The 56,489-nt window shown below is 62.4% G+C and carries 53 protein-coding genes (2 of these 53 only partly in view); 27 read left to right on the top strand and 26 right to left on the bottom strand.

Annotated elements, in window-relative coordinates; genetic code table 11:
• From AB7828_RS11210 to AB7828_RS11200, 3 genes are all read right to left on the bottom strand, one after another.
• Window positions 1-224, bottom strand: partial view of a DUF2971 domain-containing protein gene (locus AB7828_RS11210; protein WP_441230170.1) — the 5' end (the start) only. Its footprint begins 892 nt before the window's first position; only the first 224 of its 1,116 coding nucleotides appear in the window; it begins with the start codon at window positions 222-224; its stop codon lies beyond the left edge, outside the window.
• 395 nt (window positions 225-619) lie between these two features.
• On the bottom strand, window positions 620-1,327 hold the full coding sequence (locus tag AB7828_RS11205; RefSeq protein WP_441230169.1) for a hypothetical protein: 708 nt from the start codon (window positions 1,325-1,327) through the stop codon (window positions 620-622).
• A gap of 246 nt (window positions 1,328-1,573) precedes the next feature.
• Window positions 1,574-3,478, bottom strand: a complete 1,905-nt coding sequence (locus tag AB7828_RS11200; RefSeq protein ID WP_441230168.1) for a sigma 54-interacting transcriptional regulator — start codon at window positions 3,476-3,478, stop codon at window positions 1,574-1,576.
• A gap of 166 nt (window positions 3,479-3,644) precedes the next feature.
• On the opposite strand from AB7828_RS11200, the gene AB7828_RS11195 reads away from it, so the two are divergent.
• The 4 genes from AB7828_RS11195 (at window position 3,645) to cynS (ending at window position 7,661) form a co-directional block, all read left to right on the top strand.
• Entirely contained in the window at window positions 3,645-5,030 is a 1,386-nt protein-coding gene (locus AB7828_RS11195; RefSeq protein WP_093756501.1) for a CmpA/NrtA family ABC transporter substrate-binding protein, read from the top strand.
• Window positions 5,031-5,182: 152 nt separating this feature from the next.
• Complete coding sequence (gene ntrB / locus AB7828_RS11190; RefSeq protein ID WP_441230167.1) at window positions 5,183-6,022, top strand: nitrate ABC transporter permease; 840 nt, start codon at window positions 5,183-5,185, stop codon at window positions 6,020-6,022.
• A 222-nt stretch (window positions 6,023-6,244) separates the two neighbouring features.
• Complete coding sequence (locus AB7828_RS11185) at window positions 6,245-7,132, top strand: ABC transporter ATP-binding protein (protein ID WP_441230166.1); 888 nt, start codon at window positions 6,245-6,247, stop codon at window positions 7,130-7,132.
• A gap of 40 nt (window positions 7,133-7,172) precedes the next feature.
• Window positions 7,173-7,661, top strand: coding sequence for a cyanase (cynS, locus tag AB7828_RS11180; RefSeq protein WP_231080026.1), 489 nt, complete (start codon window positions 7,173-7,175; stop codon window positions 7,659-7,661).
• Window positions 7,662-7,752: 91 nt separating this feature from the next.
• Here cynS and AB7828_RS11175 read toward each other — a convergent pair whose 3' ends face one another.
• Entirely contained in the window at window positions 7,753-9,390 is a 1,638-nt protein-coding gene (locus tag AB7828_RS11175; RefSeq protein WP_210421675.1) for an ATP-binding protein, read from the bottom strand.
• Window positions 9,391-9,659: 269 nt separating this feature from the next.
• Here AB7828_RS11175 and AB7828_RS11170 point away from each other — a divergent pair, with 269 nt between their 5' ends.
• Window positions 9,660-10,067 (top strand): hypothetical protein, encoded by a 408-nt coding sequence (locus AB7828_RS11170; protein ID WP_141137106.1) that lies wholly within the window; start codon window positions 9,660-9,662, stop codon window positions 10,065-10,067.
• A gap of 134 nt (window positions 10,068-10,201) precedes the next feature.
• Window positions 10,202-11,080, top strand: a complete 879-nt coding sequence (locus AB7828_RS11165) for an effector binding domain-containing protein (protein WP_441230165.1) — start codon at window positions 10,202-10,204, stop codon at window positions 11,078-11,080.
• Window positions 11,081-11,290: 210 nt separating this feature from the next.
• On the opposite strand, the gene AB7828_RS11160 is transcribed toward AB7828_RS11165, so the two are convergent.
• Window positions 11,291-12,052: a hypothetical protein gene (locus tag AB7828_RS11160; RefSeq protein ID WP_441230164.1), complete on the bottom strand. Its 762-nt coding sequence runs from the start codon at window positions 12,050-12,052 to the stop codon at window positions 11,291-11,293.
• A gap of 120 nt (window positions 12,053-12,172) precedes the next feature.
• Between AB7828_RS11160 and AB7828_RS11155 the strand changes: the two genes are divergently transcribed.
• Window positions 12,173-13,237 (top strand): alpha/beta fold hydrolase, encoded by a 1,065-nt coding sequence (locus AB7828_RS11155; protein ID WP_441230163.1) that lies wholly within the window; start codon window positions 12,173-12,175, stop codon window positions 13,235-13,237.
• A 35-nt stretch (window positions 13,238-13,272) separates the two neighbouring features.
• On the opposite strand, the gene AB7828_RS11150 is transcribed toward AB7828_RS11155, so the two are convergent.
• The gene (locus AB7828_RS11150) at window positions 13,273-15,276 is read right to left on the bottom strand and encodes a phospholipase D-like domain-containing protein (RefSeq protein ID WP_441230162.1); all 2,004 of its coding nucleotides are present in this window, start codon (window positions 15,274-15,276) and stop codon (window positions 13,273-13,275) included.
• 271 nt (window positions 15,277-15,547) lie between these two features.
• On the opposite strand from AB7828_RS11150, the gene AB7828_RS11145 reads away from it, so the two are divergent.
• Window positions 15,548-16,570: an LLM class flavin-dependent oxidoreductase gene (locus AB7828_RS11145; RefSeq protein WP_441230161.1), complete on the top strand. Its 1,023-nt coding sequence runs from the start codon at window positions 15,548-15,550 to the stop codon at window positions 16,568-16,570.
• Window positions 16,571-16,814: 244 nt separating this feature from the next.
• Here the strand turns inward: AB7828_RS11145 and AB7828_RS11140 are convergent, their stop codons facing one another.
• From AB7828_RS11140 to AB7828_RS11130, 3 genes are all read right to left on the bottom strand, one after another.
• A complete protein-coding gene (locus AB7828_RS11140; protein ID WP_441230160.1) occupies window positions 16,815-17,852 on the bottom strand; it encodes an extracellular solute-binding protein in 1,038 nt (345 codons plus the stop codon).
• Window positions 17,853-17,861: 9 nt separating this feature from the next.
• The gene (locus AB7828_RS11135) at window positions 17,862-20,075 is read right to left on the bottom strand and encodes a TonB-dependent siderophore receptor (RefSeq protein WP_441232227.1); all 2,214 of its coding nucleotides are present in this window, start codon (window positions 20,073-20,075) and stop codon (window positions 17,862-17,864) included.
• Window positions 20,076-20,577: 502 nt separating this feature from the next.
• A complete protein-coding gene (locus tag AB7828_RS11130; RefSeq protein WP_089265035.1) occupies window positions 20,578-20,901 on the bottom strand; it encodes a DUF1476 domain-containing protein in 324 nt (107 codons plus the stop codon).
• Between the two features lie 347 nt (window positions 20,902-21,248).
• Here AB7828_RS11130 and purC point away from each other — a divergent pair, with 347 nt between their 5' ends.
• The 7 genes from purC to AB7828_RS11095 all read left to right on the top strand — a co-directional run bounded on the left by purC (window position 21,249) and on the right by AB7828_RS11095 (window position 28,545).
• Entirely contained in the window at window positions 21,249-22,016 is a 768-nt protein-coding gene (purC, locus tag AB7828_RS11125) for a phosphoribosylaminoimidazolesuccinocarboxamide synthase (RefSeq protein WP_170849540.1), read from the top strand.
• 10 nt (window positions 22,017-22,026) lie between these two features.
• On the top strand, window positions 22,027-22,266 hold the full coding sequence (gene purS, locus AB7828_RS11120) for a phosphoribosylformylglycinamidine synthase subunit PurS (protein ID WP_441230159.1): 240 nt from the start codon (window positions 22,027-22,029) through the stop codon (window positions 22,264-22,266).
• A gap of 14 nt (window positions 22,267-22,280) precedes the next feature.
• On the top strand, window positions 22,281-22,982 hold the full coding sequence (gene purQ / locus AB7828_RS11115) for a phosphoribosylformylglycinamidine synthase subunit PurQ (protein WP_441230158.1): 702 nt from the start codon (window positions 22,281-22,283) through the stop codon (window positions 22,980-22,982).
• An 8-nt stretch (window positions 22,983-22,990) separates the two neighbouring features.
• On the top strand, window positions 22,991-23,950 hold the full coding sequence (locus AB7828_RS11110) for a tripartite tricarboxylate transporter substrate-binding protein (protein WP_441232226.1): 960 nt from the start codon (window positions 22,991-22,993) through the stop codon (window positions 23,948-23,950).
• Window positions 23,951-24,297: 347 nt separating this feature from the next.
• The gene (locus AB7828_RS11105; RefSeq protein ID WP_441232225.1) at window positions 24,298-25,317 is read left to right on the top strand and encodes a patatin-like phospholipase family protein; all 1,020 of its coding nucleotides are present in this window, start codon (window positions 24,298-24,300) and stop codon (window positions 25,315-25,317) included.
• Window positions 25,318-25,321: 4 nt separating this feature from the next.
• Entirely contained in the window at window positions 25,322-26,776 is a 1,455-nt protein-coding gene (locus AB7828_RS11100; RefSeq protein WP_441230157.1) for a GntP family permease, read from the top strand.
• Window positions 26,777-27,000: 224 nt separating this feature from the next.
• Window positions 27,001-28,545, top strand: a complete 1,545-nt coding sequence (locus tag AB7828_RS11095; protein WP_441230156.1) for a L,D-transpeptidase — start codon at window positions 27,001-27,003, stop codon at window positions 28,543-28,545.
• Window positions 28,546-28,655: 110 nt separating this feature from the next.
• Here AB7828_RS11095 and AB7828_RS11090 read toward each other — a convergent pair whose 3' ends face one another.
• Window positions 28,656-29,552, bottom strand: coding sequence for a LysR substrate-binding domain-containing protein (locus AB7828_RS11090; RefSeq protein ID WP_231080037.1), 897 nt, complete (start codon window positions 29,550-29,552; stop codon window positions 28,656-28,658).
• Window positions 29,553-29,697: 145 nt separating this feature from the next.
• Between AB7828_RS11090 and AB7828_RS11085 the strand changes: the two genes are divergently transcribed.
• The 4 genes from AB7828_RS11085 (at window position 29,698) to catC (ending at window position 33,552) form a co-directional block, all read left to right on the top strand.
• Entirely contained in the window at window positions 29,698-30,696 is a 999-nt protein-coding gene (locus tag AB7828_RS11085) for a Bug family tripartite tricarboxylate transporter substrate binding protein (RefSeq protein ID WP_441230155.1), read from the top strand.
• Window positions 30,697-30,785: 89 nt separating this feature from the next.
• Complete coding sequence (locus tag AB7828_RS11080) at window positions 30,786-31,991, top strand: ABC transporter substrate-binding protein (RefSeq protein ID WP_441230154.1); 1,206 nt, start codon at window positions 30,786-30,788, stop codon at window positions 31,989-31,991.
• A 91-nt stretch (window positions 31,992-32,082) separates the two neighbouring features.
• Window positions 32,083-33,258 carry a muconate/chloromuconate family cycloisomerase gene (locus tag AB7828_RS11075; RefSeq protein WP_441230153.1) on the top strand — a complete coding sequence of 392 codons (1,176 nt, stop codon included), beginning with the start codon at window positions 32,083-32,085 and terminating at the stop codon, window positions 33,256-33,258.
• Between the two features lie 3 nt (window positions 33,259-33,261).
• The gene (gene catC, locus AB7828_RS11070; protein ID WP_115029691.1) at window positions 33,262-33,552 is read left to right on the top strand and encodes a muconolactone Delta-isomerase; all 291 of its coding nucleotides are present in this window, start codon (window positions 33,262-33,264) and stop codon (window positions 33,550-33,552) included.
• Between the two features lie 67 nt (window positions 33,553-33,619).
• On the opposite strand, the gene AB7828_RS11065 is transcribed toward catC, so the two are convergent.
• The 4 genes from AB7828_RS11065 to AB7828_RS11050 form a co-directional block, all read right to left on the bottom strand.
• Window positions 33,620-34,819 (bottom strand): serine hydrolase domain-containing protein, encoded by a 1,200-nt coding sequence (locus AB7828_RS11065; protein ID WP_441230152.1) that lies wholly within the window; start codon window positions 34,817-34,819, stop codon window positions 33,620-33,622.
• Window positions 34,816-35,724: a PhzF family phenazine biosynthesis protein gene (locus tag AB7828_RS11060; protein ID WP_441230151.1), complete on the bottom strand. Its 909-nt coding sequence runs from the start codon at window positions 35,722-35,724 to the stop codon at window positions 34,816-34,818. The genes AB7828_RS11065 and AB7828_RS11060 overlap by 4 nt, the downstream gene beginning before the upstream one ends.
• A 121-nt stretch (window positions 35,725-35,845) precedes the next feature.
• Window positions 35,846-36,721 carry a helix-turn-helix domain-containing protein gene (locus tag AB7828_RS11055; RefSeq protein ID WP_441230150.1) on the bottom strand — a complete coding sequence of 292 codons (876 nt, stop codon included), beginning with the start codon at window positions 36,719-36,721 and terminating at the stop codon, window positions 35,846-35,848.
• A gap of 67 nt (window positions 36,722-36,788) precedes the next feature.
• Window positions 36,789-37,268 carry a PaaI family thioesterase gene (locus AB7828_RS11050; protein ID WP_441232224.1) on the bottom strand — a complete coding sequence of 160 codons (480 nt, stop codon included), beginning with the start codon at window positions 37,266-37,268 and terminating at the stop codon, window positions 36,789-36,791.
• Between the two features lie 222 nt (window positions 37,269-37,490).
• Here AB7828_RS11050 and purL point away from each other — a divergent pair, with 222 nt between their 5' ends.
• On the top strand, window positions 37,491-39,698 hold the full coding sequence (gene purL, locus AB7828_RS11045) for a phosphoribosylformylglycinamidine synthase subunit PurL (protein WP_441230149.1): 2,208 nt from the start codon (window positions 37,491-37,493) through the stop codon (window positions 39,696-39,698).
• A gap of 175 nt (window positions 39,699-39,873) precedes the next feature.
• Here the strand turns inward: purL and AB7828_RS11040 are convergent, their stop codons facing one another.
• The 3 genes from AB7828_RS11040 to AB7828_RS11030 all read right to left on the bottom strand — a co-directional run bounded on the left by AB7828_RS11040 (window position 39,874) and on the right by AB7828_RS11030 (window position 42,536).
• Window positions 39,874-40,833: a 2-hydroxyacid dehydrogenase gene (locus AB7828_RS11040; protein ID WP_441230148.1), complete on the bottom strand. Its 960-nt coding sequence runs from the start codon at window positions 40,831-40,833 to the stop codon at window positions 39,874-39,876.
• A 58-nt stretch (window positions 40,834-40,891) separates the two neighbouring features.
• Window positions 40,892-42,064 carry an acyltransferase family protein gene (locus AB7828_RS11035; protein WP_439064374.1) on the bottom strand — a complete coding sequence of 391 codons (1,173 nt, stop codon included), beginning with the start codon at window positions 42,062-42,064 and terminating at the stop codon, window positions 40,892-40,894.
• Window positions 42,065-42,173: 109 nt separating this feature from the next.
• Window positions 42,174-42,536, bottom strand: coding sequence for a DUF427 domain-containing protein (locus AB7828_RS11030; protein WP_089265668.1), 363 nt, complete (start codon window positions 42,534-42,536; stop codon window positions 42,174-42,176).
• Window positions 42,537-42,717: 181 nt separating this feature from the next.
• Here AB7828_RS11030 and AB7828_RS11025 point away from each other — a divergent pair, with 181 nt between their 5' ends.
• Both AB7828_RS11025 and AB7828_RS11020 read left to right on the top strand, forming a co-directional pair.
• Window positions 42,718-42,954, top strand: coding sequence for a BolA family protein (locus AB7828_RS11025; protein WP_068735968.1), 237 nt, complete (start codon window positions 42,718-42,720; stop codon window positions 42,952-42,954).
• 64 nt (window positions 42,955-43,018) lie between these two features.
• A complete protein-coding gene (locus AB7828_RS11020) occupies window positions 43,019-43,378 on the top strand; it encodes an endonuclease domain-containing protein (RefSeq protein ID WP_093756474.1) in 360 nt (119 codons plus the stop codon).
• A gap of 113 nt (window positions 43,379-43,491) precedes the next feature.
• Here AB7828_RS11020 and egtD read toward each other — a convergent pair whose 3' ends face one another.
• Together egtD and egtB are read right to left on the bottom strand one after the other, a co-directional pair.
• Window positions 43,492-44,457 (bottom strand): L-histidine N(alpha)-methyltransferase, encoded by a 966-nt coding sequence (gene egtD / locus AB7828_RS11015; RefSeq protein ID WP_439064373.1) that lies wholly within the window; start codon window positions 44,455-44,457, stop codon window positions 43,492-43,494.
• A 43-nt stretch (window positions 44,458-44,500) separates the two neighbouring features.
• Window positions 44,501-45,757, bottom strand: coding sequence for an ergothioneine biosynthesis protein EgtB (gene egtB / locus AB7828_RS11010; RefSeq protein WP_441230147.1), 1,257 nt, complete (start codon window positions 45,755-45,757; stop codon window positions 44,501-44,503).
• Window positions 45,758-46,083: 326 nt separating this feature from the next.
• Between egtB and grxD the strand changes: the two genes are divergently transcribed.
• The 4 genes from grxD to AB7828_RS10990 are packed head-to-tail and all read left to right on the top strand — an operon-like array spanning window position 46,084 to window position 49,567.
• Window positions 46,084-46,419: a Grx4 family monothiol glutaredoxin gene (grxD, locus tag AB7828_RS11005; protein ID WP_068736311.1), complete on the top strand. Its 336-nt coding sequence runs from the start codon at window positions 46,084-46,086 to the stop codon at window positions 46,417-46,419.
• The gene (locus tag AB7828_RS11000) at window positions 46,419-46,961 is read left to right on the top strand and encodes an O-acetyl-ADP-ribose deacetylase (RefSeq protein ID WP_441232223.1); all 543 of its coding nucleotides are present in this window, start codon (window positions 46,419-46,421) and stop codon (window positions 46,959-46,961) included. The genes grxD and AB7828_RS11000 overlap by 1 nt, the downstream gene beginning before the upstream one ends.
• Before the next feature lie 46 nt (window positions 46,962-47,007).
• Window positions 47,008-48,306 (top strand): serine hydrolase domain-containing protein, encoded by a 1,299-nt coding sequence (locus AB7828_RS10995; RefSeq protein WP_441230146.1) that lies wholly within the window; start codon window positions 47,008-47,010, stop codon window positions 48,304-48,306.
• Window positions 48,287-49,567: a serine hydrolase domain-containing protein gene (locus AB7828_RS10990; protein ID WP_441230145.1), complete on the top strand. Its 1,281-nt coding sequence runs from the start codon at window positions 48,287-48,289 to the stop codon at window positions 49,565-49,567. The genes AB7828_RS10995 and AB7828_RS10990 overlap by 20 nt, the downstream gene beginning before the upstream one ends.
• Before the next feature lie 156 nt (window positions 49,568-49,723).
• Here AB7828_RS10990 and AB7828_RS10985 read toward each other — a convergent pair whose 3' ends face one another.
• The 7 genes from AB7828_RS10985 to purB form a co-directional block, all read right to left on the bottom strand.
• Entirely contained in the window at window positions 49,724-50,791 is a 1,068-nt protein-coding gene (locus AB7828_RS10985; RefSeq protein ID WP_441230144.1) for a threonine aldolase family protein, read from the bottom strand.
• 247 nt (window positions 50,792-51,038) lie between these two features.
• Complete coding sequence (gene rpsD, locus AB7828_RS10980; protein ID WP_089265666.1) at window positions 51,039-51,656, bottom strand: 30S ribosomal protein S4; 618 nt, start codon at window positions 51,654-51,656, stop codon at window positions 51,039-51,041.
• 284 nt (window positions 51,657-51,940) lie between these two features.
• The gene (locus AB7828_RS10975) at window positions 51,941-52,711 is read right to left on the bottom strand and encodes an HpcH/HpaI aldolase family protein (protein ID WP_439083165.1); all 771 of its coding nucleotides are present in this window, start codon (window positions 52,709-52,711) and stop codon (window positions 51,941-51,943) included.
• A 17-nt stretch (window positions 52,712-52,728) separates the two neighbouring features.
• Window positions 52,729-53,136, bottom strand: a complete 408-nt coding sequence (locus AB7828_RS10970; RefSeq protein ID WP_093756467.1) for a cupin domain-containing protein — start codon at window positions 53,134-53,136, stop codon at window positions 52,729-52,731.
• Window positions 53,137-53,215: 79 nt separating this feature from the next.
• Window positions 53,216-54,007, bottom strand: coding sequence for a glutamate racemase (gene murI, locus AB7828_RS10965; RefSeq protein WP_441230143.1), 792 nt, complete (start codon window positions 54,005-54,007; stop codon window positions 53,216-53,218).
• A 322-nt stretch (window positions 54,008-54,329) separates the two neighbouring features.
• A complete protein-coding gene (locus tag AB7828_RS10960; RefSeq protein ID WP_441230142.1) occupies window positions 54,330-54,884 on the bottom strand; it encodes an MOSC domain-containing protein in 555 nt (184 codons plus the stop codon).
• Between the two features lie 82 nt (window positions 54,885-54,966).
• Entirely contained in the window at window positions 54,967-56,277 is a 1,311-nt protein-coding gene (purB, locus tag AB7828_RS10955) for an adenylosuccinate lyase (protein WP_441230141.1), read from the bottom strand.
• Window positions 56,278-56,478: 201 nt separating this feature from the next.
• Between purB and AB7828_RS10950 the strand changes: the two genes are divergently transcribed.
• Window positions 56,479-56,489, top strand: the 5' portion of a protein-coding gene (locus tag AB7828_RS10950) for a hypothetical protein (RefSeq protein ID WP_441230140.1). The gene runs 865 nt beyond the window's last position; only the first 11 of its 876 coding nucleotides appear in the window; its start codon is at window positions 56,479-56,481; its stop codon lies off the right edge, out of view.

Here is a 56,489-nt window from a genome sequence, read left to right as displayed (position 1 = left end):
GATCGTAAAATACCGATTAGGCCATGAGCATTTGTGTAGTGGAAAAGAGATCGGCTTGAAGCGCTAGCAAGCGATGTGTCTTCGCCTGACGAAACGCTCGCTGCCTCGAATGTTGGTCGAGCATCTGTGGTGTAGGCTCGTCCTTTTGCCGCCCCGTCTTTGGAGGATTTCGAGTTTGAAGGGCGTTGTTTGGCAGCGTTCTTCCGACGTTCTTCGCGGTTCATGTAATCGATCGCAGGGTGGGGGAGCGGTCCGGAGTACGTCTAGGCCTTGGCCCTAGGAGCTAGATGACCCGAAAGCCTGCGACTAAACGACCAAGATTATTTGGCGGATTGTTTCGCAGCCACTGCGGGAAAGCAAGGGCGGGTGGTGTCCGACGTTAGGTTGAGCGGGAGCGCATTGGGGAAAAGGCCCGCAAGGGGACGTTGCGGGCGATCTAGCCTCTCAAGGTTCAGAGGGGGCCAACGGCTCGAGATAAAGCGCCGAGGCAAGAAGGCGACTCTCTGTCCGGCGACGGATGGATTAAGTTCGAGCTCGGTCAGTATTTCGAATCTCACATTGATCGACCGCCAAAGCCATCGCTTCGTGAGCTTCCATGCCTCGCAGAGGCGATCGCCCCCTACAACCTCCGCCGCGGCCCCCTCGGCCGCAGCGCCGGGTGGTCCCGCTCCGGCGGCGTATGGGCGTCTTCCAGCAGCGCCATCGCTTCATCGGGGATACGGTCGATATTCACGCCGCCGCGGCGCATCTCCTTCAGCGCGGTGCGAATTGCGGTGTCGCGGTCGATCCAGTCCTGGCCGGTGCGCGCCGGCGCATCGGGGTGGCGGCGCGGGCGCCGGTTGCCCATGGCTTCCAGCCGCGCCATCTTCACGACCTGCATGGCCTGGATCAGCCGGTCGAGATCGACCGTGGGGCTGTTCCACAGCTCAGCCGCGCAGCGCTCGGCCAGCAGATGGAGCTTGTTGCCGAGCTGGCGCAGCTTCTGCTTCCGGCCGGCGCGAAAGCCCGGAACCGTGTCGCTGGCAACAGGCGCAAACGGATGACGCTGCCAGCCGCCGTTACACGCCCACTTCGTGACGCTGGCCTTGCTGACGCCGGTCTTCGCCGCGATCTGCGCGTGACTAAGCACGGTCTGCTCGATCATGCGGCGCACCGCGGCGATCGTGGCATTGCTGTGCGGCTGCCTTGAGCCCTTGGGGCGGCCGCCCGGAATGGGCGGCAGTCCGGGATCCGCATCATCAGTCACCCGGAGGCGCACCACCGCGTCCGAGGAGGTGTCGATGACGCGGATGTTGGAGGGAAAGAGAGGATAGGCAGGATAGCGCATGCTGACTCCCTTTAGAGCGCGGTCAATCGGGATTGGAATATATGCCTATTACGGGAGAGCGCAAGCGGGGCGTGGCAGCGGAGCGCGCTGTTTTCGCAAAACTAGGCTCGTCATTCCGGGGCGTGGACGGCGTCAGCCGGACGCGAACCCGGAATCTCCGAGTGTTTTGCAATCGGAGATTCAACTATCTCGGGATTCCGGGTTCGCGCGGCTTTGCCGCGCGCCCCGGAATGACGGTGTGGGGCCTTACGCGCCCATCCGTCCGCGCGCCCCCTCGATCCCCAACACCTTCATCCGCGACGCCAGCGTCGTCGGCCTCACGTCCAGCAGCTCCGCCGCGCCGCCGGGGCCGAACACCTTGCCGGATGTCGCGGCAAGCGCCGCAAGGATGTTGCTGCGTTCGTGATCGCGCAGTTCGGCTGAGGTCATCACCGCCGGCCGGGCGTCGGACTTCACGCGATGCGCGCCGGCGGCATGGTGCGGGCCGGGCGCATCGGGCAGGTCGATCCGCAAGCGGCCGTTCTGCGCCAGGATCACCGCGCGCTCGATGACGTTCTGCAGCTCGCGCACATTGCCGGGCCAGTCGTAGCGCGACAGCCGCCGCGCATCGCCTTCGGACAGGCGCAGATCGGATTTCAGCTTCTCGCTGAGCAGGAAGTGCTGCGCCAGCAGGGGAATGTCCTCGCGCCGGTCGCGCAGCGGCACCGACTCCACGGGAAACACGTTGAGCCGGAAATACAGGTCCTCGCGAAACCGTCCGCGCGCCACTTCCTGTTTCAGGTTGCGGTTGGTGGCGGCGATGACGCGGACATCGACGGAGCGGGTGCGCTCCTCGCCGACGCGTTCGAAATTGCCCTCCTGCAACACGCGCAGCAGCTTGCCCTGCAGCTCCAGCGGGATCTCGCCGACCTCGTCGAGAAACAGCGTGCCGCCGTCGGCCAGCTCGAACCGGCCGATGCGGTCGCGCACCGCGCCGGTGAAGGCGCCGCGGACATGGCCGAAGAATTCGCTCTCGAACAATTCGCGCGGGATCGCCGCGCAATTGACGCGGATCAGCGGCCGGTCGCGGCGCCCGGAGGCTTCGTGGATCGCGCGCGCGATCAGTTCCTTGCCGGTGCCGGACTCGCCGGTGATCATCACTGCGGCGGTGGTCGGCGCCACCAGCTTGACCTGCCGCAGCGTTTTCTGAATCGCCTCGCTCTGGCCGATGATGCCGCGCGGATTGGTCTCGATACGGATTTCCTCTTGCAGATAGGCGTTTTCGAGTTCGAGACGCTCGCGCAGCCGATCGACTTCGGCCAGCGCGGCATGCAGCTTTTCATCGGCTTCGCGGCGCTGGCTGACATCGCGAAACACGATCACGGCGCCGACCACCATGTGGCGGTCGCGGATCGGGGTCGACGTGTATTCGACCCAGACCGGCGAGCCGTCCTTGCGCCAGAACACCTCGTTGTCGACATTGTGCACGGCGCCGTCGCGAAACGCGGCATAGATCGGGCAGTCGTGATCGGGATAGTGGCTGCCGTCGTGATGGCTGTGATGCACGATCGGGTGGATTTCCTTGCCGACCAGTTCATCGGCGGTCCAGCCCAGCATGCGCTCGGCGGCGGGATTGACGAAGGTGGTCTTGCCGTCGGCATTGACGCCATAGATGCCTTCGCCCGCGGCGCGCAGGATCAGCTGGTTCTCGCGCTCGATGTCCTGAAACACGCGCTCGACGCGCTGCCACGCGGCAATGCCGCCGCGCATGTGATCCTCGGCGGCGGCGTCCACATGACGGCGGCGGCGCTGTTCGAGATCGCTCATGGTGAGCAGCAGCAGGGTGCGTTCACCTTGCGGCACCAGCGATCCCGCATATTCGAGCTGCAACGCTTCGCCGGTGGCGTGGCGCGGCGTCAGCGTGTTGGTCCAGTAGGAGCCCTTGGCCAGCACCGCCTGGGTGAACACGATCAACGCCGGCAACTGGCCCGCATGCAGCGCGCTGATCTTGATCTGGCGCAGCAGCGCGCGGTCGTAGCCGAGCAGGGTGCAGGCGGCCGGGTTGGCATCGATGATCTGGTCGGCATGGGGATCGAGCAGCAGCGTCGGCTCGACCGAATAATCGAAGGCGATGGTGCGCAAATCATGCGGCCGGGCCGTTGCCAAATCCATCGGCGAAACTCCGAAAAATCGTAATCAGGCTACGAATTTTCGTGTAGCACGAATTCTCGTAATCGCCAACCAAGGCCCGAAATGCCTGCGGCGATTGGACATTCCGGCGCGCGCCGGGCTGGCACACTCCTTGCGTAATTGACCAGAGCGTCACCGAGGAGGTCACATGTCCACATTCGACAATCCGTTCGATCCCGCCCGCCGCTTGCGCGCCGGCGCCTGCAGTTGCGGTCAGCACGCCAGCCAATCCGAGCATGAGGCCACGCTGCAGCTTCGCTGCGACATTCCCGAGACCGAGGACAAACGTTACGAGGGCGTCGTCGCCTCGGCTGTGATGCGTGCGGTGTTTCCGAAAGAGGTCGCGCGCCGCGCCTTCCTGAAGTCGGTCGGTGCGTCCAGCGCGCTGGCAGCGCTGTCGCAGTTCTTCCCGATCAAGACGGCGACCGAGGTGTTCGCGCAGGGCGCGGGCAAACTCGAGAAGACCGATCTCAAGGTCGGCTTCATCCCGATCACCTGCGCGACGCCGATCATCATGGCCGATCCGCTCGGCTTCTACAAAAAGCAGGGGCTCAATGTCGAAGTGGTGAAGACCGCCGGCTGGGCCGTCATTCGCGACAAGACCATCAACAAGGAATACGACGCCGCGCATATGCTGGCGCCGATGCCGATCGCGATCTCGCTGGGCCTCGGCTCGCAGCCGATCCCCTATACCGTGCCGGCGATCGAGAACATCAACGGCCAGGGCATCACGCTGGCCATGAAACACAAGGACAAGCGCGACCCGAAGGACTGGAAAGGCTTCAAGCTCGCCATCCCGTTCGACTATTCGATGCACAATTATCTCTTGCGCTACTATCTCGCCGAACACGGCATCGATCCCGATACCGACGTGCAGCTGCGCTCGGTGCCGCCGCCTGAAATGGTCGCGAACCTGCGCGCCGACAATATCGATGGCTTCCTGGCGCCCGACAATATCTGCCAGCGCGCGATCTATGACGGCGTCGGCTTCATGCATATCCTGTCCAAGGAAATCTGGGATGGGCACCCGTGCTGCAGCTTTGCGGCCTCGAAGGAGTTCATCACCACGTCGCCGAACTCATTCGCCGCGCTGACCCGTGCCATCGTCGACGCCACCGCCTATGCGTCGAAGGCGGAGAATCGCAAGTCGATCGCCGAGGCGATCGCGCCCGCGGCCTATCTCAACGCGCCGCCGGTGGTGTTGGAGCAGGTGCTGACCGGCACCTATGCCGACGGGCTCGGCGGCATCAAGACAGATGCGAAGCGCGTCGATTTCGATCCGTTCCCGTGGCAGTCCTTCGCGGTGTGGATGATGACCCAGATGCAGCGCTGGGGTCAGATCAAGGGCGATGTCGACTACAAGGGCGTCGCCGAACAGATCTACCTCGCCACCGACACCGCCAAGGTGATGAAGGAGATGGGCCTGACCCCGCCGACGACGAGCTACAAATCGTTCGCGGTGATGGGCAAGACCTTCGATCCGGAGAAGCCGAAGGAGTATCTGGCGAGTTTTAAGATCAGGAAGGCGACGTAAACGATGGCGCGCGCTGGATTCTTCACCTCCCCCTTGAGGGGGGAGGTCGACGATACGAAGTATCGGCGGGTGGGGGTGAGCTTGTTGCAGTCACCCCACCCCGGCTGCTTCGCAGCCGACCCTCCCCCTCTAGGGGAGGGTGGAGACCACAAATGACCTTCTCCCTTCGCTTCCGCGCTGCCGTCGTCTCCATCGCGATCTTTCTCGCCTTCATCGGCGTGTGGCACCTTGCCACGCGGCAGACTTTGAGCGTCGGCACCATGTCGCCGGAATACGCCAAGCTGATGGGCCTCTCGGCCACCTCGGGCAAATCCGCGATGCCCGGGCCGCTCGATGTCGGTGCGAAACTCTGGGAGCACCTCAAGCGGCCGTTCTATGACAACGGGCCGAACGACAAGGGGCTCGGCATCCAGCTGGCTTATTCGATCGGCCGCGTCGGGCTCGGCTATCTGATCGCTGTCATCGTCGCCATCCCGCTCGGCTTTCTGATCGGCATGTCGCCGCTGATGAACAGAGCGCTCGATCCTTTCATCCAGGTGCTGAAACCGATCTCGCCTTTGGCGTGGATGCCGCTCGCGCTCTACACCATCAAGGATTCCAGCCTGTCGGCGATCTTCGTGATCTTCATCTGCTCGGTGTGGCCGATGCTGCTCAACACCGCCTTTGGCGTCGCCGCCGTGCGCAAGGAGTGGATCAATGTCGCGCGCACGCTGGAAGTCGGCACCTTCCGCCGCGCCTTCACCGTCATTCTTCCTGCAGCCGCGCCGACCGTCCTCACCGGCATGCGCATTTCCATCGGCATCGCGTGGCTGGTGATCGTCGCCGCCGAGATGCTCGTGGGCGGGACGGGGATCGGTTACTTCGTCTGGAACGAATGGAATAATTTATCGATCACAAATGTGATTATCGCGATCCTGCTGATCGGGATCGTCGGCATGTTGCTGGACCAGATATTGGCGCGCTTCACCCGTATGGTCACGTTTCCGGAGTGATGCGATGCGATTTGTAATCTTAACGAGCGCCTCTTGCTTACCTCGCCCCGCACAGCGAAGCGAAGCTTCGCCAGGCGGGGAGAGGTCGACTGTAATGCGCGCAGCGCGTGGAAGTCGGGTGAGGGGGACTCTCGGCAGCACGACGTCGCTGCGGCTCCCCCTCATCCCGACCTTCTCCCCGCAAGCGGGGAGAAGGAGTGGCGCGTCGCTGAAAGTATCGTCATGACCACCAAATTCATCTCCATCGAAGGCATCGCCAAGCGCTATCCGGCGGCGTCCGGCGGCGCGACCACGATCTTCGAGGATCTCTGGCTGTCGATGCCATCGGGCGAATTCGGCTGCATCATCGGCCATTCCGGCTGCGGCAAGACCACGGTGCTGAACATCCTTGCCGGGCTGGACGAGCCCTCCGAGGGCACCGTCATCGTCGACGGCCAAGCGATATCCGGCACCAGCCTCGACCGCGCGGTGATCTTCCAGAGCCACGCGCTGCTGCCGTGGCTGACGGTGATGGGCAACATCGCCTATGCGGTGTCGTCGAAATGGCGCAAGTGGGACAAGGCGAAAGTCCGCGCCCATGCGCAGACCTATATCGACAAGGTCGGCCTCACGGGCAGTGAGCACAAGCGGCCGTCGGAACTGTCCGGCGGCATGAAGCAGCGCGTCGGCATCGCACGCGCGCTGTCGATCACGCCGAAGATCATGCTGATGGACGAGCCGTTCTCGGCGCTCGACGCGCTCACGCGCGGCACGCTGCAGGACGAGGTGCGCCGCGTGACGCTGGAGACCGGCCAGACCACCTTCATGATCACCCATGACGTCGACGAGGCGATGTATCTCGCCGACAAGATTTTCCTGATGACCAACGGCCCCGGCGCCGTGCTGGCGGAGATCGTCGAGAACCCGCTGCCGCGGGATCGCTCGCGCATCGATCTGCACAAGCACCCGCATTATTACGCGCTGCGCAACCACATCATCGATTTCCTGGTGACGCGCAGCAAGACGTTCACCGCCACCACGCCGCACCACGACCCGCGCCATGTGCCGGTGGTCAGGCCCGCATTCCCCGAGGCGCCAACGATGCCGTCTCTTCACAGCGCGACGCGCTAGCCGCGTCACCCGAAGCCTTAAGACCGAAGGAGAAACGACCATGCTGCGATCCGACCTCACCGAAAAGCTGCTCGACATCAAGCGCGAGAAGGAATGGACCTGGAAATATATCTGCGAGCAGATCGGCGGCTATTCCGAAGTGCTGATCGTCGGCGCCATTCTCGGCAACATGAAGCTGACCAAGCCGCAGGCGGCCAATGCCGGCGAGCTGTTCGGCCTCACCAAGGCGGAGACCGCGATGCTCAATGAGATCCCGATGCGCGCCGAAAACGTGCAGATGCCGCCGCAGGATCCGCTGATCTATCGCTTCTACGAGATGGTGATGGTGAACGGCCCGGCCTGGAAGGCGCTGATCGAGGAGGAATTCGGCGACGGCATCATGTCGGCGATCGATTTCGACATGGTGATGCAGCGCATCGCCAACCCCAAGGGCGACCGCGTGCAGATCACGATGTCCGGCAAGTTCCTGCCCTACAAGTATTACGGCGCGACGGGCAATGTGCCGGAATACGGGTTTAAGGAGGGTTAGGCGACAGCTATCCCTTTAGGTGCCCATGGTAAGAGCGGCGAAGTTCCGTCTCGAACCATGGGCTACCCAGGGCGTCGCCACGATCTCGCGACTACTTGTTCGTGGATCGACCTAGCGAAATGAGTAGATCTTTAGCTCTTGTCCTGTTTGTAAGATCGCTAAACGTGCCATCCGGAAGTTGGACGCGCCACATGCCGGGCCACACTTTGTCCGGCTCAATAGAAGGAGTCTGGAGAGATTTCGACGAGATCTGTCCCTCGAAATTTGGCTGATCCAATTTCTTCGTATCGATTCTATCGTGTCTCTCCGGCATGTCTTTGACGCACTTGCGCCACGAAGCCAGGTTGCCTCGCTTGTCTGGCACTGGCTCGATTAGAGCGCGCTTCTTGAGACGTAGGAAGACGTCCTTCATAGAGTTTTCGGACCGAATGCCGGTTAAGTCGCGGCCAATTCGATTTGTAATTTCGCTGTGAGTCTTAAGAAATTCGATCACCGTTTCCTCTGGTGATGCGAGTGAGCTGTGACTCACATAAACGACGACGGAATGTTCATTCTCTTCAATCTCAGGCTCCTTTAGCCTCAGCGCTTTCATGGCTTCGAACGCTGTATTCAATCCTTCTCCGACGTCCTTGTTTGGTGGGTCGGGAAATTTGTTAATTAGCCGAACGATCTTCGGATTTCTTGCAGACTGCTCGCGGAGCACATTCTCTGTCGTTACATGACCAGGAAGTCGACCGGGGCTTTCGACTTCAATGCGATTGTCATAAATTCGAATTTGAATATCAGACGCTATGCTGTAGTCCCTGTGGAGGACTGCGTTCGTGACGATTTCGTGCAAAGTCTCATGCGGATAGGTGATGTTCTCTAAGCCGTTCACGCCGAGGCGCTGAATCCCTTCGACAATTTTCTTTGTCCCGCTCACGGCGTCAGAAATCAGATTGTAAATCGGCCCTTCCACGGTGACGGGGTCGAAGGCAAGGGTCTCCCGCGTGCCTTCCTCCTCTCGCGTCTTGTAGCGAAATATTTTGATAGCAGATCGTTTCGGAAGAGCTGCTTGGGGTTGGTCTGCGTAAAGCAGAACACCTGCTACCGTAGGTCGATCATCTAACGTGATGAATTGAGATTCTGCCCATTCTTCGGGTTCGGCACTTGGTACAACAGCCAGGGCAAAACTTAGCATAACTTTGGAGTTCGTTATTGTGCTGGCTTTCACCGCCACGACTTCGTCCTCAAAGGTAGCAATGCCCTTGTCCAATTGCAGTCGGCGAACGCCGTCTTCTGTAGCTACTCGGAGGTTTGATGCGTTTCGTCGGATATATGGGAAATTATCTGTTGCTCGAAGTATGTCTCTTGTTTTGGCAATCGTAAGATGCAGAACGTAACCTGGATGGCTATGCTCGCGGCCTGGAACGTGAATAAATGAGGCGCGATAGTGATTACCGAGTGCGCCCATGCCATCCAGTATTTGGATGTGAGCGTTGGCTGCTTCCATGTTTGGGAAGCCCGACCAATACCTCAGCCGGGAGCCGTCTTCTTGTCGCTTCTCTCCTACGCCAACGAAAATCTCACCGCCGGAAGTGTTGGCGAATGCGGAGATGGTTTCTGACAGCTTAGCGGGTTTGATCTCAGCCGCCTTCATGTCGAGGTAGTGACTCTCTTCGAGTTGAAGGATTTTTTCGGCTTCGGTGGGCACTGTTGTTTTTTGTTCAACCATTTCGGTCGGGACCAATCAAAATATCATTGCAACTTAAGGAAGAATACTCGATACAGAGCCTTGTGCAACTTAAGCGCATTTTTATCTATCCGTTGGCTGCGGAAAGTCGCGTCAGTTTTGTGTATTTCCATTGAGAGCTCGGTAGGGTCTATCAAACGAGTAGCTCGCATGAACAAAGCGATATGAATTTGATTTAGCCCGCCAGTTTTGGGTGCTGCGTAGCGTGTCCAAATGACGTTTGCGAAGTTTTCGCGCTCAATCATTTTTTTATTGGATGCATGAAGATGGCTTTGAGTATCGTTTGCGTGACGGGACCAGGCTCAACTGGAAAAAGCACTATCATCCGAAGCTTTACCGCCAAATATCTCAAGTATGAGAGAGCCAAAGGCGATGTCTTGGGCATATTTCCCATGCCTCGATATGGTTACGCTGTCGGCGTTAGCGGCAGCGGAGACAATATCGATTTCATCATTGCGGGTCGTAAATTTCTCACCCGCTATAGCGGGCTTAGGGTCATGGTTTTTGCTAGCCGCTCTCATGGGGAAACTTTGCGAGAGGTTGAGCGCTTTGCGAGGAAGACGAAAGTCTCTGTTCACTTGATCGAGACATATAAAATCGTCGGTGCCGCACAGCGATCCGCAGCTATCGACGCTAACGTCTTAGCACTTAAAAATTACATGCCTCGTTGGTGACTTGGACAGATCAGTTTCACGAGCGGGAGACCTGCTGCCGAGGCCATCGACCAGCGGGCTATGCTTTCGGTTAGCGCTGTGAGACAGCAAGACCGATCAAGACAGCCCCACCCGCCCATGCGATACCCCGCCGCATGAACCAGCCAATGCCGCACCGCACGCCTGACCTCGTCGCCGTCCTCGCCTGGATCGAACAGCATCTCGACGAGCCCCTGAACGTCGAGACGATCACCGCCCACGCCAAGCTCTCGCCCTATCATTTCTCGCGGCTGTTCTCGGCCGCCATGGGGCGGGGCGTGATGGCGCATGTGCGCGGGCGCAGGCTGGTCCGCGCGGCGCAGCGGCTGACCGCCGATCCCGATCTGCGGCTGGTCGATCTCGCGCTCGATTGCGGCTTCGACTCGCAGGAAGCGTTCACCCGCGCCTTTGCGCGCTTGTTCGGCGTTGCGCCCGGGCGGTTTCGGCGCGGCTTCAGTGTCACTCCCATCGAAGGACAATATCCGATGACCATGCCCGATGACGTCGCCGTCGCTGTCACCCGCTTGCCGGACCTGGTGGCGCTGGACGCCTTCACCATCGCGGGTCCTTCGGCGCGGTTTGACGAGGCGAACAAGGCCGACATTCCGCAACTGTGGTCGAAGCTGATGGGCGCATTGCCGTTCAAAGGGCAGGCGCCGAGCTGGACCACCTATGGCGTGGTCTGGAATGTCGACCGCGCCGAAGGCAGTTTCGATTACATGGCCGGTGTCGGCGTGGAACAGGGCGCGGCGCTGCCGGCGGGCTTTGCGGCGAAGCACATCGAAGCGTCGACCTATGCGGTGTTTCGCATCGTGCTGACCGGCGGCGCGGTGCATCCGCAGATCAAGCGCGCGATGGCGACCATCTGGGGCGAGCTGGTGCCGGCATCAAGGCTCACGGTCGCCGACCGGCCGGATTTCGAACGCTATGACAGCGAGTTTGCGCCGACGAAGAAGGGCGCGGTGATCGACTTCTATTTGCCGGTGGAGGTGTGAGGCTTCGTCTTCTCCGCGTCGTGGCCGGGCGGCACCGCGTGTTGCACGCTGTTCTCTCCCCACGTCATGGCCGGGCTTGACCCGGCCATCCACGTCTTGGCCGTAAGATGAGAAAGGCGTGGATCCCCGGGTCAAGCCCGGGGATGACGGAGTGGGTGGGGCTAACGGCGAGCTTCACGCAGGCCGGGTGTGTGCGTGTCGCGGAGCATTCTATCTCCGCTTGCTCCCCCTTGGCCGGAGCGCCGGATGATCCCGCTCCGGCGGCGTATGCGCCGCTTCCAGCAGCGCCATCGCGTCGTCCGGAATCTGTGCCACATCGACGCCGCCGCGGCGCATCTCCTTCAGCGCGGTGCGGATTGCAGCGTCGCGCTCCATCATCTCGCGGCCGGTGCGCGCGGGCATGTCGATGGGGCGACGCGGGCGCCGGCGGCCCATCGCTTCCAGCCGCGCCATCTTCAGCAGTTGCAGCGCCTGCATCAGGCGGTCGATATCGACATCGGGCTGCGCTTCCAGCTCGCGCACGGCGCGCTCGGCCAGCGCGTGGAGCCGCTCGGCGAGTTTGCGCAGCTTGAGTTTCTGCGAGGCGCGGGCGGAGGGCACCGTGTCGGTGGCGCGGGGCGCGAAGAGCGGGCGCTGCCAGCCGCCGTCGCGCGTCCAGCGGCAGATCGAGGCGCGGCCGACGCCGGTTTGCTTCGCGATCTCGCCATAGGTCAGCACCGTCGTCTCGATCAGGCGGCGCACCTGCGCGCATTTGGCATCCCCATGGGGCCGCTTCGAGCCGCGCACGCGCGGGCCGCCCACAAAGGCATCCGGCGCCTCGGGCTCATCGGGCGTCACGCGAAGGCGGATGATGGGGCCGAAGAAGGGATGGGTCATGTTAAAGAATATATACCTATATGCGGGATTGCGCAAGCCGGGCGTGCGGCGTCCGATGCGTCGCCGTCCGTCGTCGATATTGTGAGAGGCGCGCATCCCGTCACTTGGCTGCACCTGTGATTGCGCGATAGGCTGGCACACGTCGATCGTGCCTGGCTCACAAAGAGGGGGCGGCGCGATGCGGAGGAAACCCGGCGGGAACGGCAGGGGGATTTCATGGCAGGTGTCGATTATCTGATCACCGCGCGCGGCATCTCGGGCGCGGCCTTCAACGAGAATGTCGGCACCATCCGCTATCTGCGGGTGCCGACCAATGTGGCGATCCCGACGCCGGCGATGGCGACGTCGAGCAAGACCGATCTCGCCAAATGGGTGAAGGAGGTGCGCGACATCGCTGACGGCGATCCCAACCAGAATTCGATCAGCGTGGCCGGCGACATCCTCGTCTTCATCCACGGCTACAACAACGATCTCGACATCATCATGAAGCGCCAGCGTCAGCTGGCGAAGGATCTCAAGGCCGAGGGCTGGAAGGGCCTCGTCATCGGCTTCGACTGGCCGAGCGACAACGAGACGCTGGCCTATTGGCAGGATCGCTCCAAGGGCGCCGAAGTGGCGGTGAAGCTGGTGAGCGATTGCATCACCGTGCTGGCGCAGGGGCAGGAGAAGGACTGCGTCACCAATGTGCATCTGCTCGGCCATTCCACCGGGGCCTATGTGGCCATGGAAGCCTTCGTGCAGGCGGAGAAGGACGGCGCGCTGTTCAAGAGCAACTGGCGCGTCAGCCAGGTCGCCTTCATCGCCGGCGACGTGGCGTCGTCGAGCCTGTCGGCGAATGATTCCTGGTCGGGGCCGATGTTCAAGCGCATCCTGCGCCTCACCAACTATTCAAATCCCTATGACAGCGTGCTGGCGGCCTCCAATGCCAAGCGGCTCGGCGTGGCGCCGCGCGCGGGCCGCGTCGGCCTGCCGGCGGATGCGCATGCCAAGGCGACCAATGTCAATTGCGGGGACTATTTCGCCACGCTCGATCCGAAGAAGAGCACGTTCTTCGGCGACTTCACCCATTCCTGGCACATCGGCAACCGCGTCTTCGCGCGCGACCTCGCCATGACTCTCGAAGGCGCCATCGACCGCGATGCGATCCCGACACGCGCACTGGTCGGCGGCGCGCTCATGCTGCAGGACAAGCCACGGCCGAAATTCATGGCCGACTGGGGCATCAAGGCCGCCGCCACCCGCGGCGGCGCGCCGCGCGATGGCACGGGGGTGCTGAGCTAGCGCGGGGCGCGGGGGCCCCGGCGTGTTGCCCCCGCTCAGCGTTTCGACTTGGCCTTTGACTTCTTGGTCTTGGCTTTCTTCGCCTTGGTCGTCTTGGTCTTGGCTTTTTTGACCTTCGCCTTCGCGACCTTCTTGGTTTTGACGGTCTTGGCTTTTTTGGCTGACGCGGCCTTTGCCGTCTTCTTGGTTGTTTTCTTCTTGGCTGTCTTCGTCTTCGCCTTCTTCGCTACAGCCTTCGCTGCCTTCTTCTTTTTCGGCGGACGAACCGGTTCGTCGTCGCTATGGGTTGCGGCATTGACGGTCCAGTTGGAGGCCGGGATCGTGAAGAACATCTCGCGCCGCCGCGACTTGAATCCGCCAGGCTTGAAATAGCTCTCCGTCCATCGGTCGTCCGGATCGAGGAACACCTTTTCCGGCTTCTCGCCTTTCTTGCGTTTGCTGGCCACGTCATTGGCGACATCGCGGAAATAGAAATGCCGGAACAGGCGGTCGAACTCAGTCATGTAGATGTCGGCCACGCGGGTCGAGCCGCGGATCAGGATCATGTTTTCGTCATTGGTGGTCAGCGACCCTTCCGAGAAATTCGCCGAGCCGGTGCAGATCAGGGGATCGTCGCTCAGGGGATCGATCAGCAGATATTTCGTGTGGACGAAGAAGATATTGCCTTCGTCGCGGGTGAGCTCCTCCTTGAGAAACCAGCGGTCGAGCGGAAATTCCTTCACCTTGCGCTTGGCGACCAGCTTGCCGTCGACCACCTTGAACTCGGCGCCCAGTACGGCGCCAAAGGAAATCTGCAGGTCGCGGTCGCCCTTGAGCGCCTTGCGCTCGTCGGCGGTGGGCGGCTTCTCCTTGAGCACGAAGCGCAGGAAGTCGCGGTCGCGCGCCAGTGGCTCGATGAAATCGGCGGCGACGTTGAAGGCCGCGGTGAACATGATCGACGAGGTGGCGTCGCTCATCCGGTCGGCATACCAGTTCAGCATCGATGCCGTCTGGCGCGGCGAGAAGATGCAGGTCTGCGATCCCGGCTTCACCAGGGCAGGCGGGTAGGGCGAAATCTCCGCGACGCCTTCCTTCGCCGGCTTGCCGGTCGGGTTGTCGCTCAGGATCGTCCAGTATTTCAGGTATTGTTCGGCAACGTCGCTGTCATGAACGAGGTGGCCGACATTCGATTGGCCGAGGAAACCGGACGGCGTGATGTTGGTCGAGCCGGTCCACACTTCTTGCGGCGCGTCGCCGTCAAGCTTGATGATGAACTTGTTGTGCGGGATCGGCGGCCGCGTGCGCCAGATCACGACCGGCTCGCCATTGTGCTTCGCCTTGACGTCGAGGCCGGCGGTCTTCATCGCCTTGCGGTTCTTGCCCTTCTTGTCGTCATGCACGATCAGCCGGACGTCGAAGCCGTCATCGATCTTGGCCTTCAACGCTTCGATGATGGGCGCATAGGTGAATTCGTAGATGCAGGCGCGCAGCGCCTCGCTCTTCTTCGTCGTGTCGATATAGTCCAGGCAGGCCTCGAGCAGGCCGCGCGAGAGCCAGACCGTGTGTTTGTCCTTCGGATTGTCCATCTCCGCGTCGGTCGGCTTGTGGTTCTTGAACTTGCGCGCATAGGCCTGGCTGGCGATGGCGCCGCGGTTGAACCAGATGCCGTGTTGACCATCGTCCTCCTTCTCCGTCGTGACGGTGAAGGCGAGCTTCTCGGCGTCGCGCAGTTCGGGGGCGGTCGGGTCGCCAAATACGGGGATGACCTCGAAGTGATAGGTCGTGCCGGGCTCCGTGGTGTAGTCGCTCCAGAGGAAACTCTGGATCGGAAATTTGTCGGTGAAATACTCTCCGTGCTCGGTGTCGGGCTCTGGCTCGACCTCTTCGAACACTTTCAGCGAGCGCAGGAATTCCGGCTTGCCGGCGCCCTTGGCGCGCTGGAATGCAAATCCCAGCAGTCCCTTGCACGCGGCCTCGTCGCAATTGAGCGCGATCATGATGGCGCGCGTACCCGCGATCGCGCTCGCTTCGAAAGCTCCGGCAGACGTCGTGACGCGCATGGCCCTGTCCCCCCGTTTTCGACGTAACGCTGATGCTCGCCCAACGCCGTATTTTGGTCAACCTATAGAAGATTTGTGACAGGATGCACGTTTAAGGGGTGCGGCGAGGGGCGGTGCAGCGTCGTGCCGGGGTGCGCGAAAGTGGACACGAATCTGCAGTCTGCGAACATGGTCGCCTCATCGGAAACGATGCGTTTCCATCGTTTCCCTTTTCTTGCTGCCATTCACGCCTAGATAGGTGATCAGCAAACCCACCCCGAGTACCCGTCCCATGAAGAACATCGGCTTTCTTTCCTTCGGTCACTGGACCCCGTCGGCCTCGTCTCAGACGCGCTCGGCGGGCGATGCGCTGCTGCAGTCCATCGATCTCGCCGTTGCCGCCGAGGAGCTCGGCGCCGACGGCGCCTATTTCCGGGTGCATCATTTCGCGCGCCAGCTCGCCGCACCGTTTCCGCTGCTCGCGGCCGTCGGCGCGCGCACCAAGAAGATCGAGATCGGCACCGCCGTGATCGACATGCGCTACGAGAACCCGCTCTATATGGCGGAGGATGCCGGCAGCGCGGATCTCATCGCAAGCGGGCGGCTGCAGCTCGGCATATCCCGCGGCTCGCCGGAGCAGGTGATCGACGGCTATCGCTATTTCGGCTACGCGCCCCCTGAGGGGCAGACCGACGCCGACATGGCGCGGCGGCATACCGAGGTGTTTCTCGACGTCCTTCAAGGCAAGGGCTTTGCGCAGCCGAATCCCAACCCGATGTTTCCGAACCCGCCCGGCCTGCTGCGGCTCGAGCCGCATAGCGAAGGCCTGCGCGAGCGCATCTGGTGGGGCGCCTCCACCAATGCGACGGCGGAATGGGCGGCCAAGCAGGGCATGAACCTGCAGTCATCGACGCTGAAGATCGACGAATCAGGCAAGCCGTTTCACGTGCAGCAGGCCGAGCAGATCCGGCTCTATCGCGACGCCTGGAAGGCCGCGGGGCACACGCGCGACCCGCGCGTGTCAGTGAGCCGGAGCATCTTCGCGCTGGTGGACGACCGCGACCGCGCTTATTTCGGCCGAGGCAACGAGGGCGAGGACAAGGTCGGCTACCTACACGGCACCGAACGCGCCATCTTCGGCCGCAGCTTTGCAGCGGAGCCGGACGCGTTGATCAAGCAGCTCAAGGGCGACGAGGCGATCGTGGAGGCCGATACGCTGCTGCTGACGGTGCCAAACCAGTTGGGCGTCGATTACAACGCCCATGTGATCGAGGCGATATTGAAACACGTCGCGCCCGGTATGGGCTGGCGGTAGCTAACCACACGTCGTCATTCCGGGGCGTGCGTTGCCGGCGAAGCCGGCCAAGCACGAACCTCAGCCACTCCAATTGGAGTGGCGGGGAATCCCCGCGTGTTCATCATCTCGACATTCCGGGCGGCGGAGAGGTGACCGCCATGCCGGGATTCCCCGCTACTCCAAGTGGAGTGGCTGAGGTTCGCGTGCGAAGACGCACGCGCCCCGGAATGACGCGTGGGCGGAGGTGGCGCATCATGCGCGCCTACTTCTCAAACCCAACTTTCCTGATCAGTGCAATCGCCGCCTTCTGGCTGGCTGCGATTTGGTCGATCGCCAGTGTATCGCTCGGAAACGCCCCCATCGCCGCCACCAGCGGTGCGCTCTCGGCACCTGCCGTCACCGGATATTCCAGTTCGGCCGCGGCATAGAGTTTCTGCGCGGCCGGTGTCACCAGAAATTCCAGGAACTTCACCGCGGCCGCGCGATGCGGCGCGTGTTTCGCCAGTGCCGCGCCGGTGAGGTTCACATGCGTGCCTGATGTCGCGAATGTCGTCGGCACCGTCTTCACTTTATTCGCCCAGGCGGTCCAGTCCGCGCCTTCGCGGCCGTCGCGCAATTGTGCCAGCGCCACGGTATTGGCGATGCCGATACTGCAGCGACCTTCCGCGAGCTGACGGATGACGTCGTTGTCCTTGCCTTCCGGCGCATGCGCGAGATTGGCCTTGACACCCTTGAGCCACGTCTCGGTGGCGTCGGCACCGTGATGCACGAGATAGGCCGATATCAGCGCGACATTGTTTTGATGCAAGGGCGAGCGGATGCAGAGCTGGCCGCGAAAACGGGGATCGGCGAGATCCTCGTAGCGGATCGCGCCTTGTGTGGAGTCATTCCGCACCATCACCACGCGCGGACGCACCGACAGGCTGATCCATTCCCTGCCGCGCAGCTGCGGCGGGATCGCCTTGTCGAGCAGGGGAGAGGTGGTCGGTTGCGACAGATCGTTCGCGGCGAATTGCGAGGTCTTGTCGAGACCGATGGTCATCAGCACGTCAGCGGGGGAGGCGCCGCCCTCGGCCTTCATGCGCTTGACGAGATTGTCCTCGATATAAGTGAGCTTGACCGTGATCCCGGTCGTCGCCGTGAAGGATGCGATGACCGGTTCGATCAGCTGCGGTTCGCGCGTCGAATAGAGATTGATTTCTTCGGCGCGGCTGGCGGCCGTGCCGAAGAGGAGGAGCGACGACGCAAGCGTCAGAGCCAGCGGTAGTGCCCGAACGTTGCGTCGTCGCGATGGTCGCATTCTATTGCCTCAGAACTTCACCGTCGCTGCCAGCGAGAAGCGCCGCGCATCGCCAAGGGCAACGTTGGGAAGGCTCACTGCCGATGGATAGTAGACCTTGTCGAAGATGTTCTTGATGTTGAATTGATAGATCACAGGCAGAGTCTGGTACTTCGTCTCGTAGGTCGCAAAGGCGTCGGCCACCGTGTAAGACGGCAGCACGAAGCTGTTTGCAGCATCGCCGGGACGATCGCCGACATAATGTGCACCGGCGCCGACGCGCAGACGACCCGGCAGCATCGTGCCGAAATCATAGACGAGATATAGCGACCCGGTGTTCAGGGCGACATTCTGCAGGTGGTTTCCGGTGTATTGCGAGTCCTGCGTCAAGATCGCATCGGTATAGGCATAGCTGCCGATCATGCTCCAGCTGTCAGTCAGCTTGCCGGTAACGTCGACTTCGACACCGCGTGAGCGCGCCGCAGCCGCGGTACGTGCCTCGTTGGTCGTGGTGACCGTATTGTATTGCGACAGCATCACGTTCTTTTTGTCGATGTCGTATAGCGCGACCGTGCCTGACAAGCGCTTGTCGATATCGAACTTGATGCCGGTTTCCCACGACACGCCTTCCTCGGGCTTCGTCTGCGAGTCGAATACCGCGCCGTTGGGAGCGATGGTCGAATTCGGCTTCAGCGATTCCGTGTAGCTGGCATAGAGCGAGACTTCGTCCGTGACCTTCAGGATCACGCCGCCGAGCGGCAGCGCCTTGTTGCCGGACAGATCCGTATTGGCGATGAACGGATTGCGCCCGCGTCCCGCCAGCTGGTCGAATGTCATGTAACGCACGCCGCCGACCACGGCGACCCGATTGGTCAGATGCAGCGTGTCCTGGAAGAACAAGGACTGCGTGCTGAGCTTGTCGGTCTGATCGCTGTCGGTAGCGACAACGGTGGTGCCGGGCAATTGTCGATCATAAACCGGATTGAAGATGTTGAAATTCGCAGCCCCCTGCCGGACCAGATCCTTGCGGTAGATCACGCGATACTGGGCATCGCCGCCGAATAGCACTTCGTTGCGCATGCCGCCGATCCAGAATCCGCCCTGTATATAGGCGGTGCCGAAGCTGGAGGACGTCAGTGCGCCGTAGGTGCCGTCATTGCTGCGTGTCGCTATGCCAGTGGTCGGGTTGACCACCGTATTGCGCAACTGCGCAGCATTATAGGTTTCGACGTTGTAGCTATAGCCCGCATAGACCTTCCAGTCCTCGTTGATCTTTTGATCCACCGAGGCCTGGATGAGATCCGACGTGCCCCACATGCTGTTATAGGGCTCGTCGATGCGGCGTGTCGCCGGAATGGCGAACGGCGCCTTCGTCACGCTGTTGAAGGCCGTGCCGCGATCGAACGGCGAATAAAAGTCGCGATGTTCGTAGTTGATCTGAACCGTGGTCGTGTCGCCATACCAGGCCAGCGACGGCGCGTAGAGCGTCTCCTTGCGGGTGCCGAAGTTCCGCCAGTAATCCTCGTTGATGCCATAGCCGACGAAACGATAGGCGAGGCCATCCTTGCCGAGCGGTCCGGTGATATCAATGGTCGCATTGGCCCCGCTGCGCGAACCATAGGTCGCGCCTTCCAGCGTCACCTCGCCGTGCTGATACAATTCCGGCCGCTTGCTGATGGTGTTGACGATGCCGCCGGGATCCATGATGCCGTAGAGCAGCGACGCCGGTCCCTTCAGCACTTCGATACTTTCAACAGCAGGATTGAACGAGCGGCCCTGCACGATCGGCATGCCGTTGCGCATGATCGAGCCGTCGCGGTTGTCGCCGAAACCGCGACGGATCACGGCGTCCTGCGTGCCGGCCAGCGTATTGGTCTGGGTGATGCCGCTGATGTTGACCAGCGCGTCATCGAGATTGCGCGGACGCTGGTCGCTGATCACCTGCTGCGGCACGACGTTGACGACCTGCGACGTGTTGAGCGGCGACGTCGCGCCGCGCAGGGTTGTCGCATCGGGCATCGCACGATAGCCGAGGATCTGTTCATATTTTGCTGCCGCAGCGGCGATGGCGCGCTCGGTCGGCGTCGGCGGGGCGGGCGGCGGATTGGCGTTGCGCCGGGCAGCAACCGTTCGGGCGCGGCGCTGGGGTGTGTTCGCCGCACGCGCGGGCCGGCGCGCTTCGGTGGGCGATTCGACGGTGACCGGCGGCAGCGTCGTATTCGTCTGTGCATTGGCGATCGACATATCGGTGGAGAGATCGCTCAGCAGGAACGTCGCGCCGATCAACCAATACGCGCGGCGCACCCTGAAGATGCTGCGTGCGTTGCTGTCGAGATTGCAATGGTTGTCCGTCGTCACTTTGTGTCGCCTTCGCGTTTGAGAAACATGCGCAGGCGATCTAGCAGTAGCTTTGAATGAAAACTTCGAATGGGAAGTTGAATCGCTCTAAAGCGACGAGATTCGCGAGCCTGTGTGTCTTCGGTGATGCAGTCGCAAGGTGAGCCGCGACACGATTGAACAATCAACGTGCATTTTGAGCAATTTGTAGCACGCGCATGCGAGCCGTCATCGGCACGCTGGGCGACTCTGTTTCAGAATTTGCACATCGCAATTCGGAAGCTTCAGCGAGACTCTGCGAGTCTGGAACGTTTCAAAAGACAAGAGCCGCGCCATCATGCGATGTGCGGCTCTATGAAACGTCGTGAATTGCAGCGAGATATTTCACTGCAACTCGAAGCTGTGGACCTCAGATCCCCGCCTTCACTTGCGCGACGGCCTCAGCGGTCAGCTGATCCATCTTCACGCGCAGCTGCGGCTCGGTGATCGCGATGCCCTTGGCGGTGAGATCGGCGAGCACCTTGCGCACCACGTCGCCGTCGCCGGCTTCCTCGAAATCGGCTGCGACGACTTCCTTGGCATAGGCGGCGGCCTCGTCGCCGGACTTGCCGAGCTGTTCGGCGACCCACAGGCCCAGCAGCTTGTTGCGGCGGGCCTCGGCCTTGAACTTCTGGCTTTCGTCGAGCGCATACTTGTTCTCGAAGGCTTCGCCGCGCTTGTCGAATGATGACATGGTTAAAGTTCCCGTCGGGGTTGTTGGGCGGTCAGGACGACGTTGTAAACGCCGGTTCGGAGCTTAAATAAGGTCGAGATACCGTTGGAACAATCGGCCGCAAGGTCGCAGGCAAGACGGTATCGGGCGAGGCTTATCGGACCAGGCTTGCGCGAGGTTGGGGTAAACCCCCACTGGGCGGGCCGGGTCGATTGTACTGGCAGGGCCGATCGGGTAGGTTGCCTGCAGGCCCGGTTCTCGTTCTGTTTCTTCCCGTTCCTGGCCTTCACGGCAGCTCCGTCGTGGGTCGATCCCGTTATTCGGAGCACACCACATCCATGGATTTCAACAACACCCGGTACATCCCCATGAGCCGTCGACGTCGCATTTATGAAGGCAAGGGCAAGGTCCTGTATGAAGGCCCGGAGCCCGGTACCCTGATTCAGCACTTCAAGGACGACGCGACCGCGTTCAATGCCAAGAAACACCAGGTGATCGAGGGCAAGGGCGTCCTCAATAACCGGATTTCGGAATACCTGTTCCAGCATCTGAACGACATCGGCGTGCCGACCCATTTCATCCGCCGGCTCAACATGCGCGAGCAGCTGATTCGCGAAGTCGAGATCGTGCCGCTGGAAGTGGTGGTCCGTAACGTGGCGGCGGGTTCGCTGTCGCAGCGCCTCGGCATCGAGGAAGGCACCCAGCTGCCGCGCTCGATCATCGAGTTCTATTACAAGAACGACCAGCTCAACGACCCGATGGTCTCGGAAGAGCACATCACGGCGTTCGGCTGGGCCACCCCGCAGGAAATCGATGACATCATGGCGCTCGCCATCCGCGTCAACGACTTCCTCACGGGTCTTTTTCTCGGCATCGGCATCCGTCTCGTCGATTTCAAGATGGAATGCGGCCGCCTGTTCGAAAACGACATGATGCGCATCATCGTCGCCGACGAGATCTCGCCCGACTCATGCCGGCTGTGGGATATCAAGTCGAACGAGAAGCTGGACAAGGATCGTTTCCGCAGGGATCTCGGCGGCGTGCTGGAGGCCTATACCGAGGTCGCCAAGCGTCTCGGCATTCTCTCCGAAAACGAACGCCCGATGGGCACCGGCCCGGTACTGGTCAAGAGCTGAGGATCAAGACGTGAAAGCCCGCGTAACTGTTACCCTGAAGAACGGCATCCTTGACCCGCAGGGCAAGGCCATCGAAGGCGCGCTGAAATTGCTCGGCGTCGATGGCATTGCCTCTGTGCGCCAGGGCAAGGTGTTCGACATCGAACTGAATGGCGCCGACAAGGCGAAAGCCGAGGAAGCGCTGAAAGCCGCAGCCGACAAGCTGCTGGCGAATACGGTGATCGAAAACTATCGCGTCGAAGTGCTCTGAGCCAGGTTATCGCTATGAAATCCGCCGTTCTCGTCTTCCCCGGAATCAACCGCGAACGCGACATGGCGCGGGCGCTCAAGCTGGCATCGGGGCAGGAGTCCACGATGGTCTGGCACGCCGAGACCGCGCTGCCCAAGGGCACCGATCTCGTCGTCGTCCCCGGCGGCTTCTCCTATGGTGACTATCTGCGCTGCGGCGCCATTGCGGCGCGCTCGCCGGTGATGGATGCGGTGCGGGCGTTCGCGGCTGACGGCGGCCTCGTGATGGGCGTCTGCAACGGCTTCCAGATCCTGTGTGAGTCCGGCCTGCTGCCGGGCATCCTGATGCGCAATGCCAAGCTGAAATTCCTGTGCCACGACGTGCATCTGCGCGTCGAGCGTTCCGACACGGCGTTTACCCGCGGTTACAATGCCGGTCAGGTGATCCGCGTGCCGATCGCCCACGGTGAGGGTAACTACACCGCCGATGCCGAAACGCTGAAGCGCCTCGAAGGCGATGGCCGCGTGCTCTATCGTTATTGTTCGCCGACAGGTGAAGTTGGCGATCTACACAATATCAATGGCGCTGCCGCATCCATTGCCGGCATCGTCAGCGAGAGGGGCAACGTGCTCGGCATGATGCCGCATCCGGAAAATCACGTCGAAGACATCATGGGCTGCACCGACGGCCGCGGCCTGTTTGCTGGTCTTGTCGAGCATCTGGAGCGCGCTGCGTGATCGCCGCTGTGGCGCGGCTGTCGAAGCTCGCCGCAACGCTTGCGCTCGTGCTGGCTACGAGCGTCTCGGCATCTGCCGATGATTATCCCAAACGCCCCATCACGATGATCGTGCCTTTCGCGGCCGGCGGCACGTCGGACGTGATTGCGCGCGCGGTGGCCGAACAGATGGCGGTGCCGCTCGGCCAGACCATCATCATCGAAAACGTCGTCGGCGCCGGCGGCTCGACGGCGCTGGCCCGCGCGGCGCGGTCTGCGCCCGATGGCTACACCATCGCCATCGGCAATGCCGGCACCAGTGCGGCGACCTACACGATCTACCCAAAACTGTCCTTCACGCCGGACTCCTTTGCCTCCATCGGCATGGTGGCCAAGACCTTCGGCGTCGTGGCGCTGCGCAAGGATTTCCCGGCCAGTGATCTCAAGGGCTTCATCGCCTATGCCAAAGCCAATCCCGGCAAGGTCAATCTCGGCCATGCCGGGATCGGCTCCTCGAATTACCTGATCTGCAAGAGCTTCGTGCAGGCCGCCGGCATCGACGTCACGCTGGTCGGCTATCGCGGCGCGGCGCCCGCGCTCACCGATGCCATCGGCGGGCAGATCGACGGCGTCTGCGATTCTGCAGCCTCCGTCTCGCAGGCCATCGACGACAAGCTGGTGAAGGGCATCGTGGTCGGCTCGACGGTACGGCTGGCGACGCTGCCTGATTTGCCGACCTCGGCAGAAGCAGGGCTGCCCGACTTCGAGGCGCAGGGCTGGAATGGCCTGTTCGCGCCGAAGGGCACGCCGCCTGAGATCATCGCCAAGCTGAACGCTGCTGCTCGCTCGTCGGTTGAAAGCGATCTGGTGAAAAAGCGTTTCCAGGATCTGTCGACCGTGGCGCCCGACGCCAACGAGCATGCACCGGAGGTGCTGCAGCAGCTGGTGACGCGCGATGTGGCGAAATACAACAAGCTCCTGACGCCGTAATCATCCTTTGCTCGAAGCTGTGCCATCTCGGTACGGCTCAAATTTTCAGCGCCGCCCATTGCCTCATTCACGGAGCGTCGGCCTGGTATTTGCCTCTGCCGAGGTCCTTCTGCAGGTCGCCGCGTGCGATTGTCGGGTCCAGCACGATGTTTCTGGCCAGGCCCCCGCAGGTTGCTTTTGGCGCGAGGTGGGCATCAAATAGCACGCAGAGGTCGCAGGGCTCGGTCGAAAGCGACCTGAAGCAGACTTTCCAAGTCTATGATGGCCACGCCTATTCGGTGCGTGGTTTCTGAAGTGCTCGACGGTTGGCTACCAGCGTGTCTCTCGGCAGTTGGAGAAGCTGCATGATGAACCGAAGGCAGGTACTCGTGGATTTGGCGCTCCAGGGCGGAGGCTCGCATGGCGCATTCACGTGGGGTGTCCTCGATCGGCTGGTTGAGGAGCCGTGGCTACAAATTGCCGGCATATCCGGAACATCGGCAGGAGCGATGAATGCTGCCGTTCTGGCGGACGGTTGGACTGCCGGCGGTGCCGACGGAGCACGCGAGGCCCTGGACAAATACTGGCGGCGCGTCTCGCGTGCGGCGGCCTTCAGTCCGTTTCAACGCTCACCCCTCGACCGCCTCATGGGACGCTGGTCGCTCGACACTTCTCCGGCCTATCTCTTCGCCGATTTGATGTCGCGCGTTCTGTCGCCTTATGATCTCAATCCGCTCGGTTACAATCCGTTGCGCGAGATACTGGCCGAGAGCATCGATTTCGAGCGTCTTGCCGGTGCGCCGATCAAGCTCTTCGTAACGGCCACGCGGGTACGGACAGGTCGCGGGCGAATTTTCCGTAACGCCGAGATCACCGCGGATGTGCTGCTTGCGTCGGCATGCCTGCCAACGATGTTCCGCGCGATCGAGATTGAAGGCGAAGCCTATTGGGATGGAGGCTATGCAGGCAACCCCACGATCACGCCGCTTGTTCGGGAGACAGACGCGCAGGACACGATCGTCGTGCAAATCAATCCGACCGAGCGACTGGAGGAGCCGCGCACGGCTGCAGACATCCTCAACCGTCTCAATGAAATTTCATTCAACTCGCCGCTGGCAAAGGAGCTGCGGATGATCGCGCTGCTTCGTCAGGTGGTGGATCCCGGCACCGGGGAAGGCGCTCGTTGGGCTCACATGAAGACGCACCGGATCAAGAGCGATCTGCTCGCGACTTTCGCCGCGTCATCCAAGCTCAACGCCGAATGGGCCTTCCTATCCAAGCTGCGCGACGAGGGGCGGCAAGCGGCCGGGGACTTTCTTGACGCGCACGGCACCGATCTTGGCGAGCGTTCGACGGCCGATCTCGACATCCTGTTGGCGGAGTGCTGACGTCATGGGGCTTCTCGGCATTCTCGTCGGGCTTGGTCTTCTCATCTGGCTGGCTTTCCGGGGGTGGAGCGTTCTGCTGCTTGCTCCGCTCTCGGCGCTGGTTGCGTCGGCTTTCGGCAGAGAGCCATTGCTTGCCAATTGGACGCAGACCTTCATGGGCAGCGCAGCCCAGTTTCTCGCTCAGTTCTTTCCCATCTTTCTGCTCGGCGCCGTATTCGGGAAACTGATGGACGACAGCGGCGCGGTCACTGCGGTCGCGAACTTCATCACCCGCCGCCTTGGCGAGCGCCGGGTCATCCTCGCCGTGGTGCTCTCGGGGGCATTGGTCACCTATGGCGGCGTCAGCCTTTTCGTCGCATTTTTTGTGATCGTTCCGATGGCCCAGTCGCTGTTTCGCGCGGCGGGGATTCCGCGCCGCCTCGTGCCCGCGACGGTCATTCTTGGAACGTCCACTTTCACCATGTCAGCGTTGCCGGGCACACCATCGATTCAGAATGCGATACCCATGCCCTTCTTTGGCACCACCCCCTTCGCTGCGCCAGGCCTCGGCATGATCGCGTCATTGATCATGCTGGGTATTGGGCTGTGGTGGTTGCTTCGCGCCGAGAAGGCGGCACGACAAGCGAATGAAGGTTATGGCGAAGAATTGTCGATCGCGACCGGCGCCGCTGCCGATGACGAGCGCTTGCGCGGGCGTGCTACGACGGCGCGCGAATTCGATCCGGCCGAAATATCCCACGGGCATCGCAGCGAAGCGGAAGTGCCTGTCGTCAATGCCGTTCTTCCCCTGGTTGTCGTTGTCGTCGTCAATCTCGCGATGTCGCTCCTTGTCCTTCCCCGGCTTGATGTCTCCTTCCTGGCCGAGCAGCGCTGGGGCAGCACGTCTCTACCTGCCGTTGCCGGTGTGTGGTCCGTTGTCGTCGCGCTCGCAGGAGCGACCGCGACAGTCGTCATCTGCAACTGGACGCGATTGCCTGCACTGCGACAGACGATGGATGCCGGGGCCAACGCGTCCGTACTGCCAGCGCTGACTGTCGCGAGCCTCGTTGGCTTTGGCGCTGTCATCGCAGCGCTGCCTGCATTTGACATGGTGCGGGACTGGGCGCTGGGCATTAAGGGTGGGCCGCTGGTGTCGTTGGCCGTTTCCACGAACCTGCTCGCCGCGTTGACAGGTTCGGCATCCGGCGGACTGACAATCGCGCTTGATGCACTCGGTCAGACCTATATGGACGTTGCCACGCGGGAAGGGATCGATCCCGGGTTGCTGCACCGCGTAGCTGTCATCGGCTCCGGCACTCTGGACATTCTCCCTCACAATGGTGCGGTCGTCAGCCTGCTCGCGATCTGCGGCCTGACGCATCGCCAAAGTTATCTCGACATTGTGATGGTCGGCATCGTGAGCTCGGTTGTCGCTCTTGCCGCCGTGATTGCCATGGGCTCCGCACTGGGCTCATTTTGAACTCCGGCCCCAACCGCCGTTTTGTCCAGATTTCGCAGTCGACCACGTGCCGGGTGTGGCAGTGAGCCACCTTTGTCCGGCGCCGTTTCTCGGCTACGAATGAACTTTCGCCGCGCTCGCCGCGTCAACGAGACATCGGGCAAGCGAAGCGGCGGCGAATTGATACAATCGCAATCAAACGCCTGTACGATTCGCGATCGGAAGGCATTTGACCGAGGCACTGAATGGCAAATCGATTGGCGACGGCGCAACCCAACGTCGGGATGCGGCACTGGATATCTCCCGTCGTGGTGTTGGCAGCAATGATTGCGGTAGCCGCTCCGGCGGCCGGAGCCGCCGCAAAGCAGGCGCGTCCCGCCCGCGTCGTCGAGGCGACCGCCCCGCGCGAAGCAGGCGAGCCGATGATGGCGATCGTGTCGATCAAGAGCCAGCAGGTCACGTTCTACGACGCCGATGGCTGGATCACGCGCGCGCCGGTCTCGACCGGGGTGTCCGGCCGCGAGACGCCGGCAGGCGTCTTTGCCGTTCTCGAGAAGAACAAGGACCATCGTTCCAACATGTACGACGATGCTGCCATGCCGAACATGCAGCGGATCACCTGGAACGGCGTCGCACTGCATGGCGGGCCGTTGCCCGGCTATGCCGCGTCGCATGGCTGTGTGCGGATGCCCTACGGCTTCGCGGACAGGTTGTTCGACAAGACGCGAATCGGGATGCGGGTGATCATCTCGCCGAATGACGCGGCGCCCGTTGAGTTCTCCCATCCGGCGCTTCTGATGCCGAAAGCGGAAGCCATCGCCGCTGCTCCGGGCCGTGTCGAGGTGCTCGCCCGCGAGGCTGCGGAGGCCGCTGCTGCCGCGGACGCGACGAAGAAACTCGCAGCGACCTCGGCGCGCGAGACGAAGCCGCTGCCGGCAGCCCTGCGCAAGCTGCAATCGCTGAAGGCGCGCGCCGATGTCGAGCTTGCATCCGCCGACAAGGCCGTCGTTGCGGCAAAGACCGATGAGGCCAAGGCACGGGCGGAGGACGTAAAGCAGAAGGCCGCCGCCAGGGCCGCGGAGCTTGGGGCGCAATTCGAAACCGCAAAGGCCGATACGGCGTCGAAGCTCGATGCCGCGGCCGCCGCGAAGGACGCCGCCAAGGCGGCCGAGACCAAAAAGGTTGGCACTGCCAAGGCAGCGAGCGATGCGAAACTCGCGCTTGAGCCGGTCTCGATCTATATCAGCCGCGAGACGCAGATGCTTTACGTTCGGCGCAATACGCACAAGCCGGCGCCGGACGGCGGCGGCGAAGTGTTCGATTCAAGCATCGAAGTTCCCATCACCATCCGCGACCCCGGCAAGCCGATCGGCACGCATGTGTTTACGGCAATGGCGCGGAACGATGCAGGCCTGCGCTGGAGCGCCGTCTCGATCGATGAAGGCGATAGCGCGAAGGCAGCCCTCGACCGCATCACCATTCCGCAGGAAGTGCTCGACCGGATCGCCGCGACTGCGCTGCCGCGGTCGTCGATCGTTATTTCCGACGAGCCGCTCAGCACCGAGACCAACTATCGCACCGAATTCGTCGTGGTGCTGAGTAATCAGCCCCAGGGTGGTTTCATTACGCGCAAGCCGACGCCACCTGCCGATCTCATGGCGAGCAGCGACGATGCGGATGGTGATGGCTTTGGCTCGTTCTTCCAGCGCTGGAATGCGGATCCCGCGCCCGTGCAGGCTCGCCGCAGGGTCGCGCCGTATCAGCGCCAGCCGCAAACCGGCTGGTGGTAGGACGTTCCAGGCCATGGCTCGCCTGGGACGCTGAGCGGCCTGATCGCATCGACGCGCGCGGGGCCGTCAGCCGACGCTCCTCTGGTAACGCCGATGTCCACGATTGTTCGCTATGACGCGCGAATGGTCTGTGCGCTTTTGGTCGTCTTGCGGGCGATCGCCATGAAAGCGCGCGCGGCTGCCGTCTGGTAGCGATGGGCATCCCACAGCAAGGCTCCGGAACGGCGTATCCACGGAGGCCCGATCGGAATGATCGCAAGGTCCTTTCGGGCGTTCAGGCTTCGGTCGGCAAGAACCGTCGGGAGCCCTCCCGATTTCGCGAGTTCGATCAAGGCCTCGACCGAGTTCATTTCCACGCGCACGTCGAGCTGTATATCGGGCGGCAGTGACTGGTCGAGAATGCGGCGGGTTGCAAAAGCGGTGGTCAGGAGTGCCAACGGGCGGCGGGCGAGCGCCTGCAGCGTGATCGACTGTTGCCGTGATTGACTTTGCGACTTCGCAAGCACCAGAACGAGCCGCTCCTCGAACAACAGGTCGACGCCCAATTCTGCGTGCTGGGGCGGGGCGAAAGCAATCGCGAGATCGAGATCTCCGGACAGGATGCGTCGCTCGACATCGTTTGCGGAGCCGACCTCCACGCTGAGCCGAACGTCAGGATATTTCTCGCCGAAGCTGCCGATGATCTTCGGCAGGAATGTCGTGCTGTAGGTGTAGATGACGCCGACACGAAGCGTGCCGGCCATGCCGCCCTCCAGCTCGGCTATCGCCGTGCGCGCCGCTTCGGTCTGAACCATCAGACGTTGTGCATGCTCGCGCAGTGCATGCCCTGTCTCGGTCAGTTGCATGCCCTGGGGCGTCCGGTTGAACAGAACGGTGCCGAGATCCTGCTCGAGGGCGCGTATCTGCTGCGACAGCGTTGGCTGGGCGACGCCGAGGGCTTCTGCAGCCTTCGCCATGCGCTTGTGGGTGGCGATTGCCAGAAAATAGCCGAGACGTCTGGGATCCATGACCGATTACAATCTTCTATCGCATCTATAGTTTTGACTGTGTTGGCCTATCACGCGTCCCGTGCCAGTGTTTGTCAATATCGGACCTGGCCGGCACGCTTTTGTGCGGCCGTCGAAACATAAGAACCGACTGGGAGGCTCTTTCATGCTGTCACGACGCACCTTATTTGCCCGGGCGACCCACGCCGCGGTGGCGGCTTGCTGTATCGCCCTGGGCGCAAACCGTGCGACGGCGCAGGACTATCCGACCAAGCCGGTCCAGTTGATCGTTCCCTTCGCCGCCGGCGGTGCCGCCGACATCATCGGCCGCACGATTGCGGAAAAGCTGAGCCAGACCTGGGGTCAACAGGTCGTCGTCGAGAACAGGGGCGGGGCCGGATCGAATATCGGCATCAACGCTGCCGCCAAGAGCGCCCCCGATGGCTACACGCTGGTGCTCGCGTCGATCGCCGTGGCCGTCAATCCGTGGCTCTTCAAGTCAATGCCGTACGATCCCGTCAAGGATCTGACGCCGCTGACATTGGCGCTCGAGACGCCGAATGTGGTGCTTGTGCCGCCTTCGTCGCCGATCAAGAACATCAAGGATCTGATCGCCTTTGCGAAAGAAAAGGCGGCATCGGGCGGCGCCACCTATGGCTCTGCCGGCGTTGGTTCCTCTCTGCATCTGGCGGCGGAAGTGTTCCGGCAGCAGGCCAAGGTCGAGATGACCCACGTTCCCTATCGCGGTTCATCGCCGGCCCTGACGGATCTGATGGCCGGCCGGATCGACCTGATGTTCGATAACGCCTCGACGGCGCTTCCGCAGGTGCAGGGCGGTAGCCTCCGCGCCATTGCCGTCACCACCAAGGAGCGCATCGCCGCATTGCCTGACGTGCCGACGATCAGCGAATCCGGTCTGCCGGGCTTCGAACTCGCCAACTGGTGGGCCATTTTCGGTCCGGGCCAGATGCCGCCGGCGCTGGCGGAGCGCATCAGCGGCGATATCCGCAAGGTTCTGGCGGATCCGGATGTGCAGAAGCGTTTCGCCGATGTCAGCGGGCGCGTCATCGCGTCGTCGCCCCAGGAACTTGCTGCGCATCTGGCGCAGGAGAGCGCCAAATGGAAGCAGATCGTCGAGACCGCAGGCATTCGCGGCAGCCAGTGACGACGGGCGTCTGACACACCGCGATCGATCCACGACGAATATCACGCAAGAGACGCGCTCTCAGGGTGAGAGCGCTGATGGAGAATGATGTGAAGAAGCTACTTTCAGGCCTGACGGCATCCGTCATGCTCGTCACCACGTCGGCTGCCATGGCGCAGAACACCGCGCCGCTGAAGCTGGGCGCCGTCCTCGACATGTCCGGCCTCTTTGCCGACATTACGGGGCCGGGCAGCGAGACCGCAGCCAAGATGGCCATTCAGGATTTCGGCGGCGAGGTTCTCGGGCGCAAGGTCCAGATCGTCGTTGCCGACCATCTCAACAAGTCCGATCTCGCCGCGAATTTCACCCGTGAAATGCTCGACAATCAGAACGTCGAAGCCATCGTCGATGTGGCTGGCTCTGCCACGGCGCTGGCTGCGGCGGAAATGGCCAGGACGCGCGGCAAGATCATCATGTTCAATGGTCCCGGCGCGGTCAGGCTGACCAATGAGGCGTGCGGTCCCTACATCGTCCACTACACGTATGACACCTACGCGCTGGCCAGCGTCACCGGCCTCGCCACGGTGAAGCGCGGCCTCAATAGCTGGTTCTTCCTCACAGCCGACTACGCGTTCGGCCAGGAACTGGAGCGCGACACCTCGAACATCGTCACCAAGGCGGGCGGAAAGGTTGTCGGCAGTGTGAAGCACCCGATCAACACCTCGGATTTTTCGTCGTTCTTGCTTCAGGCGCAGAGCACCAAGGCAAGCGTGATCGGTCTGGCCAATGCGGGCGGCGATACCATCAATGCGATCAAGCAGGCCGCCGAGTTCGGCCTGACCCAGTCCGGACAGAAGCTGTCACCCTTGCTGGCCTTCATTTCCGACATCGACAGCGTCGGACTTGAAACCGCGCAGGGCCTGTTGCTGGCCGAGGCGTTCTATTGGGATCTCAACGACGAAACGCGCGCATTCGCGAAGCGTTTCATGGAGCGGACCAAGCGCGCGCCGACGTCGGCGCAGGCGGGTGTCTATTCCTCCGTCACGACCTACCTGAACGCGGTGAAGAAGGCAGGTACCACCGATTCAGCGGCCGTGATGAAGGTCATGAAGGACACGCCGATCAACGACATGTTCGCGAAGAACGGCCGGATCCGCGAGGACGGCCGCATGGTGCACGACATGTACCTGTTCGAAGTGAAAAAGCCGTCGGAATCGAAGGCGCGCTGGGACGACTACAAGCTGCTGGCGACCGTCTCCGGCGACGACGCGTTCCAGCCGCTATCGGCGTCACGCTGCCCGCTGATCAAGAAGTAGCGCAGCGGCAGATGGCAAAGCGACGGGTCGCCGGGAAGGTAGCGGCGATCCGTTCAAGGCCCCATCCATGGACAACAGGAAGATGCCCCTCATGAGCACCAGCGTGGCAGTCCGCGTCGACCAGGTCGAGACCATCCTGGTCGATGTGCCGACGATCCGCCCCCATCGATTGTCGATGCATACGATGAACAGCCAGACCCTGGTTCTGGTCATCATCCGCTGCTCCGACGGAACGGTCGGAATCGGCGAGGGCACGACCATCGGCGGCCTCAGCTACGACGAGGAGAGCCCCGAGGGCATCAAGCTGACGGTCGACACCTATATCGCTCCGGCCATCATCGGCATGGATGCGTCACGCGTCGCCGCGCTCATGGCCGACGTGAAACGGCGCGTCAAAGGCAACCGCTTTGCCAAATGCGCGGTCGAGACAGCGCTGCTGGACGCGCTCGGCAAGCGCCTGGGCTTACCGGTGTCGGAGCTGCTTGGCGGGCGCCAGCACGACACCTTGCCGGTCGCCTGGACACTGGCCAGCGGCGATACCAGCCGCGACATCGAGGAAGCCGAGCGGATGCTCGACGCGCGCCGCCACAATATCTTCAAGCTGAAGATCGGTCTCCGCTCGGTAGACGACGACGTAGCGCATGTGGCGGCCATCAAGCGCGCCCTCGGAGATCGCGCCAGCGTGCGGGTCGACGTCAACCAGGCCTGGAGCGAGCCCGAGGCACGGCGCGGCATTCCCGCCTTGGAGGCGGCCGGCGTGGACCTCATCGAGCAGCCTCTGTCGCGTGACAATCGCGGGGCTCAGGCTCGCTTCGGCGGTCGCTTCGCCGTGCCCATCATGGCCGACGAGGCGCTGCACGGCACGACGGATGCCTTCGACATCGCGGCGCGCGGTGCCGCGGATGTGTTCGCCCTGAAGATTAATCAGGCCGGTGGTCTGTACGATGCGGTGAAGATGGCTGCGATTGGCGATGCTGCAGGTATCGGTCTGTATGGCGGCACGATGCTGGAAGGCGGTGTCGGCACCGCGGCGTCGGCCCAGGTTTTCTCCGTGCTGCCAAAGCTCGCATGGGGCACCGAACTGTTCGGCCCGCTGCTTCTGACCGAGGAGATTCTCGCGACGCCCCTGCGTTACGGCGACTTCGTGTTGCAGGTGCCGACGGCGCCCGGCATCGGGGTCGAACTGGACATGGACCGCGTCGCATTCTTCCGCCGCGATGGTTACGCGCCGCGCATTCAACCGGCTGGCACAACCACAGGAGTTTGATCGATGCTTTTTCAGGTGGAAATGGACGTGCAGATCCCGCCCGGGATCGCTCCCGATGTGGTCGAGCAACTGAAAAAGACCGAGCGTGAACGCGCGCAGGAACTGCAGAAGACAGGCGAGTGGCGTCATCTGTGGCGGGTTGCCGGACGTTACGCCAATGTCAGCATCTTCGATGTGGCGAGCAATGAGGCGCTGCACGACATTCTGTCGACATTGCCGCTCTTCCCCTTCATGCGCGTCAGCGTGACACCCTTGTGCCGGCATCCATCGTCGGTTCGCTCGGACGACAGCTAGGCGCGGGGCCGGCCTTCGCCAGCGATAGTCCGCAATATTGCGGGGACGGGCGGCTCACACAGCAGCTTCAACAGCACAATCTCGCAAGCGTATCGAACAGTGCGAGGTTGAGCCGTTTCAGGTCATTGTCCACCGGCTCCGGTTGCGACGAGAATTTTGCGACGACCATTTCGGCGCGCGGATTCACATAGAGATATTGCCCGTGAATGCCGAGCGCGAAGAACGCGCCGCTTGCGTTGCCGGTCTGGTACCATTTGTTGCGATAGCGGCCTTCAGGCAGCCATTCGACGAACTTGCCCGCGCGCCAGGCCTCGGCGGAGCCGTTCGCGATCGTATCCGACACCCAGTCCTGTGCGACAATCCGCCGGCCGTTGGCGATGCCGCCCAGTCGCATCATCTCGCCGATGCGCGCGAGGTCGCGCGGGGTCATGCAGAAGCCGCCGCCGGTCCGGGCGCTGCCGATTGCGTCGACGGTGATATAGGCATCCTGTCGCGCGCCGAGCGGCTGCCACAAACGCGCAGCGGCAAAGTCGGCGAAACGCTGGCCCGAGGCGCGTTCGATCACCAGACCCAGCACGTCCGAATTCGGCGAGCAGTAGTGGAAGGGGCCCCCGTGATCGCCGGCACCCTTTTGCAGGGAGGCCAGAAAGACGATGAGTGAGTCCGGAGTATCTCCCGGCACCGACGGCTCGAGCAGGCCGGCGCGGCGGTACCGCGCGAAATCACCGCGGGGATCCTGATAGGTCTCTTCGAAATCGAGGCTGACCCGCATGTCGAGGACATCGCGCAGGCTCGCGTCCGAATAGGCGGAGGATTTCAGCTCGGGCACGTAATGCGAGATCGTCTCGTCGAAATCGATCAGCCCGTCGCTGTATAGAATTCCCGCGACGATCGATGTCACCGACTTGCTCGCGGAGAACAGAATATGCCGTGATTGCGCCGTGAAATTCGGCGCATGGTAATCCGCAACGACACGGCCGGATTTCATCACGACGAGGGCGTCGGTTGAGGTCCTGCGCAGCACATCCACGACACCAGCCGTTTCTCCACCGACAGCGAATGTCTGCCTGAGCAAGTCTCCGGGATCGACAGGTGGATCCTCGATCAGTCCCGGCGTCGCTGCGATGCGTGCCGTCGGAATGAGTTCGGACACGTGACGGAATGCCCAGACATTCCAGGGGGGCTGACGCCAGTTGTCGAGACGGACGTCGCTGCGTGCAAAACCATAGTTGGCTTCGAACGCCGAGGGCCGCCCGTTGCTCGTCATGACACGTTCTTCTCGCATTCGGTCGGCTGAACGGCGCCGCCGAGCCAGCAGCCGTTGAGATCTCCGTTATCGAAGCTGAAACGCACCTTGATCGCGGAGGGGCGCTTCATGGCGCGTCCCTGGCGAATGGTGATCTGGCGCTCCGACGCATCCACCATCCGGTTCGCGAGAAGACCGAAGGACAAAGCAGAGGCCGCAATGCCTGTTGCCGCATCTTCCGGATAGCCCGAGGAGCTCGGAAACTGCCGCGCATCGATGACCTGCGCCTGCTGGTCGGAAACCGCGTAGGGATAGAGACCGGTGGAGTCGATGCCATTGCACAGGCGCTCCATCCTCGAGAAGTCAGGCTTGAGACCATCAAGGATGGACACGCTCTTCAACGGAATGAGGGTCTTGACCCGGCTGGTGCGTGCATTCTGGATCGGGAACGGCGCGAGACCGTCGGAGCCGATCCCGAGGACGTCAAGAATGTCATCGACGCTTCGGGGCGTATCGGGAAGCGGCTCGATAACACCCGCAGGCTGCGAGACCTCGACCGAGATATCCTGTTCGTCTGATTGGCCGATCCGCGCATGGACGCGGCCGCTCTTCGTCAGGATCGTGATCCGATCGCGCTGCAGCCGGCCGAGCCGTTGAAGCAGCCATGTCGCGCCGACGGTGGCGTGTCCGCACATGGACATCTCATGATTGGGCACCCAGAAGCGAAATTCGAAATCGCAGTCCGAGCCCGGCGGAGGCGGCAACACAAACCCGCTCTCGTGCCCGTAAGCGCGCGCGACCTGCTGCATCTCTGCATCACTCATGCCGGCAGCGTCGATCACGATCGGGGCGGGATTACCGCCCTGCGGACCTGCCGCAAAGACACTGACAAATCCAACCTGCGGTTCGGGAGATATCGTCATCATGTTTGCACCCTGCACCCTCTAGCAGCCTCGCGCGTTCGCACTGCACGTCAGCCAGCGCTGCACGGAATTCACCGGTGCGAAGCTACGGAGGATGTTGCTGCAGCGCGCGTTCCAGCGGGCCCTAGATTTTGATCGGTCGGGCCATGCGCTTGCGGACTTCGCTTGGCGACTGGCCATCGGCCCGGCGCATCGCATGGGCGAGCGCCGCACCGCTGTCGAAGCCGACGCGGAGCGCGATCTCGCCGATCGGGAGATCGGTTGCTTTCAGCAGTTCGCTTGCATTGTCGAGGCGGATCCGTTGCTGGAATTCGCCGATCGACGCGCCGGTCCCCGCGCGAAACAGTCGGGTGATGTGACGCCGCGAAACGCCGAACCGTTCTTCCAGGGCGTCGAGCGGAACATCCCGGTCGGCATGAAGGGTGAGATAGTCCTTCAGCTCCGCGACCAATGTCATGCCGTGTTCGCGATGCGAGGCACTGGATACGGCATCGCCGGTCAGAGCCTCGGCGATGCACTGAACGAGCAGGGTAGAGGACAGTCCGTGCCGGATATGGGCATTGCCATAGGCGTGCCTGCCATCCCCGACCAGCAGCGCCTGCAGGGCGCGCAGTCTGTCTGACCGGCGAAACAGCCGGGTCGTTGATGTCCTGCGGCGGAATTCGCTCAGCGAGCCGTTCTCTCTTTCGAGGCGTTTCAGGACCGAGCCAGTTGCGTAGATGGCGACGTGGCTGTGTGCGCCGATCCCTGCGCGCGTCTCATGTGCCTGGTTCGGCGGAACGATCGCGAACCGGTCCTGCGACAGCCAGCTGCCTTCGCGTCCGGCTTCGTGCTTCAGCTCGATCGTCCCGCGGCTCGGCAGGATGAACATCAGGCAATCATGCCAGTGCCACGGCATGGCGTAATCGCCGCGACCGGCGACAGCCGCGTGCTCGTCGTCCGCGGCGATCAGGAGATCTGCGTTTGCCGGATGACGTAGCCGTTCGAATGAACTCAGCATGTTCGGGCCCACATGTGTCGTCGACGAACCTAGCAGGGTGCGCCCATGCCCGCCAATCGACGCCCGATTACTCCGCCGCGATGGCCGCCGGCTTCGGGCGCTTCTTCACGCGCTTGATGGTGCCCGAGAAGGTCAACAGCGAACGTTCGCCGGCTTTCAGGATTCCGCGCAGGAAGATCAATGAGCCGCCGATCCGGGTCATTTCGCCGTGGCATTCGACCAGTTCGCCTTCGCGGGCCGCGTCGAGGAATTCGCAGCCGAACGAGATGGTGATGCCGGGGCCCTGCAACTCGCGGGAGGCCAGCGCAAACAGGCAGTAATCGGCAAAGGTCATGAAGCAGCCGCCATGAACGTTTTTCATGCCGTTGAGGTGCTTTTTCTCGACCCGGAAGGCGCAGCGGACGGAGCCGTCAGCCTCGACCTTGTGCCAGAACGGGCCGGAGACCGATTCGAAGGAATCCCGCTTCCAGGTGGTCCAGCCCGCAAATTCCCCCTCCGTCGCGGTATAGGCGTCGGCGTGGAACGGGATGGTGGCATCGGCGGGCACATTCACGGTCTGAACTCCTTGGATTGGCTGAGAAAAGTGTTAAATCCGATCCATCCGGCGGGCGCAATCCGGCGCCGGCGCAGGGCCTTATGCAGGCTGTTTTTCGAGCAGTAGGGGCGTTGCCCGGGCAAAGCTTGGGACATGCGGGGAACGGGCCGGAATAGGCCTTTTCCGCATGCTCCGATCTCCCTATGAAGAAGCCTTACAGAGCCAAGAGACCCCATGACCGAGCCAAAGATCACTCCCCAACTCGTCGCTTCCCACGGCCTCAAGCCCGACGAGTATGAGCGCATTCTCAAGCTGATCGGGCGGGAGCCGACTTTCACCGAGCTCGGCATCTTTTCGGCCATGTGGAACGAGCACTGCTCGTACAAATCCTCGCGCATCCATCTGAAGGGGCTGCCGACCAAGGCGCCGTGGGTGCTGCAGGGGCCGGGCGAGAATGCCGGCGTCATCGATATCGGTGACAATCAGGCCATCGTGTTCAAGATGGAGAGCCACAACCACCCGAGCTATATCGAGCCCTATCAGGGTGCGACCACCGGCGTCGGCGGCATCCTGCGCGACGTCTTCACCATGGGCGCACGCCCGATCGCCTGCCTCAATGCGCTGTCGTTCGGCGCGCCGGAACATCCGAAGACCCGCCATCTGGTGTCAGGCGTCGTCGCCGGTGTTGGCGGCTATGGCAATTCCTTCGGCGTGCCGACCGTCGGCGGCCAGACGCGCTTCCACACCCGCTATGACGGCAACAACCTCGTCAACGCGATGGCTGTCGGTCTTGCCGATGCCGACAAGATCTTCCTTGCTGCGGCGTCGGGCGTGAACATGCCGATCGTCTACTTAGGGTCCAAAACGGGCCGCGACGGCATCCACGGCGCGTCGATGGCCTCGGCCGAGTTCGACGAGGATTCCGAGGAGAAGCGTCCCACCGTGCAGGTCGGCGATCCCTTCGCCGAAAAACTGCTGCTGGAAGCCTGTCTCGAAATCATGGCCGCCGATTGCGTCATCGCGATCCAGGACATGGGCGCTGCAGGTTTGACATGTTCGGCCGTCGAGATGGGCGCCAAGGGCGACCTCGGCGTCGAGCTCAATCTCGACGCCGTGCCGACGCGCGAAGAAGGCATGACCGCCTATGAGATGATGCTCTCGGAAAGCCAGGAGCGCATGCTCATGGTGCTGAAGCCCGAGAAGGAAAAGCAGGCCGAGGATATTTTCCGGAAGTGGGGACTCGACTTCGCGATTGTCGGCTACACCACACCGACGCTGCGCTTCGTCGTGAAGCATGGCGGCAAGGTGATGGCCGATCTGCCGATCAAGGAACTCGGCGACGAAGCGCCACTCTACGATCGTCCGCATGTGCCGTCGCCGGTGCTGCCCGTCGTGCATGCGCGTGATATCGCCGCGCCGTCGTCGATCCCGGATGCACTGGAGAAGCTGATCGGCACACCCGAACTGTGCTCGAAGCGCTGGGTGTGGGAGCAGTACGACCACGTCATTCTCGGCAACACCGTGCAGCGCCCCGGTGGCGACGCCGCGGTGGTGCGCATCGAGGACGGCCCCAAGGGTCTTGCGATGTCGGTCGATGTCACGCCGCGCTATTGCGAGGCCGATCCGGTCGAGGGCGGCAAGCAGGCGGTCGCCGAAGCCTGGCGCAACATCACCGCGGTCGGCGGCAGGCCGCTGGCGGTCACCGACAATCTCAACTTCGGCAATCCGGAGCGGCCCGAGATCATGGGCCAGCTCGTCGGCTGCCTGAAGGGCATCGCCGAAGCCTGCATCACGCTGGATTTCCCGATCGTGTCCGGCAATGTCTCGCTCTACAACGAGACCAACGGCCGCGGCATCCTGCCGACCCCGTCGATCGGCGGCGTCGGCGTGCTCGACGATTTCACGAAGTCCGCGACGCTGGCGTTCAAGGCGCCGGGCGAAGCGATCCTGCTGATCGGCGAAACCAAGGGCTGGCTCGGCCAGTCGGTCTATCTGCGCGACATCTGCGGCAAGGAAGAGGGCGCTCCGCCGCCAGTCGACCTCGCCACTGAGAAGCGCAACGGCGACGTGGTCCGCGGCATGATCCATGCAGGCACCGCGACCGCCGTGCATGACATTGCCGATGGGGGCTTGCTGGTGGCACTCACCGAAATGGCGATGGCCTCCGGCATCGGCGCCAAGCTCGATGCCGCGCCATCATCGACGGTGCCGCATGCCTGGTGGTTCGGCGAGGATCAGGCGCGTTACATCGTGACTGTCGCGGAAGATCAGTTGCTGACGGTGCTGTCGAAACTGAAGAATGTTGGCGTGCCCTGCGTGCAGATCGGCAAGACTGGCGGACATGCGGTGGCGATTGCCGGTGAACGCGCTGTCGATATCAAGGCACTCGTACATGCGCATGAGAGCTGGTTGCCCAACTACATGAGCGGCAAGGCGTCGTAACAGGCGCTGATCTTTTCCCTCCCCCTTGCGGGGAGGGGGGCCGGCCGAAGGCCGGACGGGTGGGGGTGCCACAAGCGACGGCGTTTGCGGAGACACCCCACCCCGGCCTATCGGCCGACCCTCCCCACTGCGCTTCGCTTGGGGGAGGGAGGCCATGAGCGTTCGTGCAACCGTCTCAGTAGCTCAGCGTCCGATCGACCAAATTCATCAGCGGCGTGCCGCATTCCGCGCGTGCGATATTGTCGGCGATGTTTTCGGCGGCCGATGCAACACGCGTTGCTGCTGCGATGTGGGGCGAGATCGTGACACCCGGATGCGACCAGAACGGATGGCCTGATGGTACGGGCTCGGTGCGGAAGACATCGAGCGTCGCCTGCGCCACGCGTCCGCTGTCGAGTGCCGCGATCAGCGCATCGTCGTCGATCAGCGTGCCGCGTCCGGCATTCAGGATGAAACTTCCCTTGGGCAGAAGCGCGAGCCGTTCGGCATTCAGGAGGTCGATGGTCTCCGGCGTCTGGGGCAGAAGCCCCACGAGGATTTCCGCCGCGGCCAGCGCTTGCGGCAGCTTCTCCATCCCTGCGAGGCAGCGGACGCCGGCCACCTCGCGCGCGCGACGGCTCCAGCCGGTGACGCGAAAGCCGAGTTGCACAAGTGCTGTTGCTGCAGCCGATCCCAATTCGCCGAGACCCAGCACTGTCACCGATCGGTCCGTGGCAAGCGGCGGAACATGCTGCGACCATGTCAGAGGTTTTTCACAGACGTAGCGGTCCATCCCGAGATGCAAGCGCAGGGTATGACCGACGACCCATTCGACCATGCCCTGCCGTAGGCCGTCATCGACCATGCGGCACAGCGGCTGCGTCAGCGTCGCGTTGCCGACGATCTTCTCGACACCGGCCCAAAGGCTCAATACGGCGCGCGCATTGCTGAAAGGGGCGAAATCACTGATGGGACCGCCGGTCGCGTGGATGATGTAGTCCACGTCCTGATGCGCAATGTCACCCAGGAGACTGGCTCGCGCGTCGATGCTCCGGCGCCGAAGCGCATCCAGAATGGGTTCGTGATAGTCCTCGAACAGCGCCGGCGTGACGTTGAAAAGAAGATTGATCGCCTTGTCGCCGTTGTGTGCGCGCATGCTGGTGTCCTGCAGATCGTCGTTCATGTTGGAAGGCGGAAAGGACGGTGTGATGAAGCTACAGCACCCGCTTCACGCCTGGGATCGCCCGCAGCGCCCTTGTCGCTGCCCAGCTCGCCGCCAGCGTACCCGCGAAGGCGATCAGTGCTTTCGATCCGGCGCCAAGCGGAGCGTTCAGCAGCGCATATTGCAGCCACAGCATCGGGATGTAGTGCAGCACGAAGATGCCATAGGCATCGCCGCGCAGCGGATCGAAGATGCTCTTCTCGCGTTGGCCGAAGCGCAGGAACAGCGCCAGCACCGCGAGGCAGATCAGCGTGCAGGCGACCGCGTAGATCACGCCGTAGCTCGACTGCCACCAGAAAGGCGGCGCGCCGGTGAGATTGGCGAGCTTCATGCGGCGAAAATTGACGAGAAAAGCGAGCGAGCCAAAGGAGGCGGCGGCGGCGATGGTCCACCACAGCCATTGCCGTGCCAGCGCGCCGGTGCGGGCCAGCAGGCCCTGGTCGATATTGGCGGCGCCAATGCCCATGCCGGCGAAGAAGAACACGCCATAGATCGCCATGCGGCTGAACTGCACCTGCAGCGGGCCCCAGCTGAACCAGCGGACAGCGCCGACCGTAAACAGGAATGGGACATAGGAGATCACCGCGATGACGGCGAGCACGGCGGCGAACAACCACGGTCGTTCGAAGGCACGGATCGACAGCCGGTTGATGCCGTCCACCAGTCGCGGCGCGAGCAGGAAAACCGGGATCGCGACGAGATCAAGAAACAACAGATACCAGATGAACCAGCCGGGGCCGGCGAACCATTGGCCTTGTTTGAAATTGTTGACGTAGAATTCGACAAAGCCGGTCTTGTGCGTCGACAGGCTGAACGACGCGTAATAGGCGATTGGCATCAGCACGAAGATCATCGCCAGGAAGGGCAGGCCGAGGCGCAGCGCGCGGTCGCGCAGGAAGTCGGCGATGCCCTTGCGCTTCAGGCTCGGCCACACGAACAGGCCCGACAGCATGAACATCAGACACATGAAGAAGGTGTCGTTGAACAGCGTCAGAATATTGAAGCCGATCCAGCGTTGGCTGTCGACGATCGGCGCGGTCGACCACAGATAGTGGTTCGGGTAATAGCGCCCGAAGGCGGTGTAAGCGACTGCGGCGTGGTTCGCCAGCACGAGCAGCGTGACGAAGGTGCGGGCGCGATCCAGCGCAGCGTTACGGTCTGACATGTGAACGGCGAGCCCCCTCGCTTCCGCGCGCAACAGGCGTCGCCGGGCGCATCAGTGATGCGCGCCGTCATGATAAATGTCGAAAGCCGCTTCGGCAATCAGCCGAGGATCACGCAGGCACTTCCTCGATTTTCACCTTGTCTGGATAAAATGCCAGATAATCCTTGATCTCGGCCATCGCCGGAAACGGCGTCTCATAGGTCCAGATCGCGTTGTCGAGAACCTTCTCGCCGGTCTTGATGCTGTAATAATTCGCGTCGCCCTTGTACGGGCAATGCGTCACACGGTCGGTGCGCGCTACCGCGTCCATATTGGCGTCCGCGCGGGGGATATACAGCACTGCGGGGTAGCTGGCCTCCTTGAGGCTCAGGGCGTTGGTCGTGTCGGCGATCACGACGTCCCCGGCAGAAACACGGATGTGTTTGCCGGCGGGCGCAATGGTGATCGGGTGGTCCGGGCCGGGAAGCTTCATGGTTAAACCCTTGTGACGGTCATATTTCACTTCTTCAGATGTGCGATCCCTCCGGCCTTTAAAAGGGGCATGCGAGGGATTATCGTTAGAAAGCCGTGACGTCATGCGGCAGCCGCGATAGGCTCGCAATCCGAGGCGGCACCGACTGGCCGCGATTCGAACCTTTCTGGAGACCCGATTAATGCCGATGGACGCCCGCGATATCGAGACCATGATCAAGGCCGCGATTCCCGACGCGCAGGTGACGATCCGTGATCTGGCCGGTGACGGCGACCATTACGCGGCAACCGTGATTTCGGAATCCTTCCGCGGCAAATCCCGCGTCGCCCAGCACCAGATCGTCTATCAGTCGCTGAAAGGCCAGATGGGCGGCGTCCTGCACGCGCTGGCGCTGCAGACGGGCGTGCCGGAGGCGTAGTTTTCCCTCGCCCCGCTCTTGCGGGGAGAGGGTGGCTTCGCGCAGCGAAGACGGGTGAGGGGCGATGCGAGGTCGTGTTCGTAGCACTCAGATCTCGCGAAAACTTCGCGCTAACCAGACCGATGCCGAGACCAAGCTCTGGCATCGCATACGCAACCGGCAAGTCGGCGGTTTTAAATTTGCCCGGCAGGAAGCGATAGGCCCCTATATCTGCGACTTCGTTTGTCGGGAACAGCGCCTCGTGATCGAGGTCGACGGCGGCCAACACCTAGAATCCAAACGAGATGAAATTCGCGACACGTATCTGCGGGCGGAAGGCTATGGCGTGGTGCGTTTCTGGAATAACGACGTCTTGTCCAATATCGACGGCGTGCTGATGCTGCTCGACCAGGCGTTACGTGCAGATGGCCAAACAGCGGATTAGAGCCGACCCGACCCGAGAATATGCCTTCGTTGGAATTGTGTGCCCGGCCCCTCACCCGGATCGCAAGGGCGATCCGACCTCTCCCCGTAAAGGACGGGGAGAGGTTAAGAAGGCTACTCCACCGCCATCAGCGCATGCACCGAGAAATGCTTGTCCGCGTCGGTCCATGACGCCTTCGGCTCCCAGCCCGACCCGCGGGCCAGCGTCGCAAAACGCTCGATGCTGTATTTGTAGCTGCTCTCGGTGTGGATGCTCTCGCCAGCACGGAATGCGAAGCTGCGACCGAGCACATGCACGGTCTGCGGCTTCCTGGCGATCAGGTGCATCTCGATGCGGTGGCGTTCCTTATTGTAGATCGCGCGATGGGTGAAGGCGGAGAGATCGAAATCGCCGCCGAGTTCGCGGTTGATGCGGACCAGCACATTCATGTTGAACTTGCCGGTGACGCCGGCCGCGTCGTTATAGGCCGCGTGCAGCAACTTCTCGTCTTTCTCCAGATCGATGCCGATCAGCATCAAGGCGTCCTTGCCGAGAATGGCGCGGGCCGAGCGCAGAAAGCCGCAGGCCTCGTGCGGCTCGAAATTGCCGAGGGTCGAGCCCGGGAAGAAGCCGACCTTCGGCATCATCCGGATATCGGCGGGAAGGTCGAACGGTGCGGTGAAGTCGGCATTCACCGGCAGCACCTTCAGGCCCGGGAAATCCTTGCGCAGCTCGGCTGCCTGCGCCTGCAGGAAGTCGCCTGAGATATCGACCGGCGCATAGGCGCCGACGTCGCATTCATCCAGCAGCAGCCGAACCTTGGTGGTGGCGCCGGCGCCGAATTCGATCAAAGCGGCATTCTTCGGAATGATCGCGTTGATGTCCTTGCCACGCGAGCGGAGGATGCCGAGCTCGGTGCGGGTCGGGTAATATTCCGGCAGTTTGGTGATCTGTTCGAACAGCTCCGAGCCGGCTTCGTCATAGAAGTATTTCGGCGACAGCTTTTTCGGATGCTGCGACAGCGCTTCGGCGACATCCGCGGCAAATGCGGAGGCCGAGGCATTCAGCAGCGACAGTGCCAACGGGGCATGAACGTTCATGTCAGTCTCCTCAACGCTTTCGAAGCGCCGTGATGTCAGGAAGTCAGTTGCCGTAATCGGCCAGCCGCAGGCCCGTGAATTGCCAGCGATGATGGGGATAGAAGAAATTGCGGTAGGTGACGCGGCTGTGATCGTCCGGTGTTGCCAGCGACGAGCCGCGCAGCACCAGCTGATTGATCATGAACTTGCCGTTGTACTCGCCGAGTGCGCCTTCGATGGCGCGGTAGCCCGGATAGGCGGCGTAAGCGGAGCGCGTCCATTGCCAGACGATGCCGAAGGCGTCGTTGAGCTGACCGGCACGCGCGGCCACTTCCCATTCCATTTCGGTGGGCAGATGCTTGCCGCTCCAGCGCGCGAAGGCGTCACATTCGTAATAGCTGACGTGGCACACCGGCGCGTCGAGATCTATCGGCTTGAGGCCGGCGAGGGTCATGATCTGCCATTCGCCATTGACCTTGCGCCAGTGGCCAGGTGCCTGCCATTCCTCGCGGGCCGCGGCGGCAAAGCCATCCATCAGCCACAGCGTCGCTTCATCGTAACCGCCGGCCTCCATGAAGGCGAGCCATTCGCGGTTGGTGACGAGATTCCTTGCGAGCTTGACGGGACCGACAAGCGCGCGATGTGCGGGCTTCTCGTTGTCGAAATGGAAGCTCTCGCTCTGATGGCCGATGGTGTGGATGCCTTCGGTGAGCGTGGTCCATGCTTCGCCCGATGTGGTTGAGGTCGGGAAGCGCCAGTTGGCATCGTAGGCCGGCGGGATCGGGTTCTGTGCGAAGGCATGCAGGATGTCGGGGAGCATCAGCTCCTGATGCTGCTGCTCGTGATTGAAGCCGACTTCGAGGAGGGGGATCAGCGAGGTCAGCTTGTCGTCCGACGTCTCGTTGAAGAATTTGATGACGGCCGCATCGACGTGGTTGCGATAGGCGGTGACTTCGTCGGCGCCGGGCCGGGTGAGGTGGCCGCGCTGCGCGCGGGCGTGGCGGGGACCGGCGGAGACATAATAGGAATTGAACAGATAGGCGTAATCGGGGTGATAGACCTTATAGCCCGGCGCATGATCGCCGAGCAGGAATTGCTCCCAGAACCAGGTGACATGGGCGCGGTGCCACTTCGCCGGCGAGGCGTCGGGCATCGACTGCACCAACTGGTCTTCCGGGGAGAGCGGGGCGGCGCGGCGTTCGGTTTCGTTGCGGACCGTCAGGAAGGCGTCGCCCAGTCTTTGGGCCAGTGCGCCTGCGGGGGCGGATTCGGAGGCAGGGGACGCGGTGCCTGAACTCTTGGCGAAAGCTGGATTCGTCACGAAAGTCTCCGATTTTGGAGAGAACGTTGCTCTTGGTGATGGGTTCCCGAGCAGCCTGTCCTAAATAGGTCATCCGATTGGTTATAAAAGGCCTGTCGTCATATGATCTTTGGCCGGACCGGACTTGGCAAAAACTGCGGAAAAGTGACCGGGGCGGGCCGGCAATAAGCCCCAATGCCTGTGATTTCAGGCTCTTGATCACGTCCATAAGACTTGGGGTGCGGAACGGATTCGGCTACATATATGACAAGTCTGACCGGGCGAGCGCCCGATGGCTGGGCCGCCAACTCCAGACCTTGAATCTGGACCTTGAACAGGGACGTGACATGAGCATTGAGCAATTCATCGAGAACGAAGTGAAGACCAACGACGTGGTGCTGTTCATGAAGGGCACGCCGCAATTTCCGCAGTGCGGTTTCTCGGGCCAGGTGGTCCAGATCCTCGATCACGTGGGTGTCGGCTACAAGGGCCTCAACGTTCTCGAATCCGCCGATCTGCGCGACGGCATCAAGACCTACTCGAACTGGCCGACCATTCCGCAGCTCTATGTGAAGGGCGAATTCGTCGGCGGCTGCGACATCATCCGTGAGATGTTCCAGGCTGGCGAGTTGCAGAGCCTGCTGGCCGAGAAGGGCGTGATTGCCGCCCCGGCGTCCGCCTGATTTCAAGTCGACAAATAGGCACGGCGACGCTCGACGTCGTCGTGGCTGACATCACGACTCTCCGCGTTGACGCCATCGTCAACGCGGCCAATGCGTCGCTTCTCGGAGGCGGCGGCGTGGACGGCGCCATCCATCGGGCTGCCGGCCCCGACTTGCTCGCTGAATGCCGCACTCTCAAGGGTTGCGAGACCGGCGATGCCAAAATCACCAAAGGTTATAAATTACCGGCCACGCATGTGATCCATGCGGTCGGTCCCGTCTGGCGTGGTGGCGAGGCCGGCGAGGATGAGGCGCTGGCGTCCTGCTACCGGCAGGCGCTGATGTTGTGTCAGGCGCATGGTCTGGCCTCCGTTGCGTTTCCGGCCATCTCGACGGGTGTGTATGGCTTTCCAGCGGCGCGGGCAGCTCCCATTGCGGTCGGCTCGGTCATCCAGACGCTGAAAGACACACCGGTGGTTACGACCGTCACCTTCTGCTGCTTTTCCGAGCCATCTGCGGATCTGCATCGCCTCGCGCTCGCACGCGCACTTCCCCTTGTCTGAGAGCGCCCCGCCGTTACACTCCTGTGATCAGGCAAAAGGAGGGGCGATGAATTTGCGGCACAGACTACGCGCGCTGCTTTGCGGAGCGCTGTTGCTCGCCGGATCGCCCGTCCTCGCCCAGGATCGCTTTGCTGCCGAAGGCACCTTCGACATTCCCGCCGGTGCCAAATTCTCGCAGGAGAAGCTGGCGAAGATCGGCGAATTCTTCCGCAAGCAGATCGCCGACGGCAAGATCCCCGGCGCCATTGTCCTGATCCAGCAGCACGGCAAGCCGGTCTACAAGGAATTCTTCGGCGTCCGCGATCCCGACACGAAGCAGCCGATGACGGATGATACGATCTTCCGGCTGCATTCCATGTCGAAGCCGATCACGTCCTTCGCAGCGATGATGCTGATCGATCAGGGCAAGTTGAAGCTCGACGATCCCGTCTCGCAATACATTCCGTCTTTCGCCAAGGCCAAGGTCGGCGTCGAGAAGAAGCTGGAGAATGGCGAGAAGGCGCTGGACATCGTGGCGCCCAACCGCCCGGTGACGATCCGCGACCTGCTGCTGCACACGTCCGGCATCACTTACGGTTTCTATGGCGAGAGCCTGGTGCGCCGCGCCTATGGCAATGCCGATATCTACAGCGGCGATTTCGACAACAAGGAATTCGCCGACCGCATCGCGCAGTTGCCGCTCGAGCACCAGCCCGGCACCATGTGGGACTACGGCCACTCCACCGACATTCTTGGCCGTGTGATCGAAGTCGTCACGGGTAAGTCGCTGCTCGGTTACGAGGAGCAGGCGTTCCTCGGGCCGCTGGGGATGAAGGACACCGGCTTCTTCGTGAAGGAGAAGTCGAAGGAGGTCATGCTCGCCAAGCCGATGGCCTGGGACCGCGATTTTCGCACCGGACGACAGGGCCGCCCCGACACCTATCAGAAATGGGAATCCGGCAGCGGCGGCATGGTCTCGACGCTGGCGGATTACACCAAGTTCGCGCAGATGCTGCTGAACGGCGGCGAATATGATGGCAAGCGCTTCATGAGCGCGGCCACGTTCAAGGACATGACCACGGATCATATAGGCAAGGACTCCGGGGTCGGCCGTGACTATCTGTATTTCCCCGGTGACGGTTTCGGCTTCGGCTATGGCTTTGCGGTGCGCACCGATGCCGGCAATGCCAAGCCGTCGCCGCCGGGATCGCTCGGCGAACTGAAATGGGATGGCGCCAGCGGTTGCTACTTCATCATCGATCCCAAACAGGATTTCTTCTTCATCCTGCTTGAGCAGACGCCGTCGGAGCGACAGCGCATTCAAAGGTCTTTGAAGCTGTTGGTCTATGAAGCGCTGGAGAAATAGGCGCGCCGTACTCCTGCTGCTGGCGCTCTGCTGCGTCGGCACCGTTATCGTGCCTTCGCCGCCGGCCCGGGCCGAAAAACCGCAATCCATTGCGCGCGAATTCTCGGCCGAAAGACTGCTGGCGCTCGATCGCTATTTTCTCGACATGGTCGCGGAGCGAAAGATTCCCGGCGCGGTGGTGTTGGTGCAACAGCACGGCAAGCCTGTCTATTTCGATACGTTCGGTAATCTCGACAGCGGGCACCCGATGACCAGGGATGCGATCTTCCGGCTGTATTCGATGTCGAAGCCGATCACCTCGGTAGCCGCGATGATGCTGGTCGAGGATGGCAGGCTGCGCCTCGACGATCCCGTTGCGAAATATATTCCGGCCTTCGCGAAGACGAAGGTGGGCGTTGACGTCAAAGGCGGCGACGAACACGCCACATTCGGCCTCGTGCCGCTGCAGCGGCCGATCACCATCGCCGATTTGCTCACGCACACATCGGGCATCACCTACGGTTTCTATGGCGACGATCCCGCGCGGAAACGTTATGCGCAGCTCGATATCTTCGGCCGCGACTGGGACAACGCGTCCTGGGCCGATCGCATCGCGCAGCTTCCGCTCGCCGAGCAGCCGGGGACGTTGTGGGACTACGGCCATTCTACCGACATTCTCGGCCGCGTCATCGAAGTGGTGTCCGGCCAATCGCTCTATCATTTTCTGGAGGAACGGCTGTTCGGTCCATTGGGGATGCGGGACACCTCGTTCTACATCACCGATGGCGAACGGCGCTCGCGGGTGGCCGAGCCGTTTCCGGGAGACCGCATGGTCGGCCCGGTGGTCGGCATGCACGATCCCGCGGCGGTCATGCAATGGGAGGCGGGGGGCTCCGGTCTGGTCGGTACGGCGGCGGATTACGCGCGCTTCCTGCAGATGCTGCTCAATGGCGGCACGCTTGACGGCAAGCGCTATCTCAAACCGGAAACAGTGGCGGAGATGACGCGCGATCACGTCGGTCCGCAGAGCGGCGTGAAGCGCGATTACTATTATTTCCCGGGCGCCGGCAGCGGCTTCGGCCTCGGCTTCGCCGTGCGCACCAAGGAGCTGGCCAGCGAGCCCGGCCCGGTCGGCGAATATCGCTGGGACGGTGTTGGCGGCACGTTCTTCTGGGTCGATCCGAAGAACGACATGTTCGTGTTGGTCATGGCGCAATCGCCATCGCAGCGGGTGCGGATGGAGGTGGACGTGCGGAAGATCATCGCCGAGGCGCTGGAGTAAGCGGCAGGGCAGGTCATCGTGGTGCCTGTTCCACATACTCAGTCCTCATCCTGAGGAGCGCGCTCTTGCGCGCGTCTCGAAGGATGGGCCAAACATCTCATGGTTCGAGATGGCGCCAAGCGGCGCCTCCTCACCATGAGGGCCGTCGGGATAAGGCTAAACCGCGCGCACCACGTCCCTGATCAACCCCAGCGTTTCCCCGATCATGTCCGCACTGACATCCAGATGCGTGCAGGCGCGGATGCGGCCGTCCATGGTGGCGAGCGATACGCCTTTCGCGCGCAAGGCTTTCACCATAGCAGCACCGCTGATGCCGGCGCCCGCGGGATCGAAGAACACGAGATTGGTCTCCGGCTGCTGAACGGCGATCCCGTCGATCTGGGCCAGTCCGCTAGCGAGTGCACGCGCATTGGCGTGATCGTCGGCGAGGCGCTCGACGTGATGGTCCAGCGCGTGGATGCAGGCGGCGGCAACGATGCCGGCCTGGCGCATCGAGCCGCCCAATCCCTGCTTCCAGCGCCACACTGCATCAATGTAGTCGCGCGTGCCGGCGAGTACGGCTCCGATCGGCGCGCCGAGCCCCTTACTGAAATCGATCCACACCGAGTCCCAGCCGTCGGACATCCTGCTCGCACCGATACCGGTGGCGACGCAGGCATTCATCAGTCGCGCGCCATCCATATGCGTAGCAAGGCCGCGGTCACGCGCGATGGTGACGATCGCTTCGAGATCGGATTTCGACCAGATGGTGCCGCCGCCGATATTGGCAGTCTGTTCGACGCTGACCACGGTCTGCGCTGCCTCGTAGCGCGTGCGCGGATGCAATGCGGCGCGCAGCGCATCTGGCGTGAACTTGCCATCGGCGCCGTCGAGCCCGGTAATCTGGAAGCCGCCAAGCGCGGCATGGGTGCCGCCCTCGCGCGAGAGGATATGCGCAGTGCGATGCGCGAGGATCTCGTCGCCGGGCCGGCAATGCGCCAGCAGGCCGGCGACATTGCACATGGTACCCGATGGCATGAACACGGCGGCTTCCTTGCCGAGCAGTTCGGCGACGCGGTCGCAGAGCGCATTCACCGTGGGATCGTCGCCGACCTGCTCATCGCCGACATCTGCCGCAGCCATCGCCGCGCGCATCGCGGGCGTGGGTTTCGTCTGTGTGTCCGACAGCAGATTGATGCGGACCGGCGGCTGTGATGGGTCGGGGCGAGCAGGAGTGAAGGGCATTGGGAATTCCACGTTGTTACACACCACAAGCTACCCCGTCATTGCGAGCCCGCAAAATCGTCTTGCGATTTTGCTGAGCGAAGCAATCCAGAGTGAACGAGCGAAGGCTGGATTGCTTCGTCGCTACGCTAAGGGGAAAGTTGCATGCAACTTTCCTTGACCTCGCAATGACGGCTGATGGGACAGAGGCCAAACAAAAAAGGCCCCGGAAAATCCGGGGCCTTGATCTCGTCTGCGCTGTCAGAAATTAGCGCGAATAGAATTCGACGATCAGATGCGGTTCCATCTGCACGGCGAAAGGAACGTCCGACAGCTGCGGAATGCGGATGAACTTGGCGGTCATCTTGCTGTGGTCGGTTTCGACGTAATCCGGGGTGTCGCGTTCGCCGAGCTGGCTGGCTTCCAGAACGAAAGCGAGCTGCTTGGAGGATTCCTTGATCTCGATGACGTCGCCGACCTTCACGAGATAGCTCGCGATGTTGACGCGCTTGCCGTTCACCTTGATGTGGCCGTGGTTGATGAACTGACGGGCCGCAAACATGGTGGCGACGAACTTGGCGCGATACACGACGGTGTCGAGGCGGCGCTCGAGCAGGCCGATCAGGTTTTCACCGGTGTCGCCCTTGAGACGTCCGGCTTCCACATAGATGGAGTGGAACTGGCGCTCGGAGATGTTGGCGTAATAGCCCTTCAGCTTCTGCTTGGCGCGCAGCTGCGTGCCGAAGTCGGAGAGCTTGCCCTTGCGGCGCTGGCCGTGCTGGCCGGGGCCGTATTCACGCTTGTTGACCGGAGACTTGGGACGACCCCAAATGTTCTGGCCCATACGGCGGTCGATTTTGTATTTAGCTTCACTACGCTTTGTCATCGCGTCCTCGATGTTCAATGGTCAATGTGAGGAGACGCGCCCTCCTGTGTACCGTGATCAGTCCAGAGTCTGGAAAATCTCGGCACCGACAGGTTCATTCCCAAAGCTGGGTGGAGAACCACGGGTGCGAAACGCTTCGCGGGCCGAAAACGGCCCGCGAGCAAGGCGGTTTCTAGGGGGAAGGCCCGGTTATGTCAATTGAAAGACAGGCGTTTTGCCGTTTGGCGGGCTTATAGCGCCAATCCGGCCGGTTTTGGCGCAAAATCGACCTCGAAATGGCAGTTTTACCGCCTGATGCCTTCGAATCCGGCGGCGATTCCGCGCTGGAACAGTGACCAGTCGAATCCCAGCGCCAGGGCCACATAGCCCCGCTCGATCATGGCGTTGCCCATCTCCGCGTTCAGCGCCGCGCCGCCCAGCGGCACGCCTGACTTGAGGATTCCCGCTTCGGCCTTTGCCACCAGCGCCTGCACCTCGGGATCGCCCGGCTGGCCGCGTTTGCCGATGGATGTCGCGAGGTCGCCGACGCCGATCACCGCGATGTCGATGCCCGGCGTGGCCATGATCTCGCCGATCCGGTTCACCGCATCGATATGCTCGATGGTGATCATGCAGATCATGCTGTCGTCGGCGCGCGCCATATAGTCGGGCATGCCGGTGTTCCACCGGAACGGCGCATGGAACGGTCCCCACAGCCGCTCGCCCTGGGTCGGATAGCGCAGGCTGCGCGCGGCCTTATACGCATCGTCGGCGCTGTTGATCATCGGGAAGTTGATGCCCATCGCACCGAAATCCATCGGTGCTTTCGCCAGCCATGGCTCGTTGGCGGCGATCCGCACCAGCGGCGTGCAGGGCGTGCCCGCGGTGGCCATGATCATCCCATGGGCGGTGTTGAGATCGATCGGGCCGTGTTCGAGATCGACGATGATCCAGTCGAGCGACTGCGCCATGATGCGCACGGTCTGGATCGACGGGATGGTCGCGATGGCCCCGAAAGTGGGGCGCCCCTCGCGCCATTTCTGCTTGAGATCGTGAAATGGCGCGGGGGTCGTCATCGTCACATGGGATCCTGTTATTTCGGCGCGGGCGTCGCCACCGGCTTGCCGTCTTCCACGACATAGACTGCCATGATCTTCAGGCCCTTGTCGCCGGTCTTCACGTCATGCGGAATCCCGGCCGGGACGGCATAGGAATCGCCGGCCTTGAGTGCCTGGTCCGGCTGGCCCTCGACGATCAGCGTCGCGTCGCCATCGAGGACGTAACCGGTATCGACACCTGGATGGGTATGGCGGCCGGCGAGCTGGTTCGGGCCGAGTTCAGCCACGACCGTCACGATGCGATGGCCGGCGGGATATTTGACGTCCTGCAGCGGCGTGCGCTTGATGCCTTGTGCACTGGCAGCACCGGCGCAGGCCGTGATCGCGGCGCCAACGAGCAGTGTCTTGAGAAGGCCATTCTTCAAAAAATTCGTATCGAGCATGCTGGTCTCCCTTTGCCGTTCTCTTTTCGGAACGGCGCGCCGCAAGGCTAGCAGCGCGCAAGGGAAAGTCGAGCGCTCGCTAGGCCGCGACCTGTCCGCCGAAGAACGGCGCCAGTGCCTCCGGCCAGGCATGGCGCTTGCCGGAAGTGTAGAGCAGCACGGCATCGCCGGGCGGCACGCCGGGCTGATGATCGCCGATCAGGCCGACCACGCGGCGTGCGATTGCCGGGGCCGGATCGATCCATGCCACCGGCCACGGCGCGATGCGATTGAGGTGGTCGAGCAACAGCGGGTAATGCGTACAAGCGAGCACGATCGTGTCGGTGCGGGCACCGACGGCGTCCTGCACGAAGCAGGGTGCGATCTCGCGAAACAGGTCGGCGTCGTCGATGCGTTGGCCGCCGAGTGCGCCTTCCGCCAGTGCGGCGAGTTCGGCGGAGCCGACCAGCGTGACGATGCAGCCGCCGCCGAATTCGCGGATCAGTGTCTGGGTATATTCGCGCTTCACGGTACCTGACGTGCCGAGCACCGAGACGCGCTTGCTGACCGAGCGCGCGCAGGCCGGCTTGATCGCCGGCACCGTGCCGACAAAGGGCACGGCATAGGCGGCGCGCAGATGGCTGAGCACCAGTGTCGAGGCGGTGTTGCAGGCGATCACCACGAGATCCGGCCGGTGCGCAGCGATCAGCTCGCCCATCAGCGGCACGACGCGGCTGATCAGCGCCTCCTCGGTGTGCTGGCCGTAGGGAAAGAACGCGTCATCGGCCACATAGACATAGCGGGCATCCGGCCGCGCCTTGGCGATCTCGCGCTGGACGGTGAGGCCGCCGAGACCGGAGTCGAACACAAGGATGGTGGGACGCGTCGGCATCATGAGAGCCTAGGGGAGGATGGTTACTGCGGAGTTGCTGCGGGTCTGGCAATCAAGACAGGGGCATTCGGGCTTTTTCGGGAAGGGCTGGGCTCCTTCTTAACCTCTCCCCGCTCTGCGCGGGGAGAGGTCGACCGGCGTAGCGCAGCGAAGCCGGGCGGGTGAGGGGCATGGCACGGGCTCACCGCTTGTTGCTCTCTCTCGGATCGGAATCTTCGATCCGAAAACGAGACGCATAGGACAGGCCAATGCCATGCCCCTCACCCCACCCCTCTCCCCGCGCAAGATGCGGGGAGAGGGAGCTTACCGCGCTCGCGGCTGGCTACACCGGCTCTAATGGCCGTTGCCTAACTTCGGGCAATACAGTCTCAATCGCATCGCCCGGCGCAACCTCGCCATCCGACACCACGATCGCCATCACGCCGGCTTTGTAGACGGCGCGGCCTTCTGCGTCGCGATCTTGCGTCGCTGCCTTCAATCCCTGCTGAAAGCGGTCCATCAGCACACAGGGTTCGCGCAGGCCGGTGAGTTCGATCACCGCATGTGTGCCCAGATGCAGCCGCGTGCCGGTGGGCAGCCCTGCGAGGTCGATCCCCGATGTTGTGACATTCTCGCCGAGATCGCCGGGCTGGATCGTGAAACCCTTGGCGCGCAATTCGTCGAACAGTTCGGACGGGATCAGATGCACCTGGCGTAGGTTCGGCCTGGCGGGATCGCGGCGGCGATCGTAGCGGTGCTTCACCAATGCGCCCATATGGCCATCGCCTTCGACGCCGAGACCCGCGAGCAGGCGGATGCTCAGGCTTGGCGTCTTGCTGAAGTGATGACCGCGCCGCAGGCATACGGCGACGATGTAGCCAGTGGACTCCGTCCTCATGGTGAGGAGGCGCCGCTTCGGCGCCGTCTCGAACCATGGCGTGTGGCGCTCATCCTTCGAGACGCGACGAAGACGTCGCTCCTCAGGATGAGGTACCGAACACGCGTGTGAAGATCGTGTCCACATGCTTGAGGTGATAGCCGAGATCGAATTTCTCGGAGATTTCGTCGTCGGTGAGATATTTCTTCACCTCGGGATCGCTCTTCAGCAGCGTCTGGAAGTCGCCTTCGCCGCGCCAGACCGGCATGGCGTTGCGCTGCACGAGCTTGTAGCTGTCCTCGCGCGAGGCGCCCTTCTGCGTCAGCGCGATCAGCACGCGCTGCGAATGCACGAGGCCGCCGAGGCGGTCGAGATTCTTCTGCATGTTGGCGGGATAGACCAGCAGCTTCTCGATCACGCCGGCCATGCGGTTGAGCGCGAAGTCGAGCGTCACCGTGGCGTCCGGGCCGAACATGCGCTCGGCGGAGGAGTGCGAGATATCGCGCTCGTGCCACAGCACGACGTTTTCCAGCGCCGGCGTCACATAGGCGCGCACCATGCGGGCGAGGCCGGTGATGTTCTCGGTCAGCACCGGGTTGCGCTTGTGCGGCATTGCCGACGAGCCCTTCTGGCCTTCGGAGAAAAACTCCTCGGCTTCCAGCACCTCGGTGCGCTGCATGTGGCGGATTTCCACAGCCAAGCGCTCCATCGACGAGGCGATCACGCCGAGCGTGGCGAAGAACATCGCGTGGCGGTCGCGCGGGATCACCTGGGTCGAGATCGGCTCGGGCACGAGGCCCATTGCTTTCGCGACATGTTCTTCGACGCGCGGATCGATCTGCGCGAAGGTGCCGACAGCGCCGGAGATCGCGCAAGTCGCGACTTCCTTGCGGGCGGCGACGAGGCGCTCGCGGTTGCGGCTGAATTCGGCATAGGCATAAGCGAGCTTGAGACCGAAAGTGACCGGCTCGGCATGGATGCCATGCGAGCGGCCGATGGTCGGCGTCATCTTGTGTTCGAAGGCGCGGGTCTTCAGCGCGGCGAGCAGGCGGTCGATATCGGCGATCAGGATATCGGCGCAGCGCGTGAGCTGCACGTTCAGGCAGGTGTCGAGCACATCCGATGACGTCATGCCCTGATGCACGAAGCGCGCCTCGGGGCCGACGATTTCGGCCAGATGGGTCAGGAAGGCGATGACGTCATGCTTGGTCTCGCGCTCGATCTCGTCGATGCGCTCCACATTGAAGGTGGCATCCTTCGCCTTGGCCCAGATCGTCTTCGCCGCGTCCTTCGGAATGGTGCCCAGTTCCGCCAGCGCATCGGCGGCATGCGCCTCGATCTCGAACCAGATCTTGAAGCGGGTCTGCGGCTCCCAGATGGAGGCCATTTCCGGACGGGTATAGCGAGGGATCATCGACGTCTCTGACTGTTGGGGGTTACGCCGCGCTTTAGCAGATCGGGGCGGGGGAGGCCACCTCGGAGAAGGGGGCTTGGCGCGAAACCGCCGACGATACCGCAAACATCCGGCATGGCACCCGGGCGGCGCAGTGTGGCTGGACACTAGGTTTATGATCTTGTAAGATTATAGTCTTAGGAAAGAAGGGTGGAGGTTGCAATGGGAATAAT

This window comes from Tardiphaga sp. 215_C5_N2_1 (genome assembly GCF_052076055.1).
Lineage (GTDB): Bacteria > Pseudomonadota > Alphaproteobacteria > Rhizobiales > Xanthobacteraceae > Tardiphaga > Tardiphaga robiniae.
The sequence above is the reverse complement of the archived record's forward strand: the minus strand, read 5'-3'. Positions and strand labels throughout refer to the sequence as shown.

What these genes read in the sequence shown, in the direction of transcription:
- AB7828_RS11205 (WP_441230169.1), bottom strand. Translation starts at nt 1,327, where the DNA reads ATGCGCTATCCTGCCTATCCTCTCTTTCCCTCCAACATCCGCGTCATC.
- AB7828_RS11200 (WP_441230168.1), bottom strand. Translation starts at nt 3,478, where the DNA reads ATGGATTTGGCAACGGCCCGGCCGCATGATTTGCGCACCATCGCCTTC.
- AB7828_RS11195 (WP_093756501.1), top strand. Translation starts at nt 3,645, where the DNA reads ATGTCCACATTCGACAATCCGTTCGATCCCGCCCGCCGCTTGCGCGCC.
- ntrB (WP_441230167.1), top strand. Translation starts at nt 5,183, where the DNA reads ATGACCTTCTCCCTTCGCTTCCGCGCTGCCGTCGTCTCCATCGCGATC.
- AB7828_RS11185 (WP_441230166.1), top strand. Translation starts at nt 6,245, where the DNA reads ATGACCACCAAATTCATCTCCATCGAAGGCATCGCCAAGCGCTATCCG.
- cynS (WP_231080026.1), top strand. Translation starts at nt 7,173, where the DNA reads ATGCTGCGATCCGACCTCACCGAAAAGCTGCTCGACATCAAGCGCGAG.
- AB7828_RS11170 (WP_141137106.1), top strand. Translation starts at nt 9,660, where the DNA reads ATGGCTTTGAGTATCGTTTGCGTGACGGGACCAGGCTCAACTGGAAAA.
- AB7828_RS11165 (WP_441230165.1), top strand. Translation starts at nt 10,202, where the DNA reads ATGAACCAGCCAATGCCGCACCGCACGCCTGACCTCGTCGCCGTCCTC.
- AB7828_RS11160 (WP_441230164.1), bottom strand. Translation starts at nt 12,052, where the DNA reads ATGCGCGCCTCTCACAATATCGACGACGGACGGCGACGCATCGGACGC.
- AB7828_RS11155 (WP_441230163.1), top strand. Translation starts at nt 12,173, where the DNA reads ATGGCAGGTGTCGATTATCTGATCACCGCGCGCGGCATCTCGGGCGCG.
- AB7828_RS11150 (WP_441230162.1), bottom strand. Translation starts at nt 15,276, where the DNA reads ATGCGCGTCACGACGTCTGCCGGAGCTTTCGAAGCGAGCGCGATCGCG.
- AB7828_RS11145 (WP_441230161.1), top strand. Translation starts at nt 15,548, where the DNA reads ATGAAGAACATCGGCTTTCTTTCCTTCGGTCACTGGACCCCGTCGGCC.
- AB7828_RS11140 (WP_441230160.1), bottom strand. Translation starts at nt 17,852, where the DNA reads ATGCGACCATCGCGACGACGCAACGTTCGGGCACTACCGCTGGCTCTG.
- AB7828_RS11135 (WP_441232227.1), bottom strand. Translation starts at nt 20,075, where the DNA reads ATGTCGATCGCCAATGCACAGACGAATACGACGCTGCCGCCGGTCACC.
- AB7828_RS11130 (WP_089265035.1), bottom strand. Translation starts at nt 20,901, where the DNA reads ATGTCATCATTCGACAAGCGCGGCGAAGCCTTCGAGAACAAGTATGCG.
- purC (WP_170849540.1), top strand. Translation starts at nt 21,249, where the DNA reads ATGAGCCGTCGACGTCGCATTTATGAAGGCAAGGGCAAGGTCCTGTAT.
- purQ (WP_441230158.1), top strand. Translation starts at nt 22,281, where the DNA reads ATGAAATCCGCCGTTCTCGTCTTCCCCGGAATCAACCGCGAACGCGAC.
- AB7828_RS11105 (WP_441232225.1), top strand. Translation starts at nt 24,298, where the DNA reads ATGAACCGAAGGCAGGTACTCGTGGATTTGGCGCTCCAGGGCGGAGGC.
- AB7828_RS11100 (WP_441230157.1), top strand. Translation starts at nt 25,322, where the DNA reads ATGGGGCTTCTCGGCATTCTCGTCGGGCTTGGTCTTCTCATCTGGCTG.
- AB7828_RS11095 (WP_441230156.1), top strand. Translation starts at nt 27,001, where the DNA reads ATGGCAAATCGATTGGCGACGGCGCAACCCAACGTCGGGATGCGGCAC.
- AB7828_RS11090 (WP_231080037.1), bottom strand. Translation starts at nt 29,552, where the DNA reads ATGGATCCCAGACGTCTCGGCTATTTTCTGGCAATCGCCACCCACAAG.
- AB7828_RS11085 (WP_441230155.1), top strand. Translation starts at nt 29,698, where the DNA reads ATGCTGTCACGACGCACCTTATTTGCCCGGGCGACCCACGCCGCGGTG.
- AB7828_RS11075 (WP_441230153.1), top strand. Translation starts at nt 32,083, where the DNA reads ATGAGCACCAGCGTGGCAGTCCGCGTCGACCAGGTCGAGACCATCCTG.
- catC (WP_115029691.1), top strand. Translation starts at nt 33,262, where the DNA reads ATGCTTTTTCAGGTGGAAATGGACGTGCAGATCCCGCCCGGGATCGCT.
- AB7828_RS11065 (WP_441230152.1), bottom strand. Translation starts at nt 34,819, where the DNA reads ATGACGAGCAACGGGCGGCCCTCGGCGTTCGAAGCCAACTATGGTTTT.
- AB7828_RS11060 (WP_441230151.1), bottom strand. Translation starts at nt 35,724, where the DNA reads ATGATGACGATATCTCCCGAACCGCAGGTTGGATTTGTCAGTGTCTTT.
- AB7828_RS11055 (WP_441230150.1), bottom strand. Translation starts at nt 36,721, where the DNA reads ATGCTGAGTTCATTCGAACGGCTACGTCATCCGGCAAACGCAGATCTC.
- purL (WP_441230149.1), top strand. Translation starts at nt 37,491, where the DNA reads ATGACCGAGCCAAAGATCACTCCCCAACTCGTCGCTTCCCACGGCCTC.
- AB7828_RS11040 (WP_441230148.1), bottom strand. Translation starts at nt 40,833, where the DNA reads ATGCGCGCACACAACGGCGACAAGGCGATCAATCTTCTTTTCAACGTC.
- AB7828_RS11035 (WP_439064374.1), bottom strand. Translation starts at nt 42,064, where the DNA reads ATGTCAGACCGTAACGCTGCGCTGGATCGCGCCCGCACCTTCGTCACG.
- AB7828_RS11030 (WP_089265668.1), bottom strand. Translation starts at nt 42,536, where the DNA reads ATGAAGCTTCCCGGCCCGGACCACCCGATCACCATTGCGCCCGCCGGC.
- AB7828_RS11025 (WP_068735968.1), top strand. Translation starts at nt 42,718, where the DNA reads ATGCCGATGGACGCCCGCGATATCGAGACCATGATCAAGGCCGCGATT.
- AB7828_RS11020 (WP_093756474.1), top strand. Translation starts at nt 43,019, where the DNA reads ATGCGAGGTCGTGTTCGTAGCACTCAGATCTCGCGAAAACTTCGCGCT.
- egtD (WP_439064373.1), bottom strand. Translation starts at nt 44,457, where the DNA reads ATGAACGTTCATGCCCCGTTGGCACTGTCGCTGCTGAATGCCTCGGCC.
- grxD (WP_068736311.1), top strand. Translation starts at nt 46,084, where the DNA reads ATGAGCATTGAGCAATTCATCGAGAACGAAGTGAAGACCAACGACGTG.
- AB7828_RS10995 (WP_441230146.1), top strand. Translation starts at nt 47,008, where the DNA reads ATGAATTTGCGGCACAGACTACGCGCGCTGCTTTGCGGAGCGCTGTTG.
- AB7828_RS10990 (WP_441230145.1), top strand. Translation starts at nt 48,287, where the DNA reads ATGAAGCGCTGGAGAAATAGGCGCGCCGTACTCCTGCTGCTGGCGCTC.
- AB7828_RS10985 (WP_441230144.1), bottom strand. Translation starts at nt 50,791, where the DNA reads ATGCCCTTCACTCCTGCTCGCCCCGACCCATCACAGCCGCCGGTCCGC.
- rpsD (WP_089265666.1), bottom strand. Translation starts at nt 51,656, where the DNA reads ATGACAAAGCGTAGTGAAGCTAAATACAAAATCGACCGCCGTATGGGC.
- AB7828_RS10975 (WP_439083165.1), bottom strand. Translation starts at nt 52,711, where the DNA reads ATGACGACCCCCGCGCCATTTCACGATCTCAAGCAGAAATGGCGCGAG.
- AB7828_RS10970 (WP_093756467.1), bottom strand. Translation starts at nt 53,136, where the DNA reads ATGCTCGATACGAATTTTTTGAAGAATGGCCTTCTCAAGACACTGCTC.
- murI (WP_441230143.1), bottom strand. Translation starts at nt 54,007, where the DNA reads ATGCCGACGCGTCCCACCATCCTTGTGTTCGACTCCGGTCTCGGCGGC.
- AB7828_RS10960 (WP_441230142.1), bottom strand. Translation starts at nt 54,884, where the DNA reads ATGAGGACGGAGTCCACTGGCTACATCGTCGCCGTATGCCTGCGGCGC.
- purB (WP_441230141.1), bottom strand. Translation starts at nt 56,277, where the DNA reads ATGATCCCTCGCTATACCCGTCCGGAAATGGCCTCCATCTGGGAGCCG.